The organism is Clostridium sp. (assembly GCF_016650035.1).
GTDB lineage: Bacteria > Bacillota > Clostridia > Clostridiales > Clostridiaceae > Clostridium_AD.
In genome coordinates, this window is the sequence record NZ_JAENWM010000018.1 from 1 (window position 1) to 51,134 (window position 51,134).

Annotated in this window: 49 protein-coding genes; 43 read left to right on the top strand and 6 right to left on the bottom strand. The window is 30.9% G+C overall.

What is annotated here, in order from left to right; all coding sequences use genetic code 11:
• From JJD95_RS06175 to JJD95_RS06210, 8 genes are all read left to right on the top strand, one after another.
• The coding region (locus JJD95_RS06175; RefSeq protein WP_291641418.1) for an IS110 family transposase at positions 1–1,282 on the top strand (1,282 nt) is incomplete at its 5' end.
• Between the two features lie 577 nt (positions 1,283–1,859).
• A complete protein-coding gene (locus tag JJD95_RS06180; protein ID WP_291641420.1) occupies positions 1,860–2,012 on the top strand; it encodes a hypothetical protein in 153 nt (50 codons plus the stop codon).
• Positions 2,013–2,422: 410 nt separating this feature from the next.
• Positions 2,423–3,739: an ATP-binding protein gene (locus tag JJD95_RS06185; protein WP_291641421.1), complete on the top strand. Its 1,317-nt coding sequence runs from the start codon at positions 2,423–2,425 to the stop codon at positions 3,737–3,739.
• Between the two features lie 441 nt (positions 3,740–4,180).
• Positions 4,181–4,420, top strand: coding sequence for a M domain protein (locus JJD95_RS06190; RefSeq protein ID WP_291641423.1), 240 nt, complete (start codon positions 4,181–4,183; stop codon positions 4,418–4,420).
• 60 nt (positions 4,421–4,480) lie between these two features.
• Positions 4,481–5,035, top strand: coding sequence for a hypothetical protein (locus JJD95_RS06195; protein WP_291641424.1), 555 nt, complete (start codon positions 4,481–4,483; stop codon positions 5,033–5,035).
• Positions 5,032–5,298, top strand: a complete 267-nt coding sequence (locus JJD95_RS06200) for a hypothetical protein (RefSeq protein WP_291641426.1) — start codon at positions 5,032–5,034, stop codon at positions 5,296–5,298. The genes JJD95_RS06195 and JJD95_RS06200 overlap by 4 nt, the downstream gene beginning before the upstream one ends.
• Positions 5,299–5,300: 2 nt before the next feature.
• A complete protein-coding gene (locus JJD95_RS06205; protein WP_291641428.1) occupies positions 5,301–5,522 on the top strand; it encodes a DUF3791 domain-containing protein in 222 nt (73 codons plus the stop codon).
• Positions 5,515–5,664 (top strand): hypothetical protein, encoded by a 150-nt coding sequence (locus tag JJD95_RS06210; protein ID WP_291641429.1) that lies wholly within the window; start codon positions 5,515–5,517, stop codon positions 5,662–5,664. Before JJD95_RS06205 ends, JJD95_RS06210 begins: the two co-directional genes overlap by 8 nt.
• 95 nt (positions 5,665–5,759) lie before the next feature.
• On the opposite strand, the gene JJD95_RS06215 is transcribed toward JJD95_RS06210, so the two are convergent.
• A complete protein-coding gene (locus tag JJD95_RS06215) occupies positions 5,760–6,320 on the bottom strand; it encodes a recombinase family protein (RefSeq protein ID WP_291641431.1) in 561 nt (186 codons plus the stop codon).
• 412 nt (positions 6,321–6,732) lie between these two features.
• Between JJD95_RS06215 and JJD95_RS06220 the strand changes: the two genes are divergently transcribed.
• From JJD95_RS06220 to JJD95_RS06235, 4 genes are read left to right on the top strand one after another with little or no spacing between them, the layout of a single operon-like run.
• Positions 6,733–7,812, top strand: a complete 1,080-nt coding sequence (locus JJD95_RS06220; RefSeq protein ID WP_291641433.1) for a CDP-glycerol glycerophosphotransferase family protein — start codon at positions 6,733–6,735, stop codon at positions 7,810–7,812.
• A 13-nt stretch (positions 7,813–7,825) separates the two neighbouring features.
• On the top strand, positions 7,826–8,536 hold the full coding sequence (ispD, locus tag JJD95_RS06225) for a 2-C-methyl-D-erythritol 4-phosphate cytidylyltransferase (RefSeq protein WP_291641435.1): 711 nt from the start codon (positions 7,826–7,828) through the stop codon (positions 8,534–8,536).
• A complete protein-coding gene (locus tag JJD95_RS06230) occupies positions 8,536–9,585 on the top strand; it encodes an alcohol dehydrogenase catalytic domain-containing protein (protein WP_291641437.1) in 1,050 nt (349 codons plus the stop codon). The genes ispD (JJD95_RS06225) and JJD95_RS06230 overlap by 1 nt, the downstream gene beginning before the upstream one ends.
• A gap of 17 nt (positions 9,586–9,602) precedes the next feature.
• Complete coding sequence (locus JJD95_RS06235) at positions 9,603–10,979, top strand: hypothetical protein (RefSeq protein WP_291641439.1); 1,377 nt, start codon at positions 9,603–9,605, stop codon at positions 10,977–10,979.
• 408 nt (positions 10,980–11,387) lie between these two features.
• Here the strand turns inward: JJD95_RS06235 and JJD95_RS06240 are convergent, their stop codons facing one another.
• The 5 genes from JJD95_RS06240 to JJD95_RS06260 form a co-directional block, all read right to left on the bottom strand.
• Complete coding sequence (locus JJD95_RS06240; RefSeq protein ID WP_291641441.1) at positions 11,388–11,624, bottom strand: DUF2922 domain-containing protein; 237 nt, start codon at positions 11,622–11,624, stop codon at positions 11,388–11,390.
• Between the two features lie 48 nt (positions 11,625–11,672).
• Positions 11,673–11,897, bottom strand: coding sequence for a DUF1659 domain-containing protein (locus JJD95_RS06245; RefSeq protein ID WP_291641443.1), 225 nt, complete (start codon positions 11,895–11,897; stop codon positions 11,673–11,675).
• A gap of 86 nt (positions 11,898–11,983) precedes the next feature.
• Complete coding sequence (locus JJD95_RS06250; RefSeq protein WP_291641445.1) at positions 11,984–12,517, bottom strand: sigma-70 family RNA polymerase sigma factor; 534 nt, start codon at positions 12,515–12,517, stop codon at positions 11,984–11,986.
• Between the two features lie 32 nt (positions 12,518–12,549).
• The gene (locus JJD95_RS06255) at positions 12,550–13,458 is read right to left on the bottom strand and encodes a DnaD domain-containing protein (RefSeq protein ID WP_291641447.1); all 909 of its coding nucleotides are present in this window, start codon (positions 13,456–13,458) and stop codon (positions 12,550–12,552) included.
• A 49-nt stretch (positions 13,459–13,507) separates the two neighbouring features.
• On the bottom strand, positions 13,508–13,750 hold the full coding sequence (locus JJD95_RS06260; RefSeq protein ID WP_291641449.1) for a helix-turn-helix transcriptional regulator: 243 nt from the start codon (positions 13,748–13,750) through the stop codon (positions 13,508–13,510).
• A gap of 314 nt (positions 13,751–14,064) precedes the next feature.
• On the opposite strand from JJD95_RS06260, the gene rfbA reads away from it, so the two are divergent.
• The 31 genes from rfbA (at position 14,065) to JJD95_RS06415 (ending at position 50,444) form a co-directional block, all read left to right on the top strand.
• Complete coding sequence (rfbA, locus tag JJD95_RS06265; RefSeq protein ID WP_291641451.1) at positions 14,065–14,931, top strand: glucose-1-phosphate thymidylyltransferase RfbA; 867 nt, start codon at positions 14,065–14,067, stop codon at positions 14,929–14,931.
• 7 nt (positions 14,932–14,938) lie between these two features.
• Entirely contained in the window at positions 14,939–15,970 is a 1,032-nt protein-coding gene (gene rfbB, locus JJD95_RS06270) for a dTDP-glucose 4,6-dehydratase (protein ID WP_291641453.1), read from the top strand.
• 157 nt (positions 15,971–16,127) lie between these two features.
• Positions 16,128–17,375 (top strand): O-antigen ligase, encoded by a 1,248-nt coding sequence (locus JJD95_RS06275; protein WP_291641455.1) that lies wholly within the window; start codon positions 16,128–16,130, stop codon positions 17,373–17,375.
• A 203-nt stretch (positions 17,376–17,578) separates the two neighbouring features.
• A complete protein-coding gene (locus tag JJD95_RS06280) occupies positions 17,579–18,766 on the top strand; it encodes a hypothetical protein (RefSeq protein WP_291641457.1) in 1,188 nt (395 codons plus the stop codon).
• Positions 18,767–18,814: 48 nt separating this feature from the next.
• Positions 18,815–20,101: an O-antigen polymerase gene (locus JJD95_RS06285; RefSeq protein WP_291641459.1), complete on the top strand. Its 1,287-nt coding sequence runs from the start codon at positions 18,815–18,817 to the stop codon at positions 20,099–20,101.
• A gap of 36 nt (positions 20,102–20,137) precedes the next feature.
• A complete protein-coding gene (gene murJ, locus JJD95_RS06290) occupies positions 20,138–21,661 on the top strand; it encodes a murein biosynthesis integral membrane protein MurJ (protein ID WP_291641461.1) in 1,524 nt (507 codons plus the stop codon).
• Positions 21,662–21,676: 15 nt separating this feature from the next.
• Complete coding sequence (locus JJD95_RS06295) at positions 21,677–22,747, top strand: nucleotidyltransferase family protein (protein ID WP_291641463.1); 1,071 nt, start codon at positions 21,677–21,679, stop codon at positions 22,745–22,747.
• A 16-nt stretch (positions 22,748–22,763) separates the two neighbouring features.
• Positions 22,764–23,756: an NAD-dependent 4,6-dehydratase LegB gene (locus tag JJD95_RS06300; protein WP_291641465.1), complete on the top strand. Its 993-nt coding sequence runs from the start codon at positions 22,764–22,766 to the stop codon at positions 23,754–23,756.
• A 72-nt stretch (positions 23,757–23,828) separates the two neighbouring features.
• Entirely contained in the window at positions 23,829–24,929 is a 1,101-nt protein-coding gene (locus tag JJD95_RS06305) for a LegC family aminotransferase (protein WP_291641466.1), read from the top strand.
• Between the two features lie 13 nt (positions 24,930–24,942).
• Entirely contained in the window at positions 24,943–25,575 is a 633-nt protein-coding gene (locus JJD95_RS06310; RefSeq protein ID WP_291641468.1) for an acetyltransferase, read from the top strand.
• A 1-nt stretch (position 25,576) separates the two neighbouring features.
• On the top strand, positions 25,577–26,581 hold the full coding sequence (gene neuB, locus JJD95_RS06315) for an N-acetylneuraminate synthase (RefSeq protein ID WP_291641470.1): 1,005 nt from the start codon (positions 25,577–25,579) through the stop codon (positions 26,579–26,581).
• Positions 26,578–27,741, top strand: coding sequence for a UDP-N-acetylglucosamine 2-epimerase (neuC, locus tag JJD95_RS06320; RefSeq protein WP_291641472.1), 1,164 nt, complete (start codon positions 26,578–26,580; stop codon positions 27,739–27,741). The genes neuB and neuC overlap by 4 nt, the downstream gene beginning before the upstream one ends.
• A gap of 15 nt (positions 27,742–27,756) precedes the next feature.
• Positions 27,757–28,737, top strand: a complete 981-nt coding sequence (locus tag JJD95_RS06325; RefSeq protein ID WP_291641474.1) for a Gfo/Idh/MocA family oxidoreductase — start codon at positions 27,757–27,759, stop codon at positions 28,735–28,737.
• Between the two features lie 3 nt (positions 28,738–28,740).
• Positions 28,741–29,679 carry a Gfo/Idh/MocA family oxidoreductase gene (locus JJD95_RS06330; protein WP_291641476.1) on the top strand — a complete coding sequence of 313 codons (939 nt, stop codon included), beginning with the start codon at positions 28,741–28,743 and terminating at the stop codon, positions 29,677–29,679.
• A gap of 1 nt (position 29,680) precedes the next feature.
• Entirely contained in the window at positions 29,681–30,451 is a 771-nt protein-coding gene (locus JJD95_RS06335) for an acylneuraminate cytidylyltransferase family protein (RefSeq protein WP_291641478.1), read from the top strand.
• 94 nt (positions 30,452–30,545) lie between these two features.
• A complete protein-coding gene (locus tag JJD95_RS06340; protein WP_291641480.1) occupies positions 30,546–32,048 on the top strand; it encodes a hypothetical protein in 1,503 nt (500 codons plus the stop codon).
• A gap of 317 nt (positions 32,049–32,365) precedes the next feature.
• Positions 32,366–34,237: a nucleoside-diphosphate sugar epimerase/dehydratase gene (locus JJD95_RS06345; protein ID WP_291641482.1), complete on the top strand. Its 1,872-nt coding sequence runs from the start codon at positions 32,366–32,368 to the stop codon at positions 34,235–34,237.
• 24 nt (positions 34,238–34,261) lie between these two features.
• On the top strand, positions 34,262–34,840 hold the full coding sequence (locus tag JJD95_RS06350) for a sugar transferase (protein ID WP_291641484.1): 579 nt from the start codon (positions 34,262–34,264) through the stop codon (positions 34,838–34,840).
• 54 nt (positions 34,841–34,894) lie between these two features.
• Positions 34,895–35,803, top strand: coding sequence for an NAD-dependent epimerase/dehydratase family protein (locus JJD95_RS06355; protein WP_367114785.1), 909 nt, complete (start codon positions 34,895–34,897; stop codon positions 35,801–35,803).
• A 17-nt stretch (positions 35,804–35,820) separates the two neighbouring features.
• Entirely contained in the window at positions 35,821–37,032 is a 1,212-nt protein-coding gene (locus tag JJD95_RS06360) for a glycosyltransferase family 4 protein (RefSeq protein ID WP_291641486.1), read from the top strand.
• Positions 37,033–37,056: 24 nt separating this feature from the next.
• Positions 37,057–38,100 carry a nucleoside-diphosphate sugar epimerase/dehydratase gene (locus JJD95_RS06365; RefSeq protein ID WP_291641488.1) on the top strand — a complete coding sequence of 348 codons (1,044 nt, stop codon included), beginning with the start codon at positions 37,057–37,059 and terminating at the stop codon, positions 38,098–38,100.
• Positions 38,101–38,122: 22 nt separating this feature from the next.
• Positions 38,123–39,232 carry a capsular polysaccharide biosynthesis protein CapF gene (locus JJD95_RS06370; protein WP_291641490.1) on the top strand — a complete coding sequence of 370 codons (1,110 nt, stop codon included), beginning with the start codon at positions 38,123–38,125 and terminating at the stop codon, positions 39,230–39,232.
• Positions 39,233–39,237: 5 nt separating this feature from the next.
• On the top strand, positions 39,238–40,362 hold the full coding sequence (gene wecB, locus JJD95_RS06375; RefSeq protein WP_291641492.1) for a non-hydrolyzing UDP-N-acetylglucosamine 2-epimerase: 1,125 nt from the start codon (positions 39,238–39,240) through the stop codon (positions 40,360–40,362).
• Positions 40,363–40,428: 66 nt separating this feature from the next.
• The gene (locus JJD95_RS06380) at positions 40,429–41,559 is read left to right on the top strand and encodes a glycosyltransferase (RefSeq protein WP_291641494.1); all 1,131 of its coding nucleotides are present in this window, start codon (positions 40,429–40,431) and stop codon (positions 41,557–41,559) included.
• Between the two features lie 180 nt (positions 41,560–41,739).
• Entirely contained in the window at positions 41,740–43,047 is a 1,308-nt protein-coding gene (locus JJD95_RS06385) for an O-antigen ligase (RefSeq protein ID WP_291641495.1), read from the top strand.
• Positions 43,048–43,088: 41 nt separating this feature from the next.
• The gene (locus JJD95_RS06390) at positions 43,089–44,168 is read left to right on the top strand and encodes a CDP-glycerol glycerophosphotransferase family protein (RefSeq protein ID WP_291641497.1); all 1,080 of its coding nucleotides are present in this window, start codon (positions 43,089–43,091) and stop codon (positions 44,166–44,168) included.
• A 13-nt stretch (positions 44,169–44,181) separates the two neighbouring features.
• Complete coding sequence (ispD, locus tag JJD95_RS06395) at positions 44,182–44,892, top strand: 2-C-methyl-D-erythritol 4-phosphate cytidylyltransferase (RefSeq protein ID WP_291641499.1); 711 nt, start codon at positions 44,182–44,184, stop codon at positions 44,890–44,892.
• Positions 44,892–45,941 (top strand): alcohol dehydrogenase catalytic domain-containing protein, encoded by a 1,050-nt coding sequence (locus JJD95_RS06400; RefSeq protein WP_291641502.1) that lies wholly within the window; start codon positions 44,892–44,894, stop codon positions 45,939–45,941. Before ispD (JJD95_RS06395) ends, JJD95_RS06400 begins: the two co-directional genes overlap by 1 nt.
• A 17-nt stretch (positions 45,942–45,958) precedes the next feature.
• A complete protein-coding gene (locus tag JJD95_RS06405) occupies positions 45,959–47,353 on the top strand; it encodes a hypothetical protein (protein ID WP_291641505.1) in 1,395 nt (464 codons plus the stop codon).
• 46 nt (positions 47,354–47,399) lie between these two features.
• The gene (locus JJD95_RS06410) at positions 47,400–48,491 is read left to right on the top strand and encodes a glycosyltransferase family 2 protein (RefSeq protein ID WP_291641507.1); all 1,092 of its coding nucleotides are present in this window, start codon (positions 47,400–47,402) and stop codon (positions 48,489–48,491) included.
• A 30-nt stretch (positions 48,492–48,521) separates the two neighbouring features.
• Entirely contained in the window at positions 48,522–50,444 is a 1,923-nt protein-coding gene (locus JJD95_RS06415; protein WP_291641509.1) for a hypothetical protein, read from the top strand.
• Positions 50,445–51,134: the final 690 nt, after the last annotated feature.

Sequence of the window (51,134 nt, forward strand, 5' to 3'; positions counted from 1 at the left end):
GAATTATACACAAAATGAAAAGATTATGTCAATAACAGAAAGAACTTTAGTCATAGGAATCCATATTGCAAAGAATGTTCAGTATGCGAGGGCATTTGACTACAGAGGTATTGAACTAGGAAAAGTAAGATTCTTTGAAAATACAGCTGAAGGTTTTAGGATATTTGAGGATTGGATGAAATCATTGGCCAGTCAGAAGCAAAAAAATAATATAGTTGTTGGAATGGAGCCTACCGGCCATTATTGGTTTAATCTAGGCCACTTTCTAAAGGATTTAGGAGTGAAGCTAGTTCTTGTAAATCCATTTCATGTTAAACGAAGCAAAGAACTTGATGATAATTCTCAAACTAAGAATGACATTAAAGATCCTAAAACAATTGCTAAGTTAGTGATTGAGGGTAGATATTTTGAACCTTATATTCCCGAAGGGATATACAGTGAATTGAGAGTAGCTATGGATATGAGAGAAGGACTTGGGAAAAATCTCAGCAAAATAAAAAACAAGGTGACACAATGGCTTGATAAATATTTTCCAGAGTTTAATGATGTTTTTGTTGATTGGGAAGGTAAAGCAGCATTGATAACTTTAAAGGAATTTCCAACACCAGAAAAAGTTTTATCAACAGGTGTTCAACAAATAATTCTTGCATGGAGAAAAGAAGTTAAACGTGCCGTAGGCAATCAAAGGGCTGTAAGGCTTATAGAGGCAGCTAAGATTTCTATTGGAATAAAGGAAGGTCTTAGGATGGCTGAAAAAGATCTTATAGTTAATTTAGAACAATATGATTTATATAGTAGACAACTTAATCTCTTAGAGTTAGAAATTGAAGAATTGGCACTACAAATACCAGGGGCCAAGGAAATAATAACTATTAAAGGTGTAGGCATAATTACTGCTGCTGGATTCATCGCAGAGGTTGGTGATATTAAAAGATTTACACATCCAAGTCAAATACAAAAACTTGCAGGATTAAATTTAATTGAGAATAGTTCAGGTAAGCATAAAGGTAAAACAAGAATAAGTAAAAGAGGTCGGTCAAGACTACGAGCACTGCTATTCCGGGTAATGATGCCCTTAGTTGCTAAAAACTTAGAGTTTAAGATGCTACATGAACACTATAAAAACAGAAAAGACAACCCGTTGAAGAAGAAGCAATCGTTGATATTACTATGTTGTAAGCTAATAAGGATTCTATACACAATTATGATAAAACAGGTTGAATATAATCCACAAAAACTAATACTAGATATATCAAATCTACAATTAAAGGAAGCTGTTTAGTAAACTTATCCACAATACAACAGAATTAAGACTTATCGTAAACTTATCCACAGCTAATCAAAAGCTTATTCTTAAGTTATAAAGTGTGGAAAACAATAATAACTCATAAAATTTAGTGTTGATCTTTGAAAAAAAGAAACTTGGATTAGTCAGTGTTTATTTCCTCCATAAGGGCATAGACCCGGTATACGAGCATGTACTGACATCCGCCTCTTGGATAAACGGAACGAAGGAATTGAGGACATAGATCCTGTGAGACATAGAAGGGTAAGTTACCAGAGTAATTGCGGATACCCAAAGTAACCATATTTTAACAATAGACAGTCAGTCTGTTAAACTTACCTACCTATGCCCATTTCTTTACAAAAATCATAAATTTATCTAAATCGTTTCTTTTTAACATAATGAAATACTAAGAATGAGTGAGGTATCAAGAGAAAATCAAAGAACATAGAAGAAGGAGGTTATTTATAAGCCGATTTTAACACAAGCCCCAGAGAGTGCATATCCTTTTGTAACAGATATATATGTATCTACTGCCTTAGAAGAGAAGGCTACTAAGGTAGGAGCAGAAACAGTGAAGGTTAATGTTCTCTTTAATAAAGATATGAATAAAGATGTTCAGCCACAAGTAAGCTTTGGACCGGCGTTCCCAATTACAGATTATACTGTTCATCCTGGATATCAGCTGTTCCGCGTAGCAGGAGCACAGGCTTCAGATGATCCATAGCAAGCTCAGCCAAGGCCTCGCAAGGACCCCTGGGGGTAACCCGAATGGTGTCGAAATTAGAGACCATGAACTTTAAGAAGAGTAGAAACAAAAAAACTTGGAGATAGCCATGAATGGGAACTACTGAAATTTATAGAAATATATAATTTCGGTGGTTTTTTCGTTGTTAAAGGCTGATTTAACGACGTTTATAGAATATTAATTAACGTTGTTGGATAAATAATGCATAAGGTAATAAAAGAGGTTATAATATATTAAGAAGAGTGATGTGGAGGAGATATTATAAAACAGTGAAATTTGTACTGAACTTCATAAGTGAGATGTATAAATGAATTTTAATACATAAAGTCGATTGACTTTTGCAAATAGTATGTTATAATTTGATTATAATAGAGTTGGAGGTGTTTTTTATGATAAGGGAAGCCATTAAATATTTAAATAACTGGAAGGATGGAAAACATAGAAAGCCTTTGATAATTCGTGGAGCAAGACAGGTAGGAAAAACATGGATTATGAAGGAGTTTGGAAAAACGCGTTATGAAAAGCTTGCATACATAAATTTTGATAACAATGAACGAATGGAAAGCTTGTTCAGTGGTAATTTTGATATATCGCGAATAATAATAGCTCTGCAAATAGAATCAGGAGTTAAAATAGAATGCAATAATACCCTAATCATTTTTGATGAAGTACAAGAGGTGCCTCGAGCATTAACTTCATTAAAATATTTCTGTGAAAATGCACCACAGTATCATATAATTGCAGCTGGCTCATTACTTGGTGTAGCGCTCCATCCTGGTACATCATTTCCTGTAGGTAAGGTTGATTTTATGGACTTGTATCCGCTTAACTTCATAGAATTTTTAAATGCCACTGGTAATGAAAATTTAGCAAGTCTGTTACAAACTAAAGATTTTGAGCTTATTACAAGTTTTAAAGGCAAATACATTGACCTTTTAAAGCAATATTATTATATTGGTGGAATGCCTGAGGTTGTCAGCAACTTTATTGAGACACAGGATTATACAACCGTGCGTGAAGTGCAAAAACGTTTACTAATGGCGTATGAACAAGATTTCTCTAAGCATGCTCCAAATGAATCGGTACCAAGGATACGTATGCTTTGGGCATCCATTCCAGCCCAACTTGCAAAGGAAAATCGAAAATTTGTATATGGTCTTGTTCGTCAGGGAGCAAGAGCAAAGGAGTTTGAACTTTCGATGCAATGGTTACTGGACTGTGGCTTGATTTACAAAGTAAGTCGGATAACAAAGCCAGATATGCCACTTATGGCGTATCAGGATTTTAATGCATTTAAGCTGTATATTTTAGATGTAGGCCTATTGTCAGCTATGAGCGGACTGGATATAAAATCATTATTAGAGGGTAACAGTATTTTTGAAGAGTTTAAGGGAGCACTAACAGAGCAATTTGTACTTCAGCAATTAATAACAAATAAGGATATAACACCTTTCTATTGGACTGCTGAAAAGTCAAATGGTGAAGTTGATTTTGTTTTTCAGAGTGGCATGAATATTATTCCGCTTGAGGTGAAGGCTGCTGAAAATCTCCAAGCCAAAAGCTTGAAAAGCTACTGTTTAAGGTATAATCCAAAGGACGCAATTCGCACATCAATGTCCGATTATAGAAAAGAGGAGTGGCTAACAAATCTTCCGCTTTATGCAATTAATAGTATTTTAAATGTTATAGCAAGTAGCAAGCATTAAATTAGGGTGACAGGCAGAGCGCCAAGATTAGCAAGCTCAGCCAAGGCCTCGCAAGGACCCCTGGGGGTGACCCGAATGGTGTCTAAATTAGAGAGTATGAACTTTAGGCTGGTAGAAATAGAAAAATAAAAAAAAGTAGAAGCAAAAAAACTTGGCGATAGCCATGAAGGGGAACTACTGAAATTTATAGAAATATATAATTTTGGTGTTTTTTTTGTCGTGAAGTACATTTTTCAAGACATCATTTTAATGGTTAAAAAGTATTGTATTATAAAGTGGAAATCATTGTGATATAGTTAGAAAGAGTAGAATAAGGTATAAGAAAGACTTATTTAATACGTAGCTATATTGGCAAGAGATAAATTATTATAGGTTGATAAGGAAGAATGAAGATGTTATAATTAACCTACATAAAAATCAAAATAGTGGTGGTGATTTAGAATGGAAAATGAAACAAAGAAAATGTTTGAAATGTTAATGGGAAAATTAGATACTATATCAGAAAGCCAAAAGAATATGCAAATAAGGCAGGATGAAATATTTTCTGTTGTAAAGGCTATTGAACATAGTAATACTACACATAAAGCGGAGATTGATAATATTATTTATAAAGTTGCACATACAGAAGGAACAATCAATAAGATAGGCAATGTGATTTCTGAAAGCAGAGTTGTAAAATAGCAACAGAGTTTAGAAGCAAGCTCAGCTAAGGTTTCGCAAGGATCCCTAGGGGTAACCCAAATGGTGTTGAAATTAGAGACCATGAACTTTAGGCTGGTAGAAATAGAAAAATTAAGAAAAATAGAAACAAAAAAACTTGGCGGAAGCCATGGGATTGCAACTACTGAAATTTATAATTCCAGTAGTTTTTTCGTCGTTAAGTGGGAGCTGTACACAAAAATTTTAAAGCTCCTAGTTATTATTACCCCACAAAATATTGTTAATATTATTATTGTGGGGTATAATGATAATAAGGGAGGTAGTTGCTTTGAGTTTATTGCGAGATATTATTTTAGAGGAATCCAAAGAAACATTTTAATGCAACAAGAATATGAAACTAAGATTAATGAACTTCCTAAAGGAACAATTGTTATAAAGAAAGTAAGTAATCATGAATATTACTACTTGAAATATAGAGACGGTAAAAAGACTGTTACTGATTATCTTGGAAGAGATGAAAAGAAAATTGATGAGACAGAAAAGAAGATTAAAAAGAGGAAACATTTTCAAAATATGCTTGCTGAGTTAAAAAAGGAAAATATATTAATACAAAAGGTTACAGGAGGATGCGTATGATTGTATACCATGGTAGTAATGTTGTTGTTGAAAAAGAATTTCAAGTTATTCTACAAGTGATTGTCTCTCGCTTGGTACAAATGGTTGCAAAAGAGATGAATATTTCTGATAAAGATGCATTAAATAGCCTTTACTCATCAAAGCTCTATGAAAAGCTAGAGCAAGAGGAGATGAAAGTCTGGCATTTAAGTGTGCCTACTCTTTATAGTCTCTATATTGAAGAAACAAAAACAGGGACAATTGTTTTCCCAGAGGAGGCATAAAAATGGAAGAAAAATTAGATTTTTTAGTATATTGTATAGAAAACTATAAAAATGAAAAAGGTCTGAAAGGCAAGGAAGTTTTAGAGTTTTTTAATAGATATCGTGTTTTCGATTACATTAATGCGAGCTATGAAGCTTTGCATACCACTGGAAGAGAATATATTATAGAAGACCTTAACATTTACATTAATGCAAGGCAAAAGGTTGATTCAGGGGTTGTGTAAGCCACCTAGTAAATGGGGATGCGGCGAGCTAGGCGAAGATGGACCATCTGATGCGGATTTAGTAGAAGAGTTTTCCTCTACTACTCAGAACATGAAAAGATATATTATATTTACAGGGAAATCAAAACCCAATAAGCACTGATATAACAGCGTTTAAGCAAATCAACTTACTAATATCCATAAAATAACATATCGTTTAATTATAAAGTTAATATGTCCGGTTTGTACTAATACGTATTAGCCCTCTTCATATTTTTTTAATAATTTGTAGAATGTGTTCCTTTTAAGTCCTAACAGATTCATAGCTTTTGTTCCTGTTAGTACCCTTGTCCTATACTGGCTATATATTTCAAACCAGTTATTTGGATAACGTATAGCCTTTCTACCCTTATATACTCCATTCGCTTTTGCTATTGCTATCCCCTCACGTTGACGTTGTAACATATTTGCTCTTTCAAAAGTATTAATAGCATTAATCATAGTTAACATTAATTTTCCGGTGGCTGTGTTAGTGTCGATATTCTCTTTGCTGCTTACTAGGTGTATTCCTTTTGATTGTAGCTGCTCGACTATATTTAACAGATCCTTTGTACTTCTTGCTAACCTATCAAGGCTATGGATATATATTGTATCGTCCTTTCTAGCAAATTCTATCATTCTTTTTAATTCCGGTCTATTTGTACCTTTAGCACTAACCTTTTCACTAAACCAATTATCTATATCATATTTCGTTAAGCATTCTAGTTGGCTGCTTTTGTTCTGCTGAGTAGTTGATGTTTTTATATAAGCTATATTCATATAAAGACCTCCTAATAATGTAATTATATACCAAGAGTTTGTTTAGTGTAAAGGACATATACAAATAAATGTTTGTTAATTATAAAAACAACTCTATACAAATACATTTGCAAGAATATAAAATTAATATGTCTAGCTCTGTTAATCTTTGAACACCAGCTTATTATATTAGTGGCCTTTATAATTATAACTAAATTTAACTCAATTCTTACTATGACTTAAATTCTGTACGAGGTCAGCCAAGGCCACGCAAGGGCAGCCGAGTTGTCGATAAAGACCATTGAAATATATAAAATAGTTTTTAGCTCAAAATAACATTTCTTATTTAAGAAAAGTTGCACTTGGTATATAATATACAATATAGTTAATTTAAACTTAGTTTACATTATCATTTGTTTTCAAGGAGGAAATTATGAAAAACAGAATTTTATTAACATCTAAAACTGAGGATAATATAAAAGCACTATATAATTATTATGAAAAGAATATTAAAAAAAATCGACCTGATATTATAGTTGAATATAGTAGTTTTTATAAGTATAGAAACGTGAAAATTCTACACTATCTTATAAGAGCAAGTCAAATGTTAAAGAATTATTCTGTTGTTGTTTCTGATTATACAAGTAGCGTTTTTTCTAAGGCTCGTAATGGCGTTTATATGAGTCATGGGTATGGAACCAAAAAATCTCCAGGGAAAAATGAACTGGGTAATAAAAAAGATATGGATATGTATAAGGGTATCAGAACTAACATAAAAAATGTAGTAACGCTTTCGGAAAGAGACAGCACGTATTTTTTAAGATCTCCTGAACTTGATAAAAGCCCTTACCCAAATTATATGCCCCTTGGATTACCAAGGAATGATATGCTATTTGACGCAGAAGGTATTTCTGCCTGTAGAGAAAAATTTGATATCAAATATAATAGTAAAGATAAAAAAATTCTATTGTTTTGTCCAACTTGGAGAGGATACAAAATAGATAAGGAATTCCCTTTTACTTCAGAAGACTGGATGAAACTTGATAAGTTTATGGGAGAGAATAACTTTAAAATGATTTACCGTCCTCACTATTTTGAGAGATTAATAGAGGATAAAGTTTTTGATGATATGAAGAACATTGTAACCATAGATTTTGATGAACAAATGTCCACTCAAAGTATCCTTGCGGTAACTGATATGCTGCTCACTGATTATAGCTCAATTTATGTAGACTACTTATCACTAAACAGACCAATTTGTTTCTTACCATATGATAAGCTACAGTATGATGAAGTGCGAGGATTAGCTATAGATTTTACCAATAACTTAGATACACCGGGTCCTAAACTCGCGTGCATAGATGATTTAATAAATTATATGAAAGATACTTACAATGATGACAAATATATAGATATTAGAAAAGCTTCACAAAAAAACTTCTATCAGTACTTAGATGGGAATAGCTGTCAAAGGATCTGGGATTTAATATTAGGTTTTGTAGATGAAAAATAGGAGGTAGATATTAATGAATATTGCTATTATACTTGCAGGTGGAAAAGGTACTAGAATGGGTATAGTTGATCAACCTAAGCAATTTATTGATATATATGGTAAACCAATAGTTGTACACACTATTGAAGCATTTGATATACATGAGCAAATAGATGCAATAGCTGTGGTTTGCCTTAAAGAATGGCATGAAGATATAAAGATTTGGACTAGAAAGTTTGAACTTAATAAAGTAAGATGGATAGTTGACGGTGGAGAAACAAGACAGGAATCCGTTTTAAATGGTCTAAGGGCAATTGAGGAAGATGTAAAACCTGACGATATTGTAGTTATTCATGATGCTGCAAGACCATTAATTTCCCATAGGATAATAGTTGGAAACATTGAAGGAGCCAAGGAATATGGTGCAGTAGATACTGTTATTCCTACGTCTGATACTATAATTCAAAGTGTTGACGATAACACTATATCTTCAATACCTGTGAGGAAAGAATTGTACATAGGGCAAACTCCTCAAAGCTTTAAATACTCAACTATATATGATGCTCATAAAAGTGCAGCTAAATCGAAACTTCAAGATTCTACTGATGACTGTAGATTAGTACTTAATTATGGAGAAAAAGTTCATCTAGTGGCAGGAGACAAATTGAATTTTAAAATTACTACAATGGAAGATTTACTTCTATTGAAATCAATAATTAAAATGAGTAAATTGGAGAGAATATAATGTTAACTAGAGGTTTTAAAATAGTTCAATCTAAGAGATTTGAAGTTTACATAGAAGACTTAGAAGTAAATGTAGGAGATGCAGTAGTAAAGATTGATACAGCAGCTGTGTGTAAAGCTGATTTAAGATATTATCTAGGTACTAGAGACGCTCGAACACTTGATCTTAAATATCCAATAAACCTAATACATGAGGCTATAGGAACAATAGTTAAAGATCCTTCCAATACTTTTGAAAAGGGAGATAAAGTTGCCCTAGTGCCAAATATTATGCCTTTAGCCCAGAATCAAGACGAGAGTGAACAAGCTTTGCGCGCAAATAAAAGACTAGGAGAAAACTATTCACCTAAGGCGCTATTTGCATCAAGTACTTATAATGGATACTCTAAGGATTATATTGCATATCCAGCCCGCAATCTTGTTAAGATAGAAAATAGTATTGACTCTAATATCGCAGTGTTTTCAGAACTTATTTCTGTGGCGAATACAGCAATCCGTAGAATAGTATTAAAAGATGAAGATGTTGTAGGTATTTGGGGCGACGGGATACTAGGGTATATATTATGCTGTGTACTCAAACAATTGCATAATGGGCCTATTATAGTGATAGGACATAATAGTGAGAAACTAGATATGTTTGAAGGGGTAGAAACACTCCTATCCAGTGATCCAAGCATTAAAAAGAAAAGCATTAATGTTGCTTTTGAATGTATTGGTGGCATAGCGGCACAAGGTGGAATTGAACAAATTTTGAGCACTGTAATCCCAGGGTCTAAATTAGTTTTAGCAGGAGTATCAGAAAATCCTGTAGAAATTAATACCCGCAAGATATTAGAAAAGGGACTAGCAATTTATGGAGTTACAAGGAGCAACGTAGAAGATTTTAAGGTTGCAGCAAGGTTACTTAAAAAAACGGATTTTAGGTCAGATATTTCGAAACTAATTATAGATGCAGAACCTATCTATGGAATTAAAGATTATTATAGAGTATTCGAGGCAGAAGCAGAAAGCAAGAGGCTTGGGAAACATATTATGAATTTCAAATTTTAAAGCAAAGAGGAATTTAAATGAATATAAAAAAAGCACTTAGAGTAATATTTGTAGATTTTTTAGGGTTATTAATTGGTGTGTTAGGTGGACTTTTGCTACCTAAAATTTTTGATAAACCATCATATGCTTATTTAAAGACATTTACCTTGTATATTTCATATGCAGGGATGTTTCATTTTGGATTTTCAGACGGATTGTATTTAATATTAGGTGGAAAAAATATAACAGACATAAAAAAAGAGAAAATAAAAGGCTATTTCTATACTCTGCTAAAGATGGTAATGATTGCAGAAGTCGTGTTATTTGCTATTTCAATGTTTGTTGTAAAAGATATGATATTCAAATATTTTGTTATCTACATACTACCGTTTCAGGTTGTGTTATTTGTATCTCTTTTATATAGGGCTACAGGTGAGTTTAATAAATACATGGTAATTAGAATAGCTGTTAATGTACTAAATCTAGCTTCGATTCTTACAGTGGTATTAATAATAAAATCCCCACTTGCGTTTATGAGAGTTCAAGTTATTGGATATATGGTTATAGCTATTACTTGTGGAACGCTAATTGTCTTGTCTACTAAAAAGACAGAAAAAATCAAATTTTCAGAAGTGAAATCTATAACAACAATGGGTTTTACTATAATGATAGCAAACGCAGTAAGCCTTCTATTTGTTACTATGGATAGGTGGTTTGTAAAAATAAAATTTACAGTTGATGATTTCGCCGATTATTCCTTTGCGGTTTCAATGTTAAGCTTATTTATTGTTTTAATAAATTCAGTTACAATTTTATTTTATCCATATTTGGCAAAGAATACTGGGAACCCTAAGGTCGTCTCGAAGGTTAAAAAATATATCATATTAATATGTAGCTACGCACCGGCGGGTTTCTTTGTATTGGAATTTATAACAAGAGGCTACCTACCTAAATATGTACCATCCCTAGAAATACTGGGAATTCTAATAGTAGGTATACCATTCATTACCTTAACAAATGTTTTGTATGCAAATCTTTATAAAGTCGGCAAAAGGGGTAAGGAGTATTTAATTGTAGCCACTAAAATGGTAGCATTGGCATTTGTTTTAAATGCATTTGCAGCATATGTATTAAAAGATCCTGTACAAATTGCATATGCTACACTTGTTACATTAGTTGTATGGTATGTATATTCATCAAAGGATTTTAAGGGACTTGAAATACACAGAAATGAAATAATCCATTTTATAGTATATATTTTGTGTTATAGAATAATTAAAATAATTCCCTTCCCACCATTAATTAAAGCGGTTATGTTTATCATTAGTATGTTGATTTCAGAATACATATTATTTAATGGTGAGATAAAAGATATTATGTTGTTGATTTTTCATAAAAAAAACACTGAGTATTAGTATAAAATAAGAGAATCCTTGCATAAGGTATATGCAAGGATTCTTTTATTTTATTAACAAACTTTTATACTAAGTAGGCTTAAAAAACTCAAATCTAATAATCCTGTTTAAATATATGGAATATTATTCAAGCATTTATTATAGACTGATTAGTATAGTACAAGCTGGGCAACAATCTTAATATATAGAAAAAATAAGAGGGACAGGGTGGGGGATATAATGAAGAAGATAAAAGTTATAGTTGGAATAGATAAAGTTAAAACAGATAAAAGTAAACTTAAAAAAGGTGATAAACGATTGATTGCTTGCGGCAAAAATTTTTAGAAGGTTACAATTCGCTGAAAAAATATGTACATGAATAGAGTAACAGCACAGTTTAAAAAAAGTGCCCTTTTAAGGGGCACTTTCCTAAGCTACATCAATTATACTAGTATCAGTAGTAACTACCTTAGCATCTTTCTTGCCAATTGAGTTCCCATTAGCTGATTCAAAGATGTTCTTTGCGATGATTAAATCCATAAGAGCATTTACCTCAGATTCTGTAATAGTTGGAACTCCATCTCCGTCAGCTTTGATATCATCTACAGTTAACGTGAAATACTTACCTTCTGTTTCTGTTAAAAATCTCATAACTAATTTATGCATATCACTTTTCCTCCTTTAAATTATTTGATCTGGATACTTTAAATACGCTTATTCCATAACTAAGTTGACCTCATCTTCTCTGTCTAGTCTGAATAATGGATAAGTTTTGAGACTAGAGATAGCTTCTCCAACAGCAAAAATGTCCTCGTCCACTGCTGCAACTTTTAGATTACTTAATCTCTTTGTTGCATATTTGTCTTTACCTGCGCTGTCAACGCCTACCTTCATAGTAAGTTTTAGCGCACTGGCTACCTTTGTTGATACAACTGCCATTTAAATCACTCCTTCCTTCATTTTGTTTTCATTAAGTATATATGTCCTTTAAAAGTTTTGTGCGAAATTTATTGAAATACATGGATTTATATAAGTGCCTTTAGTTTTTTTAGGGCTTTTTTCTTAAGTCTTGCAAATTGATGGTAACTTTTATCACTATCACAAGCTATTTCTCTAAGGGATTTGTCCAAAATATAGTATTTTTCTATTATTTCTCGCTCTAATGGATCTAGTGTAGCAACCGCCACGTACAATTTTTTCACTTCATCGTATGCTATAACCTCATCCTCTAAGGTAAACTCATAATTACCTGAACGATCCAAGTCTAGCATATCAATAGTGGGAACTTCTCTAAAATGTTTTATCTGTCCTTTTAGAAGTGCTTTATAGTTCATTTTTATGGCATTGATACAATACCCGTTAAAGCTGTTACTACCTAGCTTGTACATATCTATGGCTTTAATAACTGACAAATACCCGTGTTGTACTAGATCTGATGTATCATAGCTTGGGATGTGATATCTTGTAGATTCTTTGAATATGAAATATTTAAACTTTTCTATTATTTCTTCTGTAGCTCCGAACTCTCTAGCTTTAGCCTTTTGAATAAGTTTTTCCATATTGTGCACCACCTTTAATTTATTTAACTCCATTATTCTAAATCATTGTCCATATGTCCTAATAACTTTTTTTCTAGGTCATCAAAATCATAAGTTCTTTGTTCGTAATCGCAGAAACTACCTTTTTTAACGTTTTGAGTGTGATTACTAGTATTTTTACTTACCCACTTTTTTTGATATGCTTTTACTTCATCACAAGTTGTTATGCCAAGACTTATCCAGCTGCTTAAGATTTTAGAAATATATTTAATGGTCCGTGCATCGTATTTTACAGCCTCTTCTATTGCCATAATAATAACTTCGCTAGGCACATGGTTTGTAAACTCTAATATTTTTTCATAGTCTAGTGAAGTGATAGCAGGTACATTTTCTTCGAATATTTTAATTACTTCTTCTATTTCTTTTTTATTTATTACTTCTTCCTTTTTACTTATTACTTCTTCTCTTTTACTTACAAGGACCTTGCAAGCCCCTTCGGATTTTTTTATATTTGTATTTTTCAAAATATTTTCAGAACTATCCTTAAATTTAAAGTTTTCAAAAATTTTATCTACATCTAACCCAATTTCCTGGCATTTGTTAAATAGTACTTTAACAAATGCCTTATTCTTAACTTTTAGTAATTCTTTTTGAATACATTTTACGGTGTTAATACTTCGAGGAACATTGTATTTTATCCAATTAATAACCATAAGCTCTTTGGTTTCATCACAATATAAGATTTTTTTGTAGTCACAGAATCTTTGAATTAGTTTTTCTACAGTTTCTCTGTTGTATCCGCAATCTGTCTCAATAGTTATTTGAGAAATTTCGTAAATTCCAGACTGCGTTGATTTTGGATTAGATATTAGGTACAAATAGAAGTATTTCTCCTCTGGAGTAAGTTCAAGTACAAAGCTATCGCTCCAGAACTCTGTATAAAGCTGTCTATATTTTGCCATTATTTATTCCTCCATTCGTATTAGTTTTAAATTAAACATCAAGTTATTTTTAATAAGGCGTCCAATCTTGATCGTTCTCAGAGAATATATGTTCAACTTTTAGTCCGAAAGCATTAGCTATTATTTTCCTGTTTTCAGCTCGTGGATAGTGTTTCCCAGTTTCCCACTCCCAGTAATTCTTAGGACTGGTAAAGCATTTTTCCCCTGCTAAAAGCTGACTCCATCTATTGCCTACTCTAAAAATTCTAATTTTTTCATTCCAAAGGAGTTTATTATACATTTCTTTAACCATTTTTTACACCGCCATCGTTTATTTTGTAGTTTATTAACTTATTTGTTAAATATATCATAGAAGAATTTATCTGTAAATTGTACAAATGGTCGTAAACAATTACATATTATTACATAATCGATTATTTACTTGTTGCTCCTTCAGTTTAAGGATACATTACCGTTATTTTCGTTTATTTATCAAACCATTTATAGCAAGATTTGGACATCGTTAGGTAACTTTAAGAACTTATTATATGATTTATTTGAAATTACGTAAAATAAAATATATTATATAGTTATAGATGTAATTATGAAATTTTTAAGGAGGAGAACATGAAAGGTGTTATTTTAGCTGGTGGTTCTGGTACAAGACTATATCCAGTAACAAAAGTAGTTTCTAAACAAATATTGCCAATATACGATAAGCCGATGATATATTATCCATTGTCCGTATTAATGCTTGCAGGTATAAAAGAGATATTAATTATAACAACACCAAGAGATGTAGTTACTTTTGAAGAGTTACTAGGTGATGGAAGTGATATAGGGCTTAAACTACAATATGCTGTTCAAGAATATCCAAGAGGGCTTGCAGATGCATTTATAATTGGAGAAAGTTTCATAGGGAATGATAAGGTAGCATTAGTACTTGGAGATAATATTTTTCATGGTTACGGGTTTACTGAAAGATTAATGAGGGCATCACAAAGAGAAGGAGCAACTATATTTGGCTACCATGTAAGTAATCCTAATGAATTTGGTGTTGTTGAATTTGATAAAGATAATAACGTAGTATCTATAGAGGAAAAGCCTAAAAATCCAAAATCAAACTATGCGGTTCCAGGCCTATATTTCTACGATAACGATGTAATAGATATAGCCAAAAATGTTAAGCCTTCGGTTAGAGGCGAAATAGAAATTACAGCAGTGAATAATGAATATTTAAGTCGAGGAAAGTTGAAAGTTGAGCTCTTTGGAAGAGGGATGGCATGGCTAGATACAGGAACTCATAGAGGACTCCTGGATGCGGCTAACTTTGTTTACGCTATTCAAACTAGACAAGGATTATATGTAGCTTGTATAGAAGAGATAGCTTATAGAAAAGGATTTATAGATCGAGAGCAAATTTTGAAATTAGCAGAACCGTTAGTGAAGACAGAATATGGTAAATATTTAATGCAAATTGCTTATGAGGAGTGAAATAATCATGAAAACTTATTTAGTAACAGGTGGAGCTGGATTTATAGGTGCAAATTTTGTTCATTATATGTTAGATAAATATTCGAATATAAAAATTATAAACTTAGATAAATTAACGTATGCAGGAAATTTAGAAAATTTACAAGGTGTAGAAAATAATGAAAACTATTCCTTTGTTCAAGGGGATATATGTGACAAAGAGTTAGTAGAAAAATTATTTAAAGAAAATGATATTGATTATGTTGTGAATTTTGCAGCAGAATCACATGTAGATAGAAGTATAAAAGAACCAGCAATATTTGTAAAAACAAACGTTTTAGGTACAGTAAATCTGTTAAATGTAGCTAAAAATTCATGGAAAACTCAAGGTGGTTTTAAAGAAGGTAAGAAATTCATGCAAGTATCTACGGATGAAGTATATGGTTCCCTTGGAGAAACGGGATTCTTCCTTGAGTCAACACCACTGGACCCACATAGTCCGTATTCTGCGAGTAAAACAGGTGCAGATTTAATGGTTAAAGCTTATTTTGATACTTATAAGATGCCTGTAAATACAACTAGATGTTCAAACAACTATGGACCATATCAATTTCCAGAAAAACTAATACCACTTCTAATAAATAACTGCTTAAGTCATAAAAATCTACCAGTATACGGTGATGGAATGAATATAAGAGACTGGTTATATGTTGAAGATCACTGCAAAGCTATAGATATGGTTATAAAAGGTGGTAGAGTAGGGGAAATTTATAACGTAGGCGGACATAACGAGAGAACTAATATGCAAATAGTTAAAACTATTATAAGTTATTTAAATGAAAATGCTGATAGTGAAATAACAGATAAACTAATAACTTATGTTGAGGACAGAAAAGGGCATGATAAGAGATACGGAATAGATCCAGCTAAAATAAAAGAAGAACTGGGATGGTATCCTGAGACCACCTTTGAAGTGGGAATAAAGAAGACAATAGAGTGGAATCTAGACAATAAACAGTGGATGAATAACATTACAACTGGTGAGTATCAAAAGTATTAGTAGATGAAGAGCTATGGTATGAAAACTTATTAACTGTAAATATTACTTGTGTTTTGTAATCATTATATATATCCTTAGTATAGAGATTTAACAAAATTGTTAAATTAAACACAAAATCATCAAAATAATTTTGTAATATTCCAAATGAGGTGGCAAAGTGAATTTATATTTAAGATTTTCATTTTTATTAACATGTATTTTTATTATAGGGTTACCTTTAATTCCTGAAGGAATTAGGTTTAAGGGTGTGACATATACTAATTTGATTTTAGCGTTAATAATTTTTCTATACATTATTAATTTGGTATTATCTAAAAGTGCTAGAAAAAAATTTACTTATAGTATTGTGAATTTCTTTACTGAAAAGTTGAGTGTGTTTATGGTCATATTGTTGGGTATAATGCTTATATCTACTATTTATGCAGTAGATAAAAAAATAGCATTAAGTGAAAGTGCAAGATTTATAACTTATATATTTGTGTATTTTATTATAAAATATGAGTTTAATAATGAAAAACAAATCAATATCTTATTAAAATGTTATATATTTATTTCTTTTATTTTAAGTTGTATAGGAATTGTACAGTGGGTTACAGGCTTCGCACTGAATGAAACATTTAAAAAAGCATATGAAATGGGAGAAGGGTTAAGGATAACTTCGACACTTTCTAATCCCAATGCTTATGGTGCTTATTTAATATTAATAATTTTTCCAGCAATTATGTTAAGTGTTTATGAAAAGAATAAAAAAAAGAAAATATTTTATATATTACTTTCAATTTTAGTGATTGCTAATTTATTAATGACTTATTCTAGAAATGCATTATTAGGATTAGGATTAGGATTATTAATTCTTACGATAATTTATAGCATTAAGTTGATTTTTGCTCTTGGTGGGTTGGGTATATTAATTTCGTTGATACCTTCTGTTTCTCAAAGAATTAAAGGCGTTGTTGATTTATCTCAAAATGAATTAAGAATTAAGCTTTGGAAAACAGCTTTATATATGATTAAAGAACATCCAATTCTAGGTGTTGGTAATGGAAATTTTGTAACTAGATATAACGAATACGTAAGTAGGTATAAGGAACTTAAATATTACGCATATCAGAATTATCCAACCCATAATTCGTATTTGAAATTACAAAGCGAATTAGGTATAATTGGAATAATTTCTTTCTTAGGAATCATAACAATGACGCTATTTAAAATTAAAAAATTATATAGTACAACTAGGGATAAATTTCATAGACCATTTTATATTGGCGTAATGGCAAGTATGATTGCTTTCCTATTTATGAATTTGTCAGATAATTTATTTTTTACTCCTAAAGCAACTACTTATTTTTGGTTTTTATTAGCTACTGCTGAAGCATTATTGAAACCTCGTCAAGTGAATTTATAAGTTGAATTTAAAAAAATGATTGTCTCATAATTAGGGACAATCCATTTTGTTTTAGAGGGGGATTTCGGGTAACTGAAGGTTGTAATAAAGTGTCTTAAAATATATAATGGTGTATGATGTGTAAACAAAAGTTATAAGTATATAATAAAAATGAGAATCGTATATAGACTGTGTAAATAGGGTTGTTTGGGGGAGATAGAAAGTTGATTACTAAGTATGATGATGAAATGAGGTATTACTGGGAAGGTGTAGAAAATGAATTTTGTTTAGATAAGGATGCAATGTGTAGAGATGGTGTTGATGATACCGATTTTGTAGTTGTAAGATATATGAAACTAAAAATGTTAATTGGAAATATAAAGATAGCCAAACTAATATTGACTGGAGTAGTAAATATATGGTGGTTGTTACATATTGTTATATCGATATATTGTTTTTTTGTATTGTTAAATAAAAAGTTATTTTTAACTAAGGAGACAAACAAAGTTGAAGACACTAAGAAAATATTCATAATTAGTTCCATGGCTTCACTAAAGAATCTCAAGGAGAATTTTCGTGGACAACAATTTAAGGCGATTAAATTTCCATGGATAAAAGTTGGTTTAGATACCCCAATTGAAGTACTTAACTTTTTGAGCTTTTTAACATATAGAGATTTAGTGTTAATTTTATGGAAAAATATATATGTAAAAAAATATTATAAATCTAATTTAAAAGCTTATAATAAATCTATAATTCTCCAAACGTATCACTCTTATAATTGGTTAGCTATTTATAGTGCATTAGAAAATATAAAACCAGAGGAAATTTGGTTTGTAAACCATTATGATAGATGGGCAATTATGTTTGATAGGGTTACATTTATATTGAATAAAAATCAGGTACAACATGGAATACTAAATGAAGATGTGAAGATTGTAAATAAATTGAAAAACATTAAAAAATGTTATTGTTTAGATGATAATTCAAAAAAAATATTTTGCTTAAATTATCATTTAAATAAGCATACAGTATATGAAATCTTTAAGAAGTATTTTGAAACGACAAAAATTTATGATGGAAGACAAATATTATTTATTGGTGGCCCTTATGATTCCAATAAAGAGCTAGAACTTATTAATATGATTAAAGTTAGATTCGTAGATTTCCTTATAATTATAAAACCACATCCTGTATATTCAAGTAAATTTTACGACAGCGTTGTAAATGGAAATGTTGTACTTTATAAGGAAAAAAATATATTCCCAAGTGTTGATATAGTTATCTCTTACCAATCTACATTAGGATTTGAATATCATGATAAAGGTATACCTGTAATATTTCACGATAATATAGCAAATGAAAAAATTATAGCAAAATTGGACTTTATGATAGGGTTTCAAGAAAAGTAAAGACATTGATAATCTTAGACAAAAATTGATCGAAGATAGGGTGAATATATGAAAAAAAAATTAATACCTTTTATAACTTTTATAACGTTACAAATAGTCATGTTGGTTTTATATAAAACAGCTTTTATTTCTCCATTGATATTTACATGTTTTATCTGCATTTTATATGCTGTTTCGTTACCAAAATATCTTTTTTCACCGCAAAACATTATTTTTGCCTATTATTTTTTATGGTATGGATTAGCTCCTGCTTTCGCGCTACGGTTTCAAAGCTATACATTTACAACAAAAGAAGAAAAGCTAGCTTATTTAATGTTGTTTTTTACTTATGGAGTATCCATTGTGTTTCTTACTTTATGCGAGTCTTTTTTTAATGAGCGAGCGCAATTAAAAAAAATACAAAATGAAAACTTTGACAAAGAAAAAATAGGAAAAATTATTAAAGTCAGTGGAATCATTACGTTAATTTCATTAGTAGTATTTATATATGAAACTGGTGGAATTAGTTATTGGATTATGGATTCAAAAATGGCTTTTTTAACAAGACAAGGAGCAGGTGCTATTTATTTGGCTTTCACGCAGTCGCTCATGATATTTGCATCCGCATACGGATGTCTATTATATAAAAATAAAAGCAAATTATCATTTGTGGGTTTTACCGTATTAATATTATTAATGTATCCATTTATAGGTTCAAAAGCAAAAGTAATTTTGATTATTTTTATTGGTTACGGTTTATTTATAATAAACAAAAAAATAATTAGTAAATGGACATTTGTTTCTATAATTTCTTCGACAATTATTTTTTCGATTGGTATTTTTCAGAGAAACATTGGAATGAAATTTGCGGAGTTTCTTCCTTATACATTAAACTATTTCAATACTTATGAGATGTTTGTTACTTTACTTAGAGATTTCAAACCTTCATTTTTGAAGACTTTTTTCTTGCCCTTTAATAAAGTTTTTCTGATATTTGGTAGATATAATACTGTTCCTTTTCATGATATGAGTTCTTGGTTGACATCGATATATTATCCAACAAGCTGGGCAATTGGGGCCACTGAGCAGTGGCCTATTGAAGCGGATTTATATATGAGCTTTTATTTCATACTAGGAATCCCCATTTTATTAGCATATCTCACGTGGATTTCATACGCATTTTATATGGCTAGAAAGAGATATTTATCGTGGGTACTGATTTATATTATGGAGTTTGTTTTTATACTTTCACATTATCGAGGTGGGATACTTATATGGTGGTACCTATATCTAATTCCATTTTATATTTTAGTTATAGTAGTATACGGAAAAATGAATATACCAGTCGATAAATAAAAGACAAAACTATTCATATCAGAATGGAGATTTATTATGAGAAAAACTACGTTTATTATAATGCTAATAACAATATTATCGAAAATATTTGGACTTGGAAGAGAAATAACATTATCATATTTTTATGGCGCCACAAATATCAGTGATGCTTATTTGATTTCTATGACAATTCCAAGTGTGATATTTGGAATTATTGCAGCGGGCTTAGCTGCAGGCTATATTCCTATGTACAATAGTATAGAACAAACCGATGGAGAAATTGAAGCTAACAAATTTACAAATAATCTTATTAATATCGTATTAGTAATATGTTCGATCATAGTTTTAATTGGAGTTTCTTATACAAATCAAATTGTAAAAATATTTGCTTCAGGATTTGGAGTGGAGACAATAGCTTTAACAGCTAGGTTTACAAAGATTAGTTTGCTATCTATATATTTTACTGCGATTGTAGCAATATTTACAGGCTATCTTCAGATGAAAGAAAATTATATTATTCCAGCTTTGGTTACATTGCCGTTGAATTTTTTTGTCGTAATATCAATTATATTAAGTAATAAAAATAATATTTTGGTGCTTGCAATAGGATACGTAGTAGCAACTGCGGCCCAAGTGGTTCTGATGGTACCCTACTTACGAAAAAGCAAGTATAGGTATAAAAGAATTTTTGATATAAAAGACAAGAATATAATTAAAATGGCACATATAGTCACACCAGTAATTCTTGGAATCTGTGTTAATCAAATTAATGTACTGGTTGATAGAACTATAGCTTCACGAGTAACTATTGGAGGAGTTTCAGCTCTTAATTATGCAAATAGACTTAATGGGTTTGTAATTGGAATATTTGTACTATCCATTGTTACGGTTTTATATCCGATGATATCAAAGATGGCTGCACAAAATAATATTAAAGACCTAAAAAAACACCTTTCTGAAGCCATAACAGGAATAAATTTATTAGTTCTTCCAGCAACGATTGGGTCTATGATATTTGCAGTTCCTATTGTTTCAGTTTTATTTGGGCGTGGAGCATTTAACCCTAGTGCTGTATCGATGACATCTTCAGCACTGCTATTCTACTCAATAGGCATGGTGGGGTTCGGTCTGCGCGAGGTTTTATCAAGAGCCTTTTTTTCCTTGCAAGACACTAAAATACCGATGATTAACGCGGCAATTGGTATGGTCTTAAATATTATACTCAATATAATTCTTTCAAGATATTTAGGAATAGGTGGACTAGCTTTAGCAACGAGCATTTCAGCATTATTTACAACAATTTTATTATTCATCAGTTTGAGAAAGAAAATAGGTTCATTTGGAATAAAGCAAATATCTATTTCATTTTTAAAAATCCTATTTGCTTCATCAATTATGGGACTATTATCCAAAATAACTTATAATTTCATAACAAAATCATTTAGTCAAAGCATTTCACTATTAATAGCTATGGTTATAGGAGCTGTATCATATTTTGTAATTATCTACTTTATGAAGATCGAGGGTATTGATGTCATAGTAGGGAAAATTAAAATGAAATTAAGGAAAACAGTGACATAAACTAGGAGGAAAGATATGTTTAATAGTGTTAAATTTATTGTATATGAAGATGTAACAATTAGAGAAGGTTTAAAAAGAATAGATGAGGATGCAAAGGGAATTATTTTTGTTATAGATAAAGATGATAAATTTCTAGGGACTATAACAGATGGTGACATTAGAAGATGGATATTAAAAAATGGAAGCATGGATTCTAAAGTAGCTGAAGTCATGAATAGTAAGTCCGTATTTATTTTTGAAAATGATAAGCAAAAGGCAAAAGAGGTAATGGTAGAAAAATTTATAACAGCAGTTCCAATATTAAACAATGATAGAAAAGTAATTGATATTATCTTTTTACATGATGATGTTAATGATGAAAATAGCTCTGAACTCGCAAATAATTCTGTAGTAATTATGGCAGGAGGTCTAGGGACAAGATTATATCCGTACACTAAGATTTTACCTAAGTCATTAATTCCAATCGGTGATACTCCAATAGTAGAAAGAATAATAAACAAATTCGCTAAGTATGGAGCAAAAGATTTTTATTTGACAGTTAACCATAAGAAGAATATGATAAAATCATATTTCAATGAACTTGATACTGAATATAATATTAGTTATGTAGAAGAGGAGAAACCACTAGGAACAGGAGGCAGCTTATCACTTCTAAAAGGTAAGATAAATGATACTTTTTTTGTATCTAATTGTGATATATTAATCGATGCACAATATGATGATATATTAAAATACCATAAACAAAGTGGGAATAAAGTGACTGTAGTTACTTCAGTTAAAAACTTTACAATTCCATATGGAGTCTTCAAAGTTAATGAAGAAGGCTGCATAATTGAAATTCAAGAAAAACCAGAGCATTCATATCTTGCTAATACAGGTATGTATGTATTAGAACCAGAAGTGTTGAATGATATTCCAACTGGGGAATTTTATAATTTACCAGATATACTTGTAAACTATATGAAGGATAATATAAAAGTGGGTATATATCCAGTAGGTGAACAATCATGGATGGATATGGGGCAATTAAGTGAAATGAAAGATATGGTAACAAGAATAGAGGAAAAAGAAAAAAGCATCAAGTAAAAAAGGAGTGAAAGTTATGAATTTAAAGGGTAAGAAAGTATTAGTAACCGGAGCAGAGGGTTTTATAGGGAGTCATTTAACAGAAAGACTTGTTGAACTCGGTGCGGATGTTACTGCATTAGTTCAATATAATTCATTAAATAGCTGGGGATGGATAGATTCCTTTGATAAAAATATAATTGATAGCATTAGAGTTGAAACAGGTGATATCAGAGAGCTAGACGGTATGAATAGAATTATTAAAGGCCAAGAGGTAGTTATGCATTTAGCTGCTCTTATAGCTATACCTTATTCATATCTTTCTCCAATGGCTTATGTTAGAACAAATGTAGAAGGTACTACAAATGTTCTTGAAGCTTGTAGAATGCATGATGTTGAAAAAATAGTTCATACATCAACTTCTGAGACTTATGGAACTGCATTGTATGTTCCAATAGATGAGAAACATCCAATGCAGGGTCAATCACCGTATTCTGCTTCGAAAATTGGTGCAGATAAGATGGCTGAAAGTTTCCACAAGTCATTCGATATGCCCATAGCGACTATAAGACCATTTAATACATATGGACCAAGACAATCAGCCAGAGCTGTAATACCAACAATAATTTCCCAAATATTAGCAGATAAGAAAGAAATTAAATTAGGTAGCCTTACTCCTACAAGGGATTTTAACTATGTTAAGGATACTGCAGAAGCTTTTGTAAAAATCGCTGAAAGTGATAAGTCCATTGGAGAAGTTATTAATGCAGGATCAAACTATGAGATATCTATTGGGGATACTGTTAAAAAGATAATTAACATAATAGGAAAAGACGTTAAAATTCTTTGTGATGAAGAAAGACTTAGACCAGAGAATAGTGAAGTTAATAGACTTTGGGCTGATAATACAAAGATTAAAGAATTAACAGGCTGGGCGCCTAACTATTCAATAGATAGAGGCCTGGAAGAGACAGTTGAATGGATTAAAAAGAATTTAAGCAGTTTTAAAACTGATATTTATAATGTATAAAATATAACATATTTAGAGATTACAATGAATTGTAATCTCTAAAACCTTATAAAGCGAAAGAGAGGATATAATATGATACCATTATGTATACCAGAAATTAAAGGAAATGAATGGAAATATGTTAAAGAATGTTTAGATACAAATTGGGTTTCATCAGTTGGAAAGTTTGTTAATAGGTTTGAAGATGAATTTGCAGCCTACGAAGGAGCTGAATCGGCAGTAGTTACAATGAATGGAACAGCAGCATTACATTTAGCATTAGAAACCTTAGGGATTGGAGAAGGTGATGAAGTTATAGTATCATCCATGACATTTATATCACCAGTTAATTCAATTAAATATGTAGGGGCGACGCCTGTATTTGTAGATATATGTAGAGATACTTTTGTAATGGATGCAGATAAAATTGAAGAATTGATTACAGATAAAACAAAGGCAATAATGCCAGTACATATATATGGATATGCTGTAGATATGGATAAAGTAAATAAAATAGCTAAAAAACATGGATTATATGTAATAGAGGACGCAACAGAAGCCTTAGGAACAACTTATAAAGGTAAAAAACTTGGAATTATTGGAGATATAGGATGCTTTAGTTTTAATGGAAATAAATTAATTACTACTGGGGCTGGCGGTATGCTAGTTACAAATAATAAGCAGTGGGCAGAAAGAGCAAAATACCTTTCTACTCAAACTAAGACTATCTTAGATAATGGAGCATTTTATCATGATGAAGTAGGATATAATTTTAGAATGCCTAATCTACTTGCAGCAGTTGGAGTAGCCCAGCTAGAAATGGTACCTGAGTATTTAGAGAAGAAAATACAGGCAGCCAATTTATATAACCAACTTTTAAATGATGTTGATGGAATAACATTAATAAAACATGATGATGAGGATGTTAAAAATTGTTATTGGCTATATGCTATATTAGTTGAAGATAGTTATGCAATTTCAAGAGACGAATTATTAAAGATATTAAATGAAAATTCAATAGGAGCTAGACCTTTCTTTATGCCAGTACATGAAATGCCGCCTTATATTGATTGTAAGGCAGGAACTATGGAGGTTAGTAAAGAAATAAGTTTAAGAGGCGTAAATCTTCCTAGTTCAGTTAGTATAACAGGGGAAGAAATAAGAAAAGTATGCAAAATTATTAGAGAAGTTTAATGGAGAGATATATATGAAAAAAATAGTTTTACTTGGTGGAGGCGGTCATTGTAAAAGTATAATTGACTGCATCCAAACTAAAACGGAATTCGAAATTTATGGAATTGTAGATCCTAGTGGAGAAAAAGGGAAGAAAATATACGGGGTCCCAGTGGTAGGAACAGATGATGATTTGATAAGCATATTTAATGCTGGGATTAAATATGCTTTTGTAACAGTAGGAAGTATTGGAGATACGAAACTCAGAAGGATTCTCTATAATAAGGCTAAAGAAATAGGCTTTAAATTTCCAGTAATAATAGATAAATCAGCAATACTTGCTAAAGAGGTAATAATAGATGAAGGAACATTTATTGGTAAAGGAACAATTGTAAATTCAGATGCTAAGATAGGTAAAAACTGCATTGTTAATACAGGCTCAATAATAGAACATGATTGTTGTATTGGGGATTTGTGTCATATAGCTCCAGGAGCAGTCATCAGTGGAGGGGTTGAAATTGGTGAGTGTACGCATATTGGGTGTAATGCCTCAATAATACAAGGAGTAACAATAGGCACAAATACTTTGATTGGAGCAGGGACTGTAGTCATAAAAAACATAGAGAGCTATAAAAAGGTAGTAGGGAACCCGTCTAAGGAGGTTTAAAATGGATAAAAAAGTTTTTATCATTGCAGAAGCAGGAGTTAATCACAATGGGGATATAGAAATAGCAAAAAAACTTATAGATAAAGCAGCTGAAGCTGGAGTTGATGCGGTGAAATTTCAAAGCTTTAATGCGGATAAACTTGTGTCTAAGAATGCATCTAAGGCTGAATATCAAATTGAGAATACAGGGAATGGGGAAGAAAATCAGTATGAGATGATTAAAAAATTGGAACTTAATTATGAGAATCATATTGAACTAATAGAACATTGTAAAAAAAGAAATATAATGTTTTTATCATCAGCATTTGATCTTGAAAGCATAGATTTACTTATAAAGCTAAATATACCTTTATTTAAGATTCCATCTGGAGAAATTGAAAATGTTCCATATCTAAGAAAAATAGCTAAAATCGGAAAAAATATAATACTATCAACAGGTATGAGTGAGATGGAAGATATTGAATTTGCTTTGGGTATACTAAAGAAAGCAGGGGCTGATGATATTACTGTACTACATTGTAATACAGAATACCCTACACCCATGGAAGATGTGAATTTAAAGGCAATGTTAGATATAAGAGATACTTTTAGTGTAGAAGTTGGGTATTCAGATCATACTTTAGGAATAGAAGTACCAATAGCTGCAGTAGCTTTAGGAGCAAGAGTAATAGAAAAACATTTTACATTAGATAGACAAATGGAAGGACCTGATCATAAAGCAAGTTTAGAACCTGATGAGCTAAAATTAATGACCACTTCTATTAGAAACATAGAATTAGCTTTAGGAAATGGTAAGAAATCACTATCTAAATCTGAAAGTAAAAATAGACCAATTGCAAGAAAAAGCTTAGTTTGTTGTGATGATATAAAGGAAGGTCAGTACTTTACAGAAAAAAACATTATTGCTTTGAGGCCTGGTAATGGGATATCCCCAAAATTATGGGACAATATTATAGGGGAAAAGGCAAAACGTGATTTTAATAAGGATGAAATGGTAGAAATATGAGGAAAAAAATTTGTATAGTAACCTCAACTAGAGCAGAGTATGGATTATTAAAACCATTAATGGTTACAATTAAAAAGGAAAAAAAATATGAATTACAAATAATTGCAACAGGAATGCACTTATCACCAGAATTTGGATATACCTATAAACTTATTGAAGAAGATGGATTTATTATTACAGAGAGTGTTGAAATATTATTAAGTTCAGATTCGGCGATTGGTATAGCAAAATCTATGGGACTCGCTACTATAAGTTTTGCAGAAGTATTTAATAGATTAAAGCCAGATATAATAATTATACTCGGAGATAGATATGAGATGTTTTCTGTGTGTAGTGCAGCAGTAGTTTGCAGAATACCTATAGCTCATTTACATGGGGGTGAGACTACTGAGGGAGCCTTTGATGAAGCTTTTAGGCATTCCATAACTAAAATGAGTCACTTACACTTTGCAAGTACAGAAGAGTACAGAAAAAGAATTATTCAATTGGGTGAAGATCCAAGTAGAGTATTTAATGTAGGAGCTATAGGTGTAGAAAATATACTAACACTTGATTTATTAAATAAAAAAGACCTAGAGAAACAAATAGACTTTATTTTAGATAAACCATATGGGTTAGTTACGTTTCATCCAGTAACATTAGAAAACAATACGTCCAAGGAACAGTTTCTAGAGTTACTAAATGCAATGGATGAAAGAAAAGATATGAAGTTTATAATAACTAAAGCTAATTCTGATACTGACGGTAGAGTTATTAATAAGTTAATTGATGAATATGAAACAAAGAATAGAGATAGAATAAAAGCATTTATTAGTATGGGAGCATTTAGGTATTTAAGTGCAATGAAGCATTGCAGTTGTGTGATTGGTAATTCCTCTAGTGGAATAATTGAGGCACCTACTTTTAGAATACCAACTATTAATATAGGAGATAGGCAAAAGGGAAGAATTCAAGCTAAATCAATTATAAACTGTATTCCAACTAAAGAGGATATAGGACATGGACTTAATAGAGCCATTTCAGAAGATTTTTTGAACTCAGTAAAGAATATGAAAAATCCTTATGGAAATGGAAACACAGTGGATAATATTTATGATATTATAGATAGGAATTTAGTTAAAGGAATTAGTTTAAAGAAAGTATTTTATGATATAAGGTAGGGTGGGAGTTAATATATGAAATTTCTAGTAATTGGACTTGGATCAATGGGAAAAAGAAGAATAAGGTTACTGAAAAATTATTTTAATAACATTGAGGTATTAGGGGTAGACTTAAGTGCTGAAAGACGAAAAAGTGTGGGTGAAGAATTTGGAATACAGACTTTTGATAGCATTACAGAAGCTAAGGACACTGGGAAGATAGATGGAGCCATTATCAGTACTTCACCATTATCCCATCATAAAATTATTTTAGAATGTCTAAACAACAATTTAAATGCATTTACAGAAATTAATTTGGTTGAGGATGGCTATGATGAAATAATAAAGTTAGCGGATGAGAAAGGTAGGGTATTATTTTTATCCTCAACAATGTTATACAGGAAAGAAATACAATATATTAAACAAAAGGTTAATGTATCTAAAAGTAAAGTTAATTATGTTTATCATGTAGGGCAGTACTTACCTGATTGGCATCCCTGGGAAAATTATAAGAATTTTTTTGTGCATGAAAAGAGAAGTAATGGATGTAGAGAATTATTAGCTATAGAAATGCCGTGGATATATAAGACTTTTGGAAATATTAGAAATGTTAAAGCAAATAGGTGCAAGAGCAGTAATTTAGAAATTGATTATGATGATACATATCAAATTATGCTAACTCATGAAAATGGTTCTTTAGGCATGATTTCAGTAGATATAGTTTCAAGGAAAGCTGTTAGAAATTTAGAGGTTTATGGTGAAGATATACATATTTTCTGGAAGGGTACACCAAATTCATTGAGTGAATATGAAATTGATAGTAAAGAAGAAAAATTAATTGAAACATATAGTAAAATTGATAAAGATGATAATTATTCAGATAATATAATAGAGAATGCATATTTAGATGAGATTAAGGCTTATATAGATAAGATTAATGGTATCAATAATGAAAAGTATACATTTGAAGATGATAAGTATGTTTTATCTATTATAGACCGAATAGAAGGAGTTTAAAGAATGAAAGTATGTTTTGTTGGTCTAGGATCTATCGGATGTAGACATCTAAGAAATTTAAGCTGCATACTAAAATCAAGGGGCATTGAGCTAATTGTTCACGCATTCAGAGAAAGTAATAAGAGATTGGATGATGAAATTAAAGAGCTTGTTGACAGTACAATACTTAGATTATCAGATTTAGATGATGATTATGATATAGTTTTTATAACAAATCCTACTTATAAACATTATGATTCTTTAAAGAAATTTCTGTGGAAAACTAAGAATATTTTCATAGAAAAACCTATTTTTGATGATAGCAAATGTAATTGGAGAGAACTATTTCAGGTGAAGGATATTAACGCAGGTATATATTATGTTGCTGCACCTTTAAGATATACAAAAGTAATTGAACAAATAAAAAGAATTATAAAGAATAATGAGGTTTACTCTGTAAGGAGTATATGCTCTTCTTATTTACCGGATTGGAGACCTAATGTAGATTATAGAGATGTATATAGTGCACATAAGGAGCAGGGGGGTGGAGTAAGCATAGACTGTATTCATGAGTTAGATTACTTGTTTTACTTATTTGGTTTTCCAGAACATTCTATTAACTTAAGGGGAAAGTATTCAAACTTAGAGATAGATAGTGAAGATATATCTGTTTATATGTTTAAATATAAGGATAAAATAGCAGAGCTTCATTTAGATTACTTTGGAAAGAATAAAGAAAGAAATATAGAAGTGTATACAAAAGAAGGACTTTTTGTTGGGGATTTTTATAGAAATCAAATAATATATCCCAATGGCGAAATAGAGAAATTTAATTCAGATACTAATGATATGTATATAAATGAATTGAGTGCATTTTTGGATATGATAAAAGGAAAAGCATTAAATGAAAATTCTATAGAACATTCAGTTGAAGTTCTTAGATTCGCAGAAGGAGATATATAAGATGAAAATATTATTTACTGTTTGTGGTAGATCTGGGTCAAAAGGGCTAAAAAATAAAAACTTAAAGTATTTTTTAGGCGACCCTTTAGTTTATTATACATTATCTTGTATAGATTTATTTATAAAAAAGACAAAGTGTGAATTTCATTCCGATATAGCTGTGAATACAGATAATGATGATTTATTAATTTTGGTATCTAAAACTAATCTCAATATAGTAGAAGTAAGAAGAGATGAAAGTTTAGGTAAAGATGACACTCCAAAGGTTAGTGTAATAAGGAATAGTCTGGAAGTGATGGAAGAACAGAAAAAGTATAAATATGATCTAATAGTAGATTTAGATATTACATCACCATTGAGGACGTTAAGAGATTTAGAAAATATAGTTAATAAAAAAATAGAAAATGAGGAATCAGATGTTGTATTTTCAGTGGTTGATTCTAGAAGAAATCCATATTTTAATATGGTTAAAAAAGACGGTAATGGTATTATTACGAAAGTAATTAAATCCAATTTTGTGGCAAGACAACAGGCTCCAGAAGTATATGACATGAATGCATCGATGTATGTTTATTCAAGGGAGTTCCTTATGAAAAGGGATGTAATCTCAGTTTTTGATGGCAAAATAGATATAGTTAAAATGAAGGATACAGCAGTACTAGATATTGATAGTGAAAATGATTTTGAGTTTATGGAAATAGTTGCAAATTATATATATAGAGTTAATGATGAGTTTAAAGAGATTAAAGATAATATTAAAAATATCTTATAGGCGAAGAAAAAGTTAGAGAAATACATTGTCTTTTATTGTGTTAGTGGTAAACTAAAGGCATGTGTAATTCATAAATGTAGGGGGTACAAACCATATGATGCAAAGGCAACAAAGAAAGCAAATAAAGAAAAAGCAACAAAGAAAACAAAGGCAAAAGACATTAAGTGTATTTATGGTAGTAATATTTGTAATAGCCGGATTTTTAGTTAGTGTTACATCTAAAGCTGCAGAAACAGATCCTCCAACGATAAGTAATGTTGGAGTGGTAAATACACCGCTACTTGTAGGGGATACTGAGAAATTTACAGTAACTTCAAAGTATGAGGGTAAGGTACAGTATAGAGCATTTCTTTATGATGGAATTTCATGGAAAGAATTTACAAATGGATATACACCAGCAGTGAATGGTAAAACTCCATATGTACTACCTCAAACAAGCCCATTTAAAGCAGGAAAGTACATGCTTTCAGTTTGGGTAAGAAGAGCTGGAGTAAAAGGTGTTCATTCAAATACATTCGGTGACTACGATAACTACTATGCATTGAATTTAAATTGTGTAAAAGCAAGTACAGTTCCGCAAAAGATAGCTAGTGTTTCAGTAGTACATTCACCACTATACGTAGGTGATACTGAGAAATTTACAGTAACTTCAAAGTATGATGGTCAAGTACAGTACAGAGCATTTCTTTATGATGGTGTTACGTGGAAAGAATTCACAAATGGATACACAGCAGCAGTGAATGGTAAAACCCCGTATGTACTACCTCAAACAAGCCCATTTAAAGCAGGAAAGTACATGCTTTCAGTCTGGGTAAGAAGAGCTGGAGTAAAAGGTGTTCAATCAAACACAAACGGTGACTTTGATAACTACTATGCATTAGATTTAAATTGTGTAAAAAAACCTGCACAAGAAATAGCTAGTGTTTCAGTAGACCATTCACCACTATATGCAGGGGATACTGAGAAATTTACAGTAACTTCAAAGTATGATGGTCAAGTACAGTACAGAGCATTTCTTTATGATGGTGTTACGTGGAAAGAATTCACAAATGGATATACGACAGCAGTAAATGGTAAAACTCCATACGTACTACCTCAAACAAGCTCATTTAAAGCAGGAAAGTACATGCTTTCAGTTTGGGTAAGAAGAGCTGGAGTAAAAGGTGTTCAATCAAACACAAACGGTGACTTTGATAATTACCGTGCATTAGATTTAAATTGTGTAAATAAACCCGTAAGTTTAGTTCCACAAGAAATAACTAGTGTTTCAGTAGAACATTCACCATTAGTTGAAGGGGATACTGAGAAATTCACAGTAACTTCAAAGTATGATGGCCAAGTGCAGTATAGGGCATTTATTTATGATGGTGTTACATGGAAAGAATTCACAAAGGGTTATACAACAGCAGTAAATGGTAAAACTCCCTATGTGCTACCTGCAACAAGTCCATTTAAAGAGGGAAAGTATAGGCTTTCAGTTTGGGTAAGAAGAGCTGGAGTAAAAGGTGTTCAATCAAACACAAACGGCGACTTTGATAATTACTATGCATTATATTTAAATTGTTTGGAACCATTTAGAGTGATTAGTATACAGTGATTTTTTTAATGGAAATTGTTATGAATAGAAGAGGAGAGATAGTTTATTAAGACTGTTTCTCTTCTTTTATTTATATAAGGGGTAGAACTAGTAAGGTGAATTTTATTTAAAAGATGTTTAAAAATATAAAAAATGATATAATGAAAGGGATTTAAAAAGGAATATTTGTATTGTATACTGTTTAATTTTTTGTTAATAAGATATAGTCATGAAATTTGTTCAAGATATTATGATATACTAAGTTGTAATAAATCGGGGTTATAGGAAAAAAATAAGGTTAAAATAAAATAAAGAACTTATAAAAAAAGGGTGATAATATGAAGGCTTTAGGAAAGTGGAAAAAACCAATATTGATGTTAAGTGATGCGGTACTAATAAATTTAGCATATATATTATCTATGTATTTTAGATATAATTATAGTGATTTTAGATTCTATTCAAATAACTATAAAAAAACGGCTTTAATTATAACAGTTATCTATATATCCTGTTTTTATCTTTTTAAGCTTTATGAAAGCCTTTGGACTTATGCAAGTACAGATGAATTTATGTTAGTTATTGGTGCATGTCTTACTGCAGATATAGCTACCATGATATTTTTAAGACTTACAGGTCATGGATTGGCCTATGGAGTAAGTATAATAGTATGTGCTTTTAGTATACTTTTTATACTTGGATTTAGAATGTCCTTTAGAATTTATGATAGATTTGAAAAAATGATAAACTCTAATGTCAATAAAGGCGACAAAAAAAGAGTAATGATAATTGGTGCTGGAGCATCAGCAGCTATGGTTATAAAAGAAATGAAAAGTAGTAACCAAAGTAAATATAGTCCTGTAGCTTTAATTGATGATGAAGATTATAAAAAAGGAAAAAGTGTAATGGGTGTAAAGGTCCTTGGGAGTCGATCCGATATACCAGCCATAGCAAAAGCGAAAGATATAGAAAATATACTTATAGCTATTCCAACTATAGAAGATGAAGATAAAAGACAGATTTTGGAATTATGCAAAAAGACAAAATGTAAAATAGAAATTATTCCAGGAATGTATGAAATAATAGATGGAAAAGTCTCTTTAAATCAAATTAGAAAAGTAGATATTGAGGATCTCCTTGGACGTAAAGCAGTACAGCTCGATATGGAAGGTATCTCTAGTTACATTCACAATAAAATTATATTAGTATCAGGGGGCGGTGGGTCCATTGGTTCAGAACTCTGTCGTCAAATTATAAAATTCAACCCCAAACAATTAATTATATTGGATATATATGAAAATAATGCTTATGATTTGCAAATGGAACTTAAGTATAAATACCCTAAATTAGATTTAAAAGTATTAATAGGATCAGTTAGAGATAAGCATCGACTAGATGAAATTTTTGAGAAATATTCTCCAAATATAGTTTTCCATGCGGCAGCTCATAAGCATGTTCCACTAATGGAACAAAGTCCTATGGAAGCTATAAAAAACAATGTGTTCGGAACATATAATATGGCAGATTGCGCACATAGATATAAGGTAGAAAGATTCGTTACCATATCCACAGATAAGGCAGTTAATCCTACCAATGTTATGGGTGCTACTAAAAGAATGTGTGAGATGATAATACAATCTATGGATAAGATAAGTGAAACAAGATTTGTAGCAGTGAGATTTGGTAATGTACTTGGAAGTAATGGATCTGTTATACCACTATTTAATAAACAAATAGCTCATGGCGGACCAGTTACACTTACTCATAAAGATATAACTAGGTTTTTTATGACCATACCAGAAGCTGCGCAACTAGTCCTTCAAGCTGGAGCATATGCTCAGGGTGGAGAAATCTTTGTGCTTGATATGGGTAAGTCTGTTAAGATATATGACTTAGCTTGGGATTTAATAAAACTTTCTGGATTTGAGCCAAACAAAGATATTAAAATAGAAATCACAGGACTTAGACCAGGTGAAAAGCTTTATGAAGAACTACTAATGAGTGAAGAAGGACTTACTAATACTAAACACGAAAAGATTTTTATTGGGAGACCAACATTTAGCGATTTGGGTGAGCTACAGGAGAGAATGAAAGAATTTAAAGAAATCATTGATAATGATAATGTAGAGTTATTAATTCATAAAATAGAAGAAGTAGTTTCAACGTATCATAGAGGCACACCAGAGTGTGTAATTACTGATGATGTGGAGTAACAAACAATAATGTAGGAGGTTCTTATGGACAGATTTTTTGATGTAATATGTAGCTTGTTATTATTATTGATTCTATCACCATTCTTTTTGATTGTAGCTATAATAGTAAAGCTAAATTCTAAAGGACCAGTATTCTTCACTCAGAAGAGAATTGGTAAAAACAATGATTTATTTAAATTTTATAAATTCAGGTCAATGAAGATAGGAACACCTAATGTAGCAACTGATAAATTTGATAATTCGAAAAGTTATATAACTAAAATCGGAAAGATTTTAAGGAAAACTAGTCTTGACGAACTTCCACAATTAATAAATATTTTTAAAGGGGATATGACTTTTGTAGGACCAAGACCTGCACTGTATAATCAATATGAACTTAAGGAAATGAGAACTACTGCAGGAGTTCATATGCTCCTTCCGGGAGTTACTGGCTGGGCTCAAATTAATGGGCGAGATAATAATGATGATTATGAAAAAACAGAATATGATAGATACTATTTAAATAATAAATCATTGTGGCTAGATGTAAAGATAGTGGTTGGAACAGTATTTAAAGTTTTAAAAGCAGAGGGAATTGTTGACGGAGGAAATAAAAAGAGGTAGACCTTACAATTATAAGCATGAGTGGAAAGTAGTTTCTGCTATGAAGGAGAAGATATGAAAATGAAGAAAATACTCATAACAGGAGCTAATAGCTATATAGGTATTTCCCTTATGAGCTTACTAGAAAAGTATTCAGATAAATATTCTGTAGATGAATTGGATATGAAAGACGATTCATGGAAAGCGAGCGATTTTTCAAAGTATGATGTAGTTTTTCATGTTGCTGGAATAGCACATGTATCCACAGATCCTAAAATGGAGGACTTATACTTTAAAGTAAATCGTGATCTTACTATTGAGACTGCTAAAAAAGCAAAAAAAGATGGCGTTAAGCAGTTCATTTTTATGAGTAGTATTATTATTTATGGTGAGAGTAGGAATGTAAATGAAAGAAGAATTATAGATGAAAACACTGTTCCAAAACCAAGTAACTTTTATGGAGAAAGTAAGCTTCAAGCAGAAAATGGAATAAAACCTTTAGAAAATGATGATTTTAAAATTGTTATTCTTAGACCACCGATGATTTATGGGAAAGGCTCTAAGGGAAATTATCCGAAACTCTCAAAGGCAGCTCAGAAATTACCTGTGTTCCCTGACATTGATAATCAGAGAAGTATGCTTCATATAGATAATTTATGTGAATTCACTAGACTTATGATAGTAAATGAAGAAAGTGGAGTATTTTTCCCGCAAAATAGTGAGTATGTTAAGACTTCAGAGATGGTGAAACTTATTGCGCAGGCTCATGGAACGAAAATTAAACTAACTAACATATTTAATCCCTTATTGAATCTTGTAGGACCTAAAATCTCCATATTTAACAAGGTATTTGGTAATTTGGTTTACGCACAGAGTTTGTCTGACTACAAAGAGAATTATAGAATTTTTGATTTGAGACAATCTATTATTGCAACAGAAACGGTTGATACAACAGAATCAGTTGGTACAATGAAAAATAACTAAGAAGGGTGGATAATAGCTTGAAAAAACACATTTTAGTTATAGCGCAGTATTTCTATCCTGAGCAATTTCGTATAAATGATATTTGTACTGAATGGGTAAAAAAGGGATATAAAGTAACAGTGGTAACAGGGATTCCCAATTATCCTAAAGGTAAATACTACAATGGATATGGATTATTTAAGAAGAGAAAAGAAATATATAACGGTATAGAAATAAGAAGGATACCATTAATACCTAGAGGGAACAATTCGATTATGCTTGCTCTAAACTATTTATCGTTTGTTGTATCGGGGTTCTTTTGGAAACTATTCACTGGAATAAAAGCAGACTTTGTATTTATATTTGAAGTTTCCCCAATGACGCAAGCACTACCTGGTGTTTGGTATGCAAAAAAGCGAAATGTACCATGTTATTTATATGTTCAAGACCTTTGGCCTGAAAATGTTGAAATAATTACAGGTATAACAAACAAAAACATTATTGGCGCTATAGGGAAGATGGTAGACTACATATATTCTGGTTGTTCAAGGATTTTCACTACCTCAAATAGTTTTATGAAAGCAATCGCTAATCGTGGTGTTCCTATAGAAAAAATTGAATACTGGCCACAATACGCAGAAGATTTTTATAAGCCACTAGAGAATACGAGCATTGAAGAAATTCCAAAGGATGATGCTTTTAATATAATTTTCGCAGGTAATATTGGCACGGCTCAAGGTTTGGATATATTGCCTAAAGCTGCATCACTCTTAAAAGAAAATCATTTAAATAGAAGAATTCGGTTTAATATTGTGGGAGATGGCAGATATAAAGAATCCTTAGTAGAACTTGTAAAGGAGGGTAATCTGTCTGATATGTTTAATTTTATTCCAAAACAACCCGGAACTCGTATTCCAGAATTTATGGCAGCCAGCGATGCTGCTTTTCTGTGCTTAACAGAAAGTCCATTGTTTTCTATGACTATTCCTGCAAAACTTCAGTCATACATGGCCTGTGGGATGCCAATTATTGCGTCAGCAGATGGAGAAACAGATAAAATAATTAAAGAATCAAATTCAGGCGTTTGTAGCCCGGCTGGAGATGCTCAAAAACTCTCAGAGAAGATAATAGAAATATCTAATGAATTACCCGAGAGATTAACAAAGCTCGGAATAAACGCAAGAAATTACTATGACGGTAATTTTAACAAACAAGAATTGTTAACTAGAATAGATAAGTACTTTAAATAAAATACAATATTGGAGGAGATACATATGTTCAAAAATAAAACACTATTAATCACTGGAGGCACAGGTTCTTTCGGGAATGCTGTAATGAAAAGATTTTTAGACACTGATATAAAAGAAATTCGTATATTTTCCCGTGATGAAAAAAAGCAAGATGATATGAGAAAGTTATATAAAAACGATAAGCTTAAATTCTATATAGGGGATGTAAGAGACATTGCTAGTGTTAAAAATGCAATGCATGGCGTGGATTACATATTTCATGCAGCTGCTTTAAAGCAAGTTCCATCTTGTGAGTTCTTTCCACTTGAAGCAGTAAAAACAAATGTTTTAGGAACTGATAACGTGCTTACAACTGCAATAGAATATGGAGTGAAAAAAGTTATATGCCTCTCTACAGATAAGGCAGCGTATCCTATAAATGCAATGGGTATATCAAAGGCCATGATGGAAAAGGTATTTGTAGCAAAATCAAAAACCGTATCCCCTGAGAGGACACTTATCTGTGGCACAAGATACGGAAATGTTATGGGATCTCGCGGTTCTGTTATTCCACTATTTGTTGAGCAAATAAAGGCTGGACAGCCAATAACTGTTACAGACCCGAATATGACAAGGTTTCTCATGAACCTTGATGAGGCAGTAGAACTTGTAGTCTTCGCTTTTGAGCATGCTCAGGCTGGAGACATTATGATTCAAAAATCACCATCTTCAACTATAAAAGATCTAGCGCAAGCAGTAAAGGAACTATTTAATGCAGATAGCGAAGTTAAAATAATTGGAACTCGTCATGGAGAAAAATTATATGAAACACTTCTTACAAAAGAAGAGTATGTGGTAGCAGAGGATATGGAAGGATTTTTCAGAGTTCCTGCTGATAAAAGAGATCTTAATTATGATAAATATTTTGTTGAAGGAAATCAAAAACTATCTTCAGAAGAAGAATACAACTCACATAATACTCAAATATTAAATGTTGAGCAGATAAAAGAAAGACTATTGCAACTTGACTATGTAAGAGAAGAACTAGCACTTATGAATGCTATTAAAGAATCGACTCAAACTAAATAGTTTAAGAAGGTAGGTGTAAATTATGAAAATTCTTGTTACAGGAGCAAAGGGCTTTGTGGGTAAAAATCTAATAGCAGAGCTTAAAAATAGAAAGTACAATGAAATTTATGAATATGATATGGATACAGAAGAGGCTCTTTTAGAAGAGTATGCAAAAAACTGTGAATTTGTATTTCACCTTGCAGGAGTAAATAGACCAAAGGATGAAAAAGAGTTTATGAAAGGTAATTTTGGATTCACATCTATACTTTTAGAACTATTAAAAAAGCATAATAATAGTGCGAAAGTTTTGATTACGTCTTCTATTCAGGCTGAAAGGGATAACCCTTATGGCAAGAGTAAAAAGGCTGGTGAAGATTTATTATTTAATTATAGTAGTGAAACAGGAAGTAAAGTCTTAGTTTACAGACTACATAACCTCTTCGGTAAATGGAGTAAACCTAATTATAATACTGTTGTTGCTACTTATTGCTATAATGTTGCAAGAGATTTAGATATACAGGTAAATAATCCAGAGGCGGATTTATCACTATGTTATATAGATGATGTTTTAAATGAATTTATAAGAGCATTGGATGGCAAGGAAGCTCACAGAGACGGTTACTGCTCTGTACCTGTTCTTCATAATATTAAATTAGGCGAACTAGCACAGAAGATAAGAGGCTTTAAAGAGAGTAGAATAAATTTAAGTATTCCTAATATGGAAGATGAGCTTACTAAAAAGCTTTATAGTACCTATTTAAGCTTTTTGCCAGAGGATAAGTTTTCTTATGAATTAAAAATGAATATTGATAATAGGGGTTCTTTTACTGAATTTATTAGAACTGCGGAACGTGGACAAGTTTCAGTTAATGTCTCAAAACCAGGAATAACTAAGGGGAACCATTGGCATCATACTAAGAATGAGAAATTTATGGTGGTTAGCGGTGTTGGAGTTATTAGATTTAGAAAGATAGGAACAGAGGAAATAATTGAATATAGTGTTAATGGAGAAAAATTAGAAGTAGTAGATATCCCTACAGGGTATACTCACTCTATCGTAAATACTGGTGAGAATGATTTAGTGACCATAATGTGGGTCAATGAATGCTTTGATCCAGAAAAACCAGACACATTTTATTTGGAGGTATAGAAATCATGAAAAAACTTAAGGTAATGACAATACTCGGAACAAGACCTGAGATAATAAGATTATCTGAAGCTATAAAAGCTTGCGACATATATTTTGATCATATTCTTGTACATACAGGCCAAAATTGGGATTACACACTTAATGATGTTTTTTTTAAAGAATTAGAACTTAGAGAACCTAATTATTTTTTAGGAGTAGTAGGAAATAATCTTGGGGAAACTATTGGTAATATAATATCAGAAAGTTATAAAATATTACTCAAAGAAAAACCAGATGCATTACTAGTACTAGGTGATACAAACAGCTGTCTAAGTGTCATTGCTGCTAAAAGACTAAAGATTCCTATATTTCATATGGAAGCAGGAAACAGATGTTTTGATCAAAACGTACCAGAAGAAATAAACAGGAAAATAGTAGACGTTACTAGCGATGTTAATATGGCATACACAGAGCATGCGAGAAGATATTTAATATCAGAAGGAATAAGAAAAGAATATACTTTTGTTACTGGCTCACCACTTCCAGAGGTATTCCATAGATACATGAATCAAATTGATGAAAGCGACGTATTAGAAAAGTTAGGCCTTGAAAGTGGTAAATATATTTTAGTAAGTGCTCATAGAGAAGAAAACATAGATAACAAAGAAAACTTTAAGAGCATAACTGATGCTCTAAATGCAGTTGCAGAAACGTATAATATGCCAGTTATATATTCAACTCATCCAAGAAGCTGGAAAAGAATTGAAGAAAGTGGAATTGTTTTTCATAAAAATATAAAGCAACTAAAACCATTTGGTTTCTATGATTACAATAAACTTCAAAAAGAATCCTTTTGCGTATTATCTGACAGTGGATCACTGGCAGAAGAGTCTAATATTATGGCGTTCCCAGGAGTTTCAATAAGAACTAGTACTGAAAGACCAGAAGCTATAGATAAAGGTTCGGTAATACTGGGTGGAATAACTCTTGATAGCATAACTCAAGCTATTGAAGTAATAACATTACAAAAGACACTAGGTGAGAAAACTGTTAAAGCACATGATTATACAGATATTAATGTTGGTATGAAGGTTGTTAATATTATTCAAGGGTATACAAGTGTAGTTAACAAGTTTATATGGAGGAAGTAATTAAGAAAAATATGGTCAAAACAATTATGAGTTTCACTTATTATTTAATGAATTGAGGAGAATAAGATGGTAAAAACGATTTTTATAAATGTAACAGCAGCAGAGTATGGCGGAGCTTTAACTATACTAAAAAGTGTACTAACTGACATCTCACAAAAGGATAACACAAATTTGTATTATGTTTTCACGTCTATTGATTTAGATGAATTTGAAACAGATAAAATTAAAATCATAAATACAATTAAAGGCAAGAAGAGTAGGAAGAGATGGGATAGGATGTTATGGGATTTTAGAGGGTTAAAGAAATGGTCTTCTGATAATGACATTTATGCTGATATAATTTTATCATTGCAAAATACTGGTGTTAATTATCTTAAAAATACTTTGCAAATTATTTATATTCATCAATCCTTGCCCTTCCAAACGCAGTATAAATGGAGTTTTTGGAATAAAGAGGAAAGAATTTGTTGGATATATCAAAATATCTACCCTTTTTTTATAAAGCGTTTTATTACTCAAGATACTATTATAATAGTGCAACAAACATGGCTGAAAAATAAGGTATTTGCAAAATTTTTTATAGATAAGAATCGTATTAAAGTAATTCCGCCTAAACTAACACTTCCAAAGGTTGTATTTGAAAAAAATTATGTAAGTAAAGAGGATAAAAATAATATAATATTATTTTATCCTGCTTCTCCATTTATTTATAAGAATCATACTATTATAATTAATAGTCTTATTAAAATAAAGAATGAAAATATAAATTATTATTCAAGATTACGAGTATATTTCACAGCAAAACTTGAGCAACTTTCAAAAGATGATGCGAAAAAAATAATTGATAATTCGCTTAAGAATATAATATTTTTAGGAACAGTAAAGCCATCTCAAATGGTGGAGTATTACAATAAATGCAGTTGTCTTATATTTCCTAGTTATATTGAAACTTTTGGGTTACCGTTATTGGAAGCTGCATCATTAGGTAAAAAAATAATCTGCTCAGATACAAGTTTTTCAAGGGAAATCTTAGATGAATACCAAGGAGTTATATTTTTAAAATATAATAATGAAGATGACTGGGTTAATGAGATATACAATTTAGATAGTTATATTGAAAAAAAATACCAGTATATATATAAGGCTTCAAAAGATTATGACTCGGTATATGATTTATTAGAAAAATATTTTAAATAGTAACAAAAACATCTAACACCTATATGTTATTCATATTGAAATTATTATTGCTAACACTATATAGCTAGTACAAAAAGTACTGAGGTATAAATATCTTCTTTATATAAAATAGGGAGATAAAATGCTTAGTATAATAGGCGAACTATTTTAGAGTAAAGGCAAACAAAGGAGAACAACTCAATGAATTTTCTTTTATCATTTCATAAACGTTTTTGGGTTATTGAAACTATCTGTTTATTACTAATTGGTACTGTAGTTTTGTTTTATTTTCAGATGTTTTCTATGAGTATTGCTCTATCAGAAATAATCTCTATTGGAGTATTTATTGGATTGTTTATTTATCGTGGTATTTATAAACATGATTATATTTTTCCGGCTTTCTCAAAACGTATATTTGGGGCACTATTTATTTTTGGAATTTATTACATTATACTTTCGGGTATACGGTTAATACTGCATTTACCAGTTTTAGATTCATCGTGGTCAATAAGATCAATAATGTTTGGTTCAGCGATTTTTTTTATAATGGATGAATACAAACCAAAAGTAGACTTGCTATTAATTGGAGCAATAATTGTTTTTTCTGCATTAAATACACGGGAATTAATTGATTGTTTTAGATTTTCCGATATTCGCTCATTGAAATTTTTGAATAATATAAATATATATGTCTACGTATGTATTATGCTTATTCCTTTTGCGGTATGGGCAATAAAACAAGGTAAGCAAAAGTCATTACCATCATTTATTTCCACGATTGCATATGCAAATATGGGAACGAGTATGGTTATTGCATTTCTTTCTGGGGGCCGCTTAGGCTGGTTAGTTATGGGAGCGGTAGTGGGAGCATCATTTCTTTTGATATTTGGTTATAAGTGGAATTCATTTAAACTGATTTTATCATTTATGATAGTATGTATTTTTGTTACTATAATTGCTTCATCGCTAAATTTCAAGCAATCTCGTAGTAATGTATATAGATCATTTTCTGTTATTCTAACTAAGATACCTGGGCTATCGGATCATGAATCTGTGGGTAAGAAAGAAGTTATTGCAACTACTGATGCAAGTAATAATATACGGAAAATATACTGGGAGAGGGGATGGAACTTAATAAAAAAGAGCCCTATTCTTGGACCTGGTACATACGGTGTAGCATATAAGCAAATATCGCCTACAGAAAGGTTGCCACAGCCTGCCCATAACTTCATACTTGAAGCTTGGATGGGATGGGGATTGATAGGCTTAATATTATACTTAATAGGTTTGTTTTCTGCCTTTTATTATGTAATAGTGAAATTAAAGAACATTCCAAAGCCAATGCGGTTTTGTTGTCTTATTCCTATTAGTGCATCAATCGTCGTAAGTTTGTTTCAACCTTTTATGCCTTTACTTTTTCCACCAACATATATCATGTGGTTTAGTCTGGGGTTTGCAGCAGTGGCAGATCACTATTATAAGCCCGGAGAAACTAGTAACCACAACTAATTTTTGGGGGATATACATCACAAATTAAGGAGAGAATAACTTTGAAAAAAAGAATATTATTAACATCTCAAACTGAGGATAATATAAAGGCTTTGTATAATTATTATGAAAGAAATATTAAAAAAAATCGGCCTGATATTATAGTTGAATATAGTAGTTTTTATAAGTATAGAAACATTAAAATTCTACACTATATTATAAGAGCAAGTCAAATGTTAAAGAATTATTCTGTTGTTGTTTCTGATTATACAACTAGTGTTTTTTCTAAAGCTAGAGATGGTATTTTTATGAGCCATGGATACGGTACTAAAAAGACTCCAGGAAATAATGAAGTTAATAATGAAAAAACAATGGATATATTTAAGAATATCAGAACTAACATAAAAAATGTAGTAACGCTTTCAGATAGGGACAGTACATATTTTTTAAGATCCACTGAACTTGACAAAAATCCGCTTCCTAATTACATGCCACTTGGATTACCAAGGAATGATATGTTATTTGACGGGGAGTATATTTCTACCTGTAGAGAAAAATTTGATATCAAATATAATACTAAAGATAAAAAAATCCTGTTATTTTGTCCAACTTGGAGGGGTTATAAAATAGAAAAGGAATTTCCTTTTACAGAAGTTGATTGGTTAAGGCTTGATAAGTTTATGGGGGAGAATAACTTTAAAATGATTTATCGGCCCCACTATTTAGAGAGACTAATAGATGATAAGGTCTTTGATGATATGACGAACATTGTAACCATAGATTTTGATGAACAAATGTCCACTCAAAGTATCCTTGCAGTAACTGATATGCTACTCACTGATTATAGCTCAATTTATGTGGACTATTTAGTGTTAAATAGACCAATTTGTTTTTTGCCATATGATAAAGTACAGTTTGATGAAGAGAGAGGCTTAGCTATAAATTTTACTAATGACTTAGATACACCAGGTCCTAAGTTAGAGAACATGGATGATTTAATAAATTATATGAACGATACTTACAATGATGACAAATATATAGACATTAGAAAAGCTGCTCAAAAAAACTTCTATAGTTTCCTAGATGGGAATAGCTGTAAAAGGGTATGGAATTTAATAATAGGTTTTGTAGATAAAAAATAGGAGGTAGATATTAATGAATATTGCTATTATACTTGCAGGTGGAAAAGGTACTAGAATGGGTATAGTTGATCAACCTAAGCAATTTATTGATATATATGGTAAACCGATAGTTGTACACACAATTGAAGCATTTGATATACATGAGCAAATAGATGCAATAGCTGTGGTTTGCCTTAAAGAATGGCATGAAGATATAAAGATATGGACTAGAAAATTCGAACTCAATAAAGTAAAATGGATAGTTGACGGTGGAGAAACAAGGCAGGAATCCGTTTTAAATGGTCTAAGGGCAATTGAGGAAGATGTAAAACCTGACGATATTGTAGTTATTCATGATGCTGCAAGACCACTTATTTCACATAGGATAATAGTTGGGAACATTGAAGGAGCTAAAGAGTATGGTGCAGTAGATACTGTTATTCCTACTTCAGACACTATAATTCAGAGTGTTGACGATAACACTATATCTTCAATACCTGTGAGGAAAGAATTGTACATAGGGCAAACTCCTCAAAGCTTTAAATATTCAACTATATTAGAGGCTCATGAAAGTGCAGCAAAATCTAATCTTCAGGATTCTACTGATGACTGTAGATTAGTACTTAATTATGGAAAAAAAGTTCATCTAGTAACAGGAGATAAACTAAATTTTAAAATTACTACAATGGAAGATTTACTTCTACTGAAATCAATAATTAAAATGAGTAAATTGGAGCGAATATAATGTTAACTAGAGGTTTTAAAATAGTTCAGTCTAAGAGATTTGAAGTTTACATAGAAGATTTAGAAGTAAATGTAGGAGATGCAGTAGTAAAGATTAATACAGCGGCTGTATGTAAAGCCGATTTAAGATATTATCTAGGTACTAGAGATGCTCGAACACTTGATCTTAAATACCCAATAAATCTAATACATGAAGCTATAGGAACAATAGTTAAAGATCCTACCAATACTTTTGAAAAGGGAGATAAGGTTGCCCTAGTGCCAAATATTATGCCTTTAACTGAAAATCAGGACGAGAGTGAACACGCACTATGTGCAAATAAAAGACTAGGAGAAAACTATTCACCTAAGGCATTATTTGCATCAAGTACTTATAATGGATACTCTAAAGATTATATTGCATATCCAGCCCGCAATCTTGTTAAGATAGATAATACTATTGACTCTAATATTGCGGTGTTTGCAGAACTTATTTCTGTGGCCAATACAGCAATTCGTAGAATAGTATTAAAAGATGAAGATATTGTAGGCATTTGGGGTGATGGGATACTAGGGTATATATTATGCTCAGTGCTCAAACAGTTACATAAGGGACATATTATAGTGATAGGACACAATAAAGAGAAACTAGATATGTTTGAAGGGGTAGAAACACTTCTAGCCAGTGATCCAAGCATTAAGAAGAAAAAGATTAATGTTGCTTTTGAATGTATTGGTGGCATAGCTGCACAAGGTGGAATTGAACAGATTTTGAGCACTGTAATCCCAGGGTCTAAATTAGTTTTAGCAGGAGTATCAGAAAATCCTGTAGAAATTAATACCCGTAAGATATTAGAAAAGGGATTAGCAATTTATGGAGTTACAAGGAGCAACGTAGAAGATTTTAAAGTTGCAGCAAGTTTACTTAAAAAACCAGATTTTAGATCAGATATTTCGAAACTAATCATAGATGCAGAACCTATCTATGGAATTAAAGATTATTATAGAGTATTCGAAGCAGAGGCAGAAAGTAAACAACTTGGGAAACATATTATGAATTTCAAATTTTAAAGCAAAGAGGAAATTAAATGAATATAAATAAATCACTTAGAGTAATATTTGTAGAGTTTTTAGGGATATTGATTGGCGTATTGAGTGCACTCGTGATACCAAAGGTTTTTGATATACAATCTTATGCTTATTTAAAGACATTTACACTATATATCACATATGCAGGAATGCTCCATTTTGGATTTTCAGATGGAATGTATTTAATATTAGGTGGTAAAGATATAACAGATATAAAAAGAGAGAAAATAAAAGGTTATTTCTATGTTATGTTAAAGATAGTAACAGCTGTAGTAGCATTGTTGATAGTCATATCAATATTTATTATAAAAGATATGGTGTTTAGATGTTTTGTATTTTATATCTTACCGTTTCAAGTTGTGTTATTTATTTCTCTATTATATAGAGCTACAGGTGAGTTCAACAAATATGTAGTAATAAGAATAGCGCAAAATATAGTAAATTTAATATCTATTCTTGCAGTCATATTAATCATAAAGTCACCAATTTTATATATGAGGATTCAAGTTATTGGAAATATAGTTATGGCAATAGTTGGTGGAGCTATAATTATTTTTTCAACAAAAAAGGCAGAAAAAATAGGACACTTAGAAATAAAAGCAATAACAAGTATGGGTTTTACTATAATGATAGCAAATGCTGTAAGCCTTCTATTTATTACTTTAGATAGATGGTTTGTTAAAATAAAATTTACAGTTGATGATTTCGCATACTATTCTTTTGCGGTATCAATGTTAAGCTTATTTTTAGTTTTAATAAATTCAATTACAGTTTTATTTTATCCTTATTTAGCAAGAAACAAGGGAGATGCGAAAGTCGTCTCAAAAGTTAAAAAATATATTATATTAATATGCACGTTTGCACCTGCTGGTTATTTTGTATTGGAATTTATAGTGAATAACTTTCTAAAACAATATACACCATCACTAGAAATACTAGGAATATTGATAATTGGGATACCATTCATTACCTTAACAAATGTTTTGTATGCAAATCTTTATAAAGTAGGGAAAAGGGGCAAGGAATATTTAATTGTAGCCTCTAAAATGGTAGCATTAGCATTTATATTAAATGCATTTGCGACATACGTATTAAATAATCCCGTAATGATTGCATATGGAACACTTATTACATTAGTTGTATGGTATATATATTCTTCATTTGATTTTGAAGGATTAAAAATACACAAAAATGAGATAATTCATTTTATTGTATATTTAGTTTGTTATCAAACAGTTAAAATAATTCCTGTTCCATCATTACTTAAAGCATTTATGTTCTTAATAAGTATGTTAATTTCAGAATGCATTTTATTTAATTCTGATTTGAAATATATTATATCTATGGTGAAGAATAGGAAAAACACTAAAGAAACCAAAAAACTTAAGAAATAGGAACAAAAGAAATGTTTCTAAACTTGAATAGAAAGAAGAGTGCAAAATGGAGCTTAGAGAATTAGATACATTTGAAAAAATATCAATCTTAATACCAGCTTATAATCCAGATAATAAACTGATAATTTTAGTAAACAATCTTATAAACGCAGGATTTATAAATATTAGCATAGTGGATGATGGTAGTAGTGAGGAATATAAGCCGATTTTTAATCAGTTGGAACATATGACAAAGTGCCATATCTTAATTCATGCTGTGAATATGGGGAAAGGTAGAGCACTTAAAACAGGATTTAATTATTTTCTAAACAATTGTGGAGAATGTGTTGGTATTGTTACAGCTGATGCTGATGGTCAACACAGTATTGAAGATATTATAAGGGTATCGCAGAAACTAATAGATAACCCTGACAAACTTATATTAGGGTCCAGGAACTTTTCAAAATCAAATATCCCTTTCAGAAGCAGGTTTGGGAATGTTTTGACCAGAAAAATGTTTAGTTTTCTGGCTGGAATAAAAGTTAGAGACACCCAAACTGGACTTCGAGCTATTTCTTATGATTTTGCATTGGATTTAATGAGTGTTCATGGAGAAAGATTTGAATATGAGACCAATATGCTACTTGAATGCAAAAATCAAGATATTGCTATAGATGAAGTGTGTATTGACACGATTTATATAGAAGAAAATAAATCATCTCATTTTAATCCGCTTGTAGATTCAATAAAAATCTATGGTGTTTTCTTTAAGTTTATATCATCATCATTTTTATCTTTTATTTTAGACATTTTTTTATTTTCAATGTTTGCAAAACTTCTTCATAACCTAACACCGGGATATTTCATTCTATTATCAACTATTGGTGCAAGAGTTATGTCTTCATTATTTAATTATAATGTAAATAAAAACGCAGTATTTAAACACAAAGCTATTGATAAAATGGTGTTAGTTAGATATTATATTTTATGTGTAACTTTAATGCTTATATCAGGGTTAAGTGTATCAGCAACTTGGTTTATTTTTAAGAGCTCTGAGGTCCTAATCAAAGTGGTAATAGATAGTATTTTGTCCCTTATGAGTTATAAAGTTCAAAAGGAATGGGTTTTTGGTAAAAAATATGTTTCAAAGAAATTATAATATGTTAAATTTGAAAGGAGCCATAAACATATGTATTTACTATTTATCTTTGCACTATTATGCTCAGGAGCTGCTATAATTTCTTTGAAATTTGATAAAAAAATTGAAGAAACCTTCTCATTATGGATCTTTTTAATAATTTTAATCTTATATTTATTTGGATTATTAGGTTTCCTGAAAATTGGAGTATATAGTGTAATTGCAATAGGGGTAGTTAGTATGTTTTTTTGCTGTTACTCTATTTATTCTAATAGACAAAATTTTATAAAAAATGTTATGACACCGGGGTTTGCAATGTTTATAGTATTCTTCGTGTTAGCATGGTGGGCACAAAAAGGAAGAATGCTTACATCTTGGGATGAATTTTCACATTGGGGAACTGTAGTTAAAAATATGTACATACTCGATGCACTTGGCAATCATCCAGATGCAACTACTGTATTCAGGGGGTACCCTCCTGCAACTGCATTGTTTGAATATTTATGGATGAAACTATCTGGAAATTTTACAGAGGGTAACTTATATATGGCTATGAACATATTATATTTTTCATTAATGATACCTGTATTTAGTAATATAAGATGGAAAAATGCTAGCAAGATAGTTATCAGATTTATATTAATATTAATACTCCCTTTGGCATTCTTCCAGGATTTTTATAGTATTATAATGGTAGATGCAATACTAGGAGTTATGTTCGCTTATATTCTCATTACTTATTATGTAAATGAAATGAGTACTTTTAAAATTATCAACATAAGTTTAGCATTATTTGTATTAACCATTACAAAAGCATCCGGATTTGGTCTCGCAATTATATCTATTATAGTAATTGCGTTAGATCTTATATTTGTAAAAAGACAGGAGTTAAAGAAATACATTAAACAGGATAAGAAAATTAATACTGTTAAAAGAATTGTATTAGTCTTGTGTCCTATAATCTTCGCTTTATTATCAAAATATTCATGGTCCATATATATTAAAATTACTAAAACAAATGAGGCTTGGAATACAAGTGAAATTAGCCTCTTAAATATTAAAAGTTTGTTTAATGGAAATGCTCCACATTACCAAATGGCAACAATAAAGAACTTTATCAACGCCTTCTCGGAGCTTTTTTTAACTGACTACACGCTTAAGTTATCATTTATGAGTTGGATTGTGTTACTTATAGTAATTTCTATTATACTAATCCAATTTATTTGTAATGATAGTGAAAGAAGTCGATTTAAATTAGCAACTATTAGTTTATTTATGGGAAGTGCAATATACACACTCTCTTTACTTATTTTATATGTTTTTACATATTCAGAGTATGAGGCTACTAAATTAGCTTCTTATTCAAGATATTCAGGTACCTATCTCCTAGGAGTCTTAATTTTTCTTGTTATGACTATAAGTTTTAAAGAGCAAAGGTGCATTACTAAATTTAAGGTAGCAATTTCTAGTTGCATATTATTATCGTTATTATTAAATATAAAAGTAACTCCAGTTATTAATTGTTTCTTATTAGGACCCTACAATACAAAGGGTACAATAACATTACGTGCATCTTATGCGCCTATTACAAAGATAAAACAGGTAGTAAACAGTAAAACTGATAAGTTGTATTTTATTTCTGTTGCAGATAATGGGTTTGATTTTTGGGTGAGCAGATATAATATAACACCTATAAAAACTAATTTGAATTCAGATAGTTGGAGTCTTGGTAAACCTTATTATAAGGGAGACATTTGGACTAAAGATATTGATGTAGATGTGTGGGCTGAGGAACTAAAAAGTGACTACACCTACGTGTATATTTACAGAACTAATGACACTTTCAATAAAAGATATGGTGAGATTTTTGAGGGTGGAAGTACATCAATTAAAAACGATACACTGTATTATGTGAAGTTAGGGGCCACCCACGTGGCAAGAGGCATGCTGATTAAGGTGGAAATTGGGAATTAATAATTTAATTATAGATGAATAAAATATAGGGTCGAATTCTTAATAATAGAGGTGTATTTTAGGAGATAAGTTTGGAATGTTCACACAGTGTTGGTAAGTTGTAAAATGAAATGACCATATAACAAAAAAATAAAGACTCAAGAGAAAAACTCTAGTACAATGTTAAGTGACTAAACCAACACAAGTACAGGAGGATTTCAAATGAGTTAATTAAATTTTATCACAGTAAGCAAAAAAGGTAAACACCTTACCTATGAGGAACGTATAAAGTTGGAAACACTATACAAGTTGGGGCTAAATTAAAGATGCATAGCAGAGCAAATAGGTGGTCGGTGCGAACGTGCAATAAGGCGTGAAATTACTAAAGGAATGGTAGTACAATTTAACATTACGAAGGCAGTACAGTGCAGAGGTTGGACAACTAGAACATGACAGACAAGGCACGGAAAAGGACCTGCACTAAAAATGGGAAAAGACCACAAATTGGTGAAGTATTTAGAAAATGCCATTGGTCAAAATGGTGAATCTCCCTACGCAGCAATTCAAAATATTAGAGTACTCACGGAAACTAATAAATAAAACTTGAATTTGTTTTGAGTTGTATAGAATTATAAAATTTAATGATATTAGAGCGGTTTGTAATAAAAACAGGTATAGCAAACAAGCCTGCACGGTGCAAGAATTTTTAAA

Coding starts and splice junctions, on each gene's coding strand:
- JJD95_RS06185 (WP_291641421.1), top strand. CDS start 2,423: ATGATAAGGGAAGCCATTAAATATTTAAATAACTGGAAGGATGGAAAA.
- JJD95_RS06190 (WP_291641423.1), top strand. CDS start 4,181: ATGGAAAATGAAACAAAGAAAATGTTTGAAATGTTAATGGGAAAATTA.
- JJD95_RS06195 (WP_291641424.1), top strand. CDS start 4,481: ATGGTGTTGAAATTAGAGACCATGAACTTTAGGCTGGTAGAAATAGAA.
- JJD95_RS06200 (WP_291641426.1), top strand. CDS start 5,032: ATGATTGTATACCATGGTAGTAATGTTGTTGTTGAAAAAGAATTTCAA.
- JJD95_RS06205 (WP_291641428.1), top strand. CDS start 5,301: ATGGAAGAAAAATTAGATTTTTTAGTATATTGTATAGAAAACTATAAA.
- JJD95_RS06215 (WP_291641431.1), bottom strand. CDS start 6,320: ATGAATATAGCTTATATAAAAACATCAACTACTCAGCAGAACAAAAGC.
- JJD95_RS06220 (WP_291641433.1), top strand. CDS start 6,733: ATGAAAAACAGAATTTTATTAACATCTAAAACTGAGGATAATATAAAA.
- ispD (WP_291641435.1), top strand. CDS start 7,826: ATGAATATTGCTATTATACTTGCAGGTGGAAAAGGTACTAGAATGGGT.
- JJD95_RS06230 (WP_291641437.1), top strand. CDS start 8,536: ATGTTAACTAGAGGTTTTAAAATAGTTCAATCTAAGAGATTTGAAGTT.
- JJD95_RS06235 (WP_291641439.1), top strand. CDS start 9,603: ATGAATATAAAAAAAGCACTTAGAGTAATATTTGTAGATTTTTTAGGG.
- JJD95_RS06240 (WP_291641441.1), bottom strand. CDS start 11,624: ATGCATAAATTAGTTATGAGATTTTTAACAGAAACAGAAGGTAAGTAT.
- JJD95_RS06245 (WP_291641443.1), bottom strand. CDS start 11,897: ATGGCAGTTGTATCAACAAAGGTAGCCAGTGCGCTAAAACTTACTATG.
- JJD95_RS06250 (WP_291641445.1), bottom strand. CDS start 12,517: ATGGAAAAACTTATTCAAAAGGCTAAAGCTAGAGAGTTCGGAGCTACA.
- JJD95_RS06255 (WP_291641447.1), bottom strand. CDS start 13,458: ATGGCAAAATATAGACAGCTTTATACAGAGTTCTGGAGCGATAGCTTT.
- JJD95_RS06260 (WP_291641449.1), bottom strand. CDS start 13,750: ATGGTTAAAGAAATGTATAATAAACTCCTTTGGAATGAAAAAATTAGA.
- rfbA (WP_291641451.1), top strand. CDS start 14,065: ATGAAAGGTGTTATTTTAGCTGGTGGTTCTGGTACAAGACTATATCCA.
- rfbB (WP_291641453.1), top strand. CDS start 14,939: ATGAAAACTTATTTAGTAACAGGTGGAGCTGGATTTATAGGTGCAAAT.
- JJD95_RS06285 (WP_291641459.1), top strand. CDS start 18,815: ATGAAAAAAAAATTAATACCTTTTATAACTTTTATAACGTTACAAATA.
- murJ (WP_291641461.1), top strand. CDS start 20,138: ATGAGAAAAACTACGTTTATTATAATGCTAATAACAATATTATCGAAA.
- JJD95_RS06295 (WP_291641463.1), top strand. CDS start 21,677: ATGTTTAATAGTGTTAAATTTATTGTATATGAAGATGTAACAATTAGA.
- JJD95_RS06300 (WP_291641465.1), top strand. CDS start 22,764: ATGAATTTAAAGGGTAAGAAAGTATTAGTAACCGGAGCAGAGGGTTTT.
- JJD95_RS06305 (WP_291641466.1), top strand. CDS start 23,829: ATGATACCATTATGTATACCAGAAATTAAAGGAAATGAATGGAAATAT.
- JJD95_RS06310 (WP_291641468.1), top strand. CDS start 24,943: ATGAAAAAAATAGTTTTACTTGGTGGAGGCGGTCATTGTAAAAGTATA.
- neuB (WP_291641470.1), top strand. CDS start 25,577: ATGGATAAAAAAGTTTTTATCATTGCAGAAGCAGGAGTTAATCACAAT.
- neuC (WP_291641472.1), top strand. CDS start 26,578: ATGAGGAAAAAAATTTGTATAGTAACCTCAACTAGAGCAGAGTATGGA.
- JJD95_RS06325 (WP_291641474.1), top strand. CDS start 27,757: ATGAAATTTCTAGTAATTGGACTTGGATCAATGGGAAAAAGAAGAATA.
- JJD95_RS06330 (WP_291641476.1), top strand. CDS start 28,741: ATGAAAGTATGTTTTGTTGGTCTAGGATCTATCGGATGTAGACATCTA.
- JJD95_RS06335 (WP_291641478.1), top strand. CDS start 29,681: ATGAAAATATTATTTACTGTTTGTGGTAGATCTGGGTCAAAAGGGCTA.
- JJD95_RS06340 (WP_291641480.1), top strand. CDS start 30,546: ATGATGCAAAGGCAACAAAGAAAGCAAATAAAGAAAAAGCAACAAAGA.
- JJD95_RS06345 (WP_291641482.1), top strand. CDS start 32,366: ATGAAGGCTTTAGGAAAGTGGAAAAAACCAATATTGATGTTAAGTGAT.
- JJD95_RS06350 (WP_291641484.1), top strand. CDS start 34,262: ATGGACAGATTTTTTGATGTAATATGTAGCTTGTTATTATTATTGATT.
- JJD95_RS06355 (WP_367114785.1), top strand. CDS start 34,895: ATGAAAATGAAGAAAATACTCATAACAGGAGCTAATAGCTATATAGGT.
- JJD95_RS06365 (WP_291641488.1), top strand. CDS start 37,057: ATGTTCAAAAATAAAACACTATTAATCACTGGAGGCACAGGTTCTTTC.
- JJD95_RS06370 (WP_291641490.1), top strand. CDS start 38,123: ATGAAAATTCTTGTTACAGGAGCAAAGGGCTTTGTGGGTAAAAATCTA.
- wecB (WP_291641492.1), top strand. CDS start 39,238: ATGAAAAAACTTAAGGTAATGACAATACTCGGAACAAGACCTGAGATA.
- JJD95_RS06380 (WP_291641494.1), top strand. CDS start 40,429: ATGGTAAAAACGATTTTTATAAATGTAACAGCAGCAGAGTATGGCGGA.
- JJD95_RS06385 (WP_291641495.1), top strand. CDS start 41,740: ATGAATTTTCTTTTATCATTTCATAAACGTTTTTGGGTTATTGAAACT.
- ispD (WP_291641499.1), top strand. CDS start 44,182: ATGAATATTGCTATTATACTTGCAGGTGGAAAAGGTACTAGAATGGGT.
- JJD95_RS06400 (WP_291641502.1), top strand. CDS start 44,892: ATGTTAACTAGAGGTTTTAAAATAGTTCAGTCTAAGAGATTTGAAGTT.
- JJD95_RS06405 (WP_291641505.1), top strand. CDS start 45,959: ATGAATATAAATAAATCACTTAGAGTAATATTTGTAGAGTTTTTAGGG.
- JJD95_RS06410 (WP_291641507.1), top strand. CDS start 47,400: ATGGAGCTTAGAGAATTAGATACATTTGAAAAAATATCAATCTTAATA.
- JJD95_RS06415 (WP_291641509.1), top strand. CDS start 48,522: ATGTATTTACTATTTATCTTTGCACTATTATGCTCAGGAGCTGCTATA.